Annotated in this window: 39 protein-coding genes (2 of these 39 cut by a window edge); 13 read left to right on the forward strand and 26 right to left on the reverse strand. The window is 45.8% G+C overall.

All coding sequences use genetic code 11. The features are described from left to right. From LDX50_RS00500 to LDX50_RS00555, 12 genes are all read right to left on the reverse strand, one after another. Window positions 1–443, reverse strand: the start of a protein-coding gene (locus tag LDX50_RS00500; protein WP_225696442.1) for a fasciclin domain-containing protein. 544 nt of this gene lie to the left of the window's left edge; 443 of the gene's 987 nt are visible here — the first part of the coding sequence; the start codon lies at window positions 441–443; the stop codon falls past the left edge of the window. A gap of 393 nt (window positions 444–836) precedes the next feature. Beyond that, complete coding sequence (gene trmB, locus LDX50_RS00505) at window positions 837–1,499, reverse strand: tRNA (guanosine(46)-N7)-methyltransferase TrmB (RefSeq protein ID WP_225696443.1); 663 nt, start codon at window positions 1,497–1,499, stop codon at window positions 837–839. Between the two features lie 4 nt (window positions 1,500–1,503). After that, window positions 1,504–2,808: a bifunctional folylpolyglutamate synthase/dihydrofolate synthase gene (locus LDX50_RS00510; RefSeq protein WP_225696444.1), complete on the reverse strand. Its 1,305-nt coding sequence runs from the start codon at window positions 2,806–2,808 to the stop codon at window positions 1,504–1,506. Between the two features lie 5 nt (window positions 2,809–2,813). Then, a complete protein-coding gene (locus LDX50_RS00515; protein WP_225696445.1) occupies window positions 2,814–3,713 on the reverse strand; it encodes a hypothetical protein in 900 nt (299 codons plus the stop codon). A 2-nt stretch (window positions 3,714–3,715) separates the two neighbouring features. After that, on the reverse strand, window positions 3,716–4,105 hold the full coding sequence (locus tag LDX50_RS00520) for an ExbD/TolR family protein (RefSeq protein ID WP_225696446.1): 390 nt from the start codon (window positions 4,103–4,105) through the stop codon (window positions 3,716–3,718). Window positions 4,106–4,141: 36 nt separating this feature from the next. Beyond that, complete coding sequence (locus LDX50_RS00525; protein WP_225696447.1) at window positions 4,142–4,822, reverse strand: MotA/TolQ/ExbB proton channel family protein; 681 nt, start codon at window positions 4,820–4,822, stop codon at window positions 4,142–4,144. 1 nt (window position 4,823) lies between these two features. Continuing rightward, window positions 4,824–5,708, reverse strand: coding sequence for an SPOR domain-containing protein (locus LDX50_RS00530; RefSeq protein WP_225696448.1), 885 nt, complete (start codon window positions 5,706–5,708; stop codon window positions 4,824–4,826). A 128-nt stretch (window positions 5,709–5,836) separates the two neighbouring features. Continuing rightward, window positions 5,837–7,486, reverse strand: coding sequence for a porin family protein (locus LDX50_RS00535; protein WP_225696449.1), 1,650 nt, complete (start codon window positions 7,484–7,486; stop codon window positions 5,837–5,839). 54 nt (window positions 7,487–7,540) lie between these two features. Next, window positions 7,541–10,579, reverse strand: coding sequence for a tetratricopeptide repeat protein (locus LDX50_RS00540; RefSeq protein ID WP_225696450.1), 3,039 nt, complete (start codon window positions 10,577–10,579; stop codon window positions 7,541–7,543). A 128-nt stretch (window positions 10,580–10,707) separates the two neighbouring features. Then, window positions 10,708–11,724, reverse strand: coding sequence for a DNA polymerase III subunit delta (gene holA / locus LDX50_RS00545; RefSeq protein ID WP_225696451.1), 1,017 nt, complete (start codon window positions 11,722–11,724; stop codon window positions 10,708–10,710). 15 nt (window positions 11,725–11,739) lie between these two features. Continuing rightward, window positions 11,740–12,306 carry a rhomboid family intramembrane serine protease gene (locus LDX50_RS00550; RefSeq protein ID WP_225696452.1) on the reverse strand — a complete coding sequence of 189 codons (567 nt, stop codon included), beginning with the start codon at window positions 12,304–12,306 and terminating at the stop codon, window positions 11,740–11,742. Between the two features lie 3 nt (window positions 12,307–12,309). Continuing rightward, window positions 12,310–12,777: a hypothetical protein gene (locus tag LDX50_RS00555; RefSeq protein ID WP_225696453.1), complete on the reverse strand. Its 468-nt coding sequence runs from the start codon at window positions 12,775–12,777 to the stop codon at window positions 12,310–12,312. A gap of 181 nt (window positions 12,778–12,958) precedes the next feature. On the opposite strand from LDX50_RS00555, the gene LDX50_RS00560 reads away from it, so the two are divergent. Next, window positions 12,959–14,323, forward strand: coding sequence for a sigma-54-dependent transcriptional regulator (locus tag LDX50_RS00560; RefSeq protein ID WP_225696454.1), 1,365 nt, complete (start codon window positions 12,959–12,961; stop codon window positions 14,321–14,323). Then, window positions 14,320–16,248 (forward strand): PAS domain-containing hybrid sensor histidine kinase/response regulator, encoded by a 1,929-nt coding sequence (locus tag LDX50_RS00565; RefSeq protein WP_225696455.1) that lies wholly within the window; start codon window positions 14,320–14,322, stop codon window positions 16,246–16,248. The genes LDX50_RS00560 and LDX50_RS00565 overlap by 4 nt, the downstream gene beginning before the upstream one ends. 869 nt (window positions 16,249–17,117) lie before the next feature. Here the strand turns inward: LDX50_RS00565 and LDX50_RS00570 are convergent. From LDX50_RS00570 to LDX50_RS00610, 9 genes are all read right to left on the reverse strand, one after another. After that, the gene (locus LDX50_RS00570; RefSeq protein WP_225696456.1) at window positions 17,118–27,488 is read right to left on the reverse strand and encodes a PKD domain-containing protein; all 10,371 of its coding nucleotides are present in this window, start codon (window positions 27,486–27,488) and stop codon (window positions 17,118–17,120) included. 36 nt (window positions 27,489–27,524) lie between these two features. Beyond that, window positions 27,525–28,766, reverse strand: coding sequence for a hypothetical protein (locus LDX50_RS00575; RefSeq protein ID WP_225696457.1), 1,242 nt, complete (start codon window positions 28,764–28,766; stop codon window positions 27,525–27,527). Further along, entirely contained in the window at window positions 28,763–29,836 is a 1,074-nt protein-coding gene (locus LDX50_RS00580) for an outer membrane beta-barrel protein (RefSeq protein WP_225696458.1), read from the reverse strand. The genes LDX50_RS00575 and LDX50_RS00580 overlap by 4 nt, the downstream gene beginning before the upstream one ends. A 1-nt stretch (window position 29,837) precedes the next feature. After that, window positions 29,838–32,942, reverse strand: coding sequence for a WD40 repeat domain-containing protein (locus tag LDX50_RS00585; protein WP_225696459.1), 3,105 nt, complete (start codon window positions 32,940–32,942; stop codon window positions 29,838–29,840). A gap of 106 nt (window positions 32,943–33,048) precedes the next feature. Next, window positions 33,049–36,195 (reverse strand): hypothetical protein, encoded by a 3,147-nt coding sequence (locus LDX50_RS00590; RefSeq protein ID WP_225696460.1) that lies wholly within the window; start codon window positions 36,193–36,195, stop codon window positions 33,049–33,051. A 138-nt stretch (window positions 36,196–36,333) separates the two neighbouring features. After that, window positions 36,334–36,948: an OmpH/Skp family outer membrane protein gene (locus LDX50_RS00595; RefSeq protein WP_225696461.1), complete on the reverse strand. Its 615-nt coding sequence runs from the start codon at window positions 36,946–36,948 to the stop codon at window positions 36,334–36,336. Window positions 36,949–37,009: 61 nt separating this feature from the next. Further along, window positions 37,010–37,729 carry a rhomboid family intramembrane serine protease gene (locus tag LDX50_RS00600; protein WP_225696462.1) on the reverse strand — a complete coding sequence of 240 codons (720 nt, stop codon included), beginning with the start codon at window positions 37,727–37,729 and terminating at the stop codon, window positions 37,010–37,012. 18 nt (window positions 37,730–37,747) lie between these two features. Further along, window positions 37,748–38,311, reverse strand: a complete 564-nt coding sequence (locus LDX50_RS00605; protein WP_225696463.1) for a hypothetical protein — start codon at window positions 38,309–38,311, stop codon at window positions 37,748–37,750. A gap of 67 nt (window positions 38,312–38,378) precedes the next feature. Next, the gene (locus tag LDX50_RS00610; protein WP_225696464.1) at window positions 38,379–38,717 is read right to left on the reverse strand and encodes a phage holin family protein; all 339 of its coding nucleotides are present in this window, start codon (window positions 38,715–38,717) and stop codon (window positions 38,379–38,381) included. Window positions 38,718–39,165: 448 nt separating this feature from the next. Between LDX50_RS00610 and LDX50_RS00615 the strand changes: the two genes are divergently transcribed. Next, window positions 39,166–40,515, forward strand: a complete 1,350-nt coding sequence (locus tag LDX50_RS00615) for a M28 family metallopeptidase (RefSeq protein WP_225696465.1) — start codon at window positions 39,166–39,168, stop codon at window positions 40,513–40,515. Window position 40,516: 1 nt separating this feature from the next. Here the strand turns inward: LDX50_RS00615 and LDX50_RS00620 are convergent, their stop codons facing one another. Beyond that, on the reverse strand, window positions 40,517–41,029 hold the full coding sequence (locus LDX50_RS00620) for a gamma carbonic anhydrase family protein (RefSeq protein WP_225696466.1): 513 nt from the start codon (window positions 41,027–41,029) through the stop codon (window positions 40,517–40,519). A gap of 106 nt (window positions 41,030–41,135) precedes the next feature. On the opposite strand from LDX50_RS00620, the gene LDX50_RS00625 reads away from it, so the two are divergent. The 7 genes from LDX50_RS00625 to secG all read left to right on the forward strand — a co-directional run bounded on the left by LDX50_RS00625 (window position 41,136) and on the right by secG (window position 48,443). Then, window positions 41,136–41,891: a YceI family protein gene (locus tag LDX50_RS00625; RefSeq protein WP_225696467.1), complete on the forward strand. Its 756-nt coding sequence runs from the start codon at window positions 41,136–41,138 to the stop codon at window positions 41,889–41,891. A 68-nt stretch (window positions 41,892–41,959) separates the two neighbouring features. Further along, window positions 41,960–43,282, forward strand: coding sequence for an anthranilate synthase component I family protein (locus LDX50_RS00630; RefSeq protein WP_225696468.1), 1,323 nt, complete (start codon window positions 41,960–41,962; stop codon window positions 43,280–43,282). A gap of 66 nt (window positions 43,283–43,348) precedes the next feature. Continuing rightward, on the forward strand, window positions 43,349–44,818 hold the full coding sequence (gene miaB, locus LDX50_RS00635) for a tRNA (N6-isopentenyl adenosine(37)-C2)-methylthiotransferase MiaB (RefSeq protein WP_225696469.1): 1,470 nt from the start codon (window positions 43,349–43,351) through the stop codon (window positions 44,816–44,818). Continuing rightward, on the forward strand, window positions 44,818–46,092 hold the full coding sequence (locus tag LDX50_RS00640; protein ID WP_225696470.1) for a sigma-54 interaction domain-containing protein: 1,275 nt from the start codon (window positions 44,818–44,820) through the stop codon (window positions 46,090–46,092). Before miaB ends, LDX50_RS00640 begins: the two co-directional genes overlap by 1 nt. Next, window positions 46,073–46,597, forward strand: coding sequence for an LptE family protein (locus LDX50_RS00645; protein WP_225696471.1), 525 nt, complete (start codon window positions 46,073–46,075; stop codon window positions 46,595–46,597). Before LDX50_RS00640 ends, LDX50_RS00645 begins: the two co-directional genes overlap by 20 nt. 57 nt (window positions 46,598–46,654) lie before the next feature. Further along, window positions 46,655–48,058: a hypothetical protein gene (locus LDX50_RS00650; RefSeq protein WP_225696472.1), complete on the forward strand. Its 1,404-nt coding sequence runs from the start codon at window positions 46,655–46,657 to the stop codon at window positions 48,056–48,058. Between the two features lie 7 nt (window positions 48,059–48,065). Continuing rightward, window positions 48,066–48,443 carry a preprotein translocase subunit SecG gene (secG, locus tag LDX50_RS00655; protein WP_225696473.1) on the forward strand — a complete coding sequence of 126 codons (378 nt, stop codon included), beginning with the start codon at window positions 48,066–48,068 and terminating at the stop codon, window positions 48,441–48,443. 52 nt (window positions 48,444–48,495) lie between these two features. Here the strand turns inward: secG and LDX50_RS00660 are convergent, their stop codons facing one another. Then, window positions 48,496–49,212: a hypothetical protein gene (locus LDX50_RS00660; protein WP_225696474.1), complete on the reverse strand. Its 717-nt coding sequence runs from the start codon at window positions 49,210–49,212 to the stop codon at window positions 48,496–48,498. Between the two features lie 233 nt (window positions 49,213–49,445). On the opposite strand from LDX50_RS00660, the gene groES reads away from it, so the two are divergent. Beyond that, window positions 49,446–49,724 carry a co-chaperone GroES gene (gene groES / locus LDX50_RS00665; protein WP_225696475.1) on the forward strand — a complete coding sequence of 93 codons (279 nt, stop codon included), beginning with the start codon at window positions 49,446–49,448 and terminating at the stop codon, window positions 49,722–49,724. A gap of 44 nt (window positions 49,725–49,768) precedes the next feature. Beyond that, window positions 49,769–51,397, forward strand: a complete 1,629-nt coding sequence (gene groL, locus LDX50_RS00670) for a chaperonin GroEL (protein ID WP_225696476.1) — start codon at window positions 49,769–49,771, stop codon at window positions 51,395–51,397. 73 nt (window positions 51,398–51,470) lie between these two features. Here the strand turns inward: groL and LDX50_RS00675 are convergent, their stop codons facing one another. Both LDX50_RS00675 and LDX50_RS00680 read right to left on the reverse strand, forming a co-directional pair. Beyond that, window positions 51,471–52,973 (reverse strand): peptide MFS transporter, encoded by a 1,503-nt coding sequence (locus tag LDX50_RS00675; RefSeq protein WP_225696477.1) that lies wholly within the window; start codon window positions 52,971–52,973, stop codon window positions 51,471–51,473. Between the two features lie 11 nt (window positions 52,974–52,984). Then, on the reverse strand, window positions 52,985–54,931 hold the full coding sequence (locus LDX50_RS00680) for an OPT family oligopeptide transporter (protein WP_225696478.1): 1,947 nt from the start codon (window positions 54,929–54,931) through the stop codon (window positions 52,985–52,987). Window positions 54,932–55,112: 181 nt separating this feature from the next. Here LDX50_RS00680 and pckA point away from each other — a divergent pair, with 181 nt between their 5' ends. Next, window positions 55,113–56,741 carry a phosphoenolpyruvate carboxykinase (ATP) gene (pckA, locus tag LDX50_RS00685; RefSeq protein WP_225696479.1) on the forward strand — a complete coding sequence of 543 codons (1,629 nt, stop codon included), beginning with the start codon at window positions 55,113–55,115 and terminating at the stop codon, window positions 56,739–56,741. Window positions 56,742–57,340: 599 nt separating this feature from the next. Here the strand turns inward: pckA and LDX50_RS00690 are convergent. Further along, window positions 57,341–57,671 carry the 3' end of a NupC/NupG family nucleoside CNT transporter gene (locus LDX50_RS00690; RefSeq protein ID WP_225696480.1) on the reverse strand. It continues 983 nt past the right edge of the window, so only the last 331 of its 1,314 coding nucleotides appear in the window; the start codon falls outside the window, past its right edge; the stop codon is at window positions 57,341–57,343.

Genomic DNA, 57,671 nt, shown 5'->3' on the forward strand with positions numbered 1-57,671 from the left:
GCACCGGAAACCAGTGTTGGACCACCTGCCACTTCGATTAACTCACCTTGCAGAGTGGTGATTTCGCTGCCTACTGTTAAATCAGAAGCCATTTTAATGCTGGTCGCTACGTGATATGTGAGTACAGCAACCGCCAATTCGTCACGAATCGGTGAAAAATCAGGCAATCCAAGTTGTGTAAGTAATGTTTGCAAAGCTGCATTCGAAGGAGCAAACACCGTAATGTTATTAGTTGTTGCCAGGGCACCATCCAATCCGGCCGCTTCAAGCTCAGCCGCTAATAAACTAAGCCGGCTGTCTGAATTTATCACTTCCCACACATTTTGATTAACGGCTGGTTCATCTCCATCGTCATCACCGCATCCTGCCATCAGGACCATCCCCGCGAGCATCGTCAAAGCCAACAGACGCGTCATCCAGTTCGAAATTTCTAGGTTTCTCATAAAAGTTAATTAATTGTTGATTTAATTTTCACTAAGTTACTCTGCATGCATCACAAATCCTTGTTTTCCTGCAGAAGAATTAATGTATAGTTAACATAACGTTATCAAAAAAGTTCTGGTATTAAAAGCCGTTGGTATAAAAGGGCAAAAAAAAACCTACAGGATCACGGAGTAAGTCTTAAACCCCGAATTGACAGGATTTGGGCTACCCATCCACGTCAGCCTTCCACTGTTAACCTGCCTTGCGGCGAGGTCCGAACAAGTCGGATGAGGCCTGGCTTTGGCAGTGAGTTTCACCCGGTATTATTGTACTTGTTAGGTTTAAGGACTTTGTCGGATCCCGTAGGTATATCAAAGGTACCGAATTAAAGGAGAACCCAAAAATATAGACCACTATTCGGCAAAGCGGAACCGAAGAAACTTTATATCATGGCCCTGGGCGCTGAATTTCTCCTCGTAGCGGGTGCGGATCTCATGGCAAAGGGGGCGCAATTCAGAGTGATACAGATCCCGGGTGAATTCAAAATCCCGGATATCATTTCTTTCGTGCAGCACTTCAAGGGTAAATTCAAATAATCCCGTATTGTCGGTCTTGAAGTTTACCCATCCGTCGGCGGCAAGTAGACTTTTATATAAATCCAGGTATTTACCATTGGTGATCCTCCTCTTTTCATCACGGTCCTTGGGTCTGGGATCCGGAAATGTGATCCAGAAATTATCGATTTCACCATATTCAAAGAATTCAGGAAGATACTGGATTTGCGTCCGAAGGAATGCCACATTTGAAAGCCCCTCCTCGATGGCCCAGCCACTACCCTTCCAGATTCGATCACCCTTTACGTCAATTCCAATAAAATTCTGATCATCGAACAGGCGTGCGAGGCCCACCGTATATTCGCCTCTGCCGCAAGCAAGTTCTACAGTAATGGGGTTATCATTTTTGAAATACTCCGTGTTCCAGCTGCCCTTAATTTTTTCAAACAGCGGCTTGCCCGGTTCAATTATATTCTGCCTGTGCCTGTTAGCTTCGAATCTGGCCAGTTTACTCCTGCTCATTCATTCAGAGGTTTTTCAGTTCTGCGACCACAAAGTTACTCCCTCCGACGATAATGAGGTCATCCTTTCCGGCAATTTTCAAAGCAGCCTGAAGGGCATCATTCACATCAGCAATACTTTCTCCTTTCAAGCCCAATTCCAGGGCTTTCTCCCTCAATTCTGTGGCAGGCATGGCCCGGGGTATATTTGCCTCACAAAAGAAATACGAGGCCGAGGTAGGTAACAGCGATAATGCGGGTTTTACATCTTTATCGCGAACCATTCCCCAAACAAAATACAACTGCTGATAATCGCGCTCCCCGATCAGATTCAACAGGTACGCGATGCCGGATACGTTATGACCTACATCGCAAAATACATCAGGTTTAGAACCCAGCTGCTGCCACCTGCCCTTAAGCCCGGTGAGAGATTTCATTTGTTCAAGGCCTGTGATCACGGCCTTTTCAGGGATGTTAAACCCACGCTCGTTCAGAATATCACACACAGCGAGAACGCCCGGAATATTTTTTAACTGGTAACCAGGAAGCAGTTCATCCTTAAAAAAAAGAACCTTTCCGTCATTCATCTTCAGTCGATACCCCTCTTCCGACAGTTGAACGGAATATTGTTCACCGGCAAAGATTATTTGCGATTCGTGCTGCAGGGCCTTTTTCCTGAATACTTCAGCAACTTCATCCTGGTATTCTGTGATCACCACCGGTATATGATCCTTGATAATTCCGGCCTTTTCACTGGCAATTTCCGGCAAGCTATTTCCCAGCCATTGCTGGTGGTCATAACTGATATTGGTGATCAGGCTCACTTCAGGCAGGATCACATTGGTAGAATCCAGACGCCCGCCCATACCTACCTCGATGACAGCAATATCCACTTCCTGTTCGGCAAAGTAGGTAAAAGCCATTGCGACAGTAATCTCAAAAAAACTTGGACACACTTCTTCAATCAACGCCTTGTGCTTCCGAACAAACTCAATAACAAATGCGGGCGTCACTTCTCTTCCATCAAGCCGGATTCGCTCTGTAAACGATTTTAAGTGCGGAGATGTATATAAACCTGTTTTGTAGCCGGCGGACTGCAGTATGGCTGCCAGGTAATGTGACGAACTTCCCTTTCCGTTGGTGCCAGCGATATGGACCGACTTAAACTTGTGTTCCGGGTTTCCGAGCGCATCACACAAACGGATGGTGTTGCTCAGGTCCTTTTTGTAGGCAGAATCACCCACCCGCTGAAACATCGGTAAACTGTTGTAAAGATAATCAAGCACATCCTGATACTCCCTGGCGGAATATCCCTGTTGGTCCTGTATCATAGAAATTACCTGGAAACAATATTGAAGGTGACGGTTCCTTTTGTATTACCTGGCTTTACAGCCCCGGAACCTGTCCGGCTAAACGTGGTTTTTTGTAATTGCTCCTCATAAAATTTGGCAACGGAAGGGCTTACGCTGCGTTGCAATGTGCGAACTGCAATCACGTATCCATCTTCGTCAATGGTAAACTCAAAGGTAATTGTACCATTCTCACTGGAAGCATCCTTCTTTCTTGGAACCTCATCCCATATCCAGCCGACAATATTAAGCGCAGGGCCGTCACTACCCCCGCCCGGTTTACCTTTGTATATCGCATCGGCATTTAGCTCTCCCTCCGGCTCACCCTTGTCACCCACTACCTTCGCATCATCGCCCTCACTTTTCTTCGACGGCGTATCTGCCGTACCCTCTTCTTTCGCGCCGGTGGTCTGTTCGGTCTTTACAGGTTCCGTCTTTACCGGTTCGGGTTTTTTCTCTTCCCTTTTCTCCACCGGTTTTGGTTTTACCTCTTCCTTCGGGGTCTCCTTAACTTCCTTTACGACCTCCGAACTTTCCTGCTTATTCGGTACAGGTTGCTGCACAACTTCCTCGACAACCTCCTCAACCGGTTCAGTGGCTTCCTCCGCCTCCTCGATAACTTCTTCGGGCACCTCTTCCACATTCGCCTCATCAGGCAATGCCTCCTCTTCGGTGGCTTCCTCCGTGACAGGCGTCTCTGGCTGTACTTCACCGGATCCCTGCTCCTCCATTCCGAAATTCAACTCTATGCCGTATTCAGGTAGCGGCGGATCGGGCTCACGCCATGCCAGTATGAACATAAAAAGGACCAGCAGAAGTATATGGGTTGCAATGGATATCGCAATACCAGTCCTTCTGTTCCTCCGTTCCTTTTGTTCCTGATCCATTCTTATTCGGGCAACGTGGCAATTGAAACTTTTGCTTCGAGCGATGTAGCGATACCTGCTACATAAACAAATTGTTCAGTGGGTACACTTTTGTCAATATGAAGCACAACAGAACCCTGTCCTTCCGTCAACCGGCTCCTGAGTTCTGCCTCGAGCATATTTTTCGACACCTTTTTATCCCCCACAAAATACTCCATATTCTCTGTGATTGTTACAGAAACCTTTTGCATTTCCACGGTAGAAGCCCTGCTGGTGGGCAGGTTAACCGGTAATCCTGAAGGTGTAATGAAAGATGATGTAAGCATGAAAAAGATCAATAACAGGAATATAATATCCGTCATTGAAGACATACTGAACATGGGTTCTACATTATGCTTAGACTTGAGTGCCATAATTACGTTATCAACATGAAATGGACGAAAAAAATTCTACCTCGGTTCCTGAAGCAGGTCGATAAATTCAACACTGCTGTATTCCATCTTATGGACTACTTTTTGAACGCGAGTAACCAGGTAATTGTAGCCGAGATAAGCAAGGATACCTACAAATAATCCGGCCGCGGTCGTCACCATTGCCGTATAAATTCCTTCCGACAACAATTTTGGACTCACTGAACCTTCTTCCTGCGCAATCGCAATAAAGGCCTGGATCATACCGATAACTGTACCAAGAAAGCCCAGCATCGGGGCAGAACCTGAAATCGTTGCCAATAAAGAAAGGTTTTTCTCCAGCTTGAAGATTTCAATCTTTCCAACATTCTCAATGGAAACCTCAATGTTTTTCAGCGGACTTCCAATTCGTGAAATTCCCTTCTCAATCATTCGCGCCACGGGTGAATCATTTTGCTGGCACATCATCCGTGCCGCTGAGATATCACCCTTTTCCACCAGCTCTCTGATGCGGGAGATGAATTGCTCCGGTGTTTTAGCCGCTTTATTGATTGTAAGGACCCGTTCTACAAAAATATACACAGCCATTACCGACAAAACCAGAATCGGTATCATCATAAAACCTCCCTGGAAGAGGAGGTCTATGATCCTTACCGAATCGGTTGCTTCAATAGATGTGACGACAGAATCCTGTGCAGTACTTATTTGCGTTAATATCATCTTAATATTTCATTACCCATACACCCTCACCATACGCTTCCTTCAGCTCATCCATCCTGGACTCGGCTTCCGCCAGTGTTTCCATATTTCTTACAGCAACCCGGTGGTATAAAACCTTCCCATAGGGCTGAATGATTTTAACACTGTTCCCCTCAGCCGCCAATTTCTTGGCATAATCCATGGCCAGGTCACCGTCAATCGCGCTGGCGACAATGACATAGTAACGACCAGTACGTGCAGAAATTGTTTCGATCGTTCCGTCACCTGCATTTTGAGATTCCTCAGCCAGTCGCTGTTCTTCAGCCAACCGTGCTGCCTCTTCCTGTGCAAGGCGATCTCTTTCAGCTGCGGCACGTGCGGCTTCTTCACGCTGCTGTGCTGCGATACGATCTTTTTCTGCCTGCTCCTGCTGTGCAATTTCAGCCTTTCTCGGCTGTTCATAAAGAAAATACCAGATACCGAATCCCGCGAGGATTATCACCAATATGATGCCAATGATGGCTCCCACATTGGAATTACTACTTTTCTTGGGCGTATAGGAGCCTGGCACATAGGCTTTTTCCTCTTCTTCACCCTCATTTGAAACGGCCACTTCCGCTGCCGCCTCCTCAACACTTTCATTCTCTTCCACCGTGCCAAAGATATTCTCCTCTGAACTATCAGGTGTGATATCTGCCGCAGGCTCGTCTTCAGGGCGCTGAGCATACATGAAGGGCTGATCTTCTACGGCTTCCTCTTCTGCCGGTTTAGTTTCTTCAGCTTCTTCAGAGCGATCAATTGGTTCATAATTGATATCCGGAAGTCCAAAACTATCATCGGCTTCATTAATGTCGCCGGTGTTGTCGTTTAGATCTTCAAATTCACTGTCATTATCTTTCTTTGCCATAATCTGATGGTTAAGTTTTCTGCAATCGCCCGTTTCTTCGACACTTCACAAAAATAATCTAATTTTTAAGTGTGCCAAATCTGACCGGTTGTCATGCAATGTATTCATTAAAAATGGTCTAAAAACGTTTAAAAAGTATAACTAGCACCCACCATAAACTGGAAGCCCCGCACAGGATACCTGTACAGTTGCTCATAATTTTTGGAGAATATATTGTTCAGTTCCACAAAGGCTGAAACACGCTCAGAAATCAGGTATTCAGCCATAAAATTAAGATCAAATATCGCCTTGAGGTTCACCGTTTCATTGTTGGTGAAATCAAATGCCTTGATGCCGCCCATTGTATAGACTTCTGCATTTAAATTGATCTTATCGAATAAATTATAGTATACGGTTCCCGTCAATTTGTAATTCGGCCGGTGCCAAGCTTCACGAATATCAGAGGTTCCATAACCCCAGTAATCACCTCGAACATTAATGCGCCATTGCTGCTCCTGTACGAAGGCAAACGACCCGAAAATGTTCACAACAGCAGTATTTCCGTTATCATAGATCACGTTGAAAGTTTCCTGCGCGGTTGTATCATTCAGGTAGAAATAGAGATTTTTTACGTTGCTGGCGCTAAATCCTGCTTCAAATCCAAGTTTCGGACTCAGCCTCCCCTTAAGTCCGCCGTATAATTCAAAGGTCTTGTTACTGTGAAAAATTGATGCATTGGGTGCGATCCATGGATTTTCGTTTGCGAACCGATGCAAGGTATTCTTCTCAATATCTCCCCCTATTCCTGCATAGAGGTCAATTTTTTCATTGAAGGTATAGGACGCCATTGCATCCGGGTAAATATGGAATTTATTGAATCCATTGATGGTATCATTCTCAGCAACTCCCCTGAAACCCGCACGGATCCTGAAACCTTCATATTCGAATCCTACCGTCGGATTTATTCGGAATAAATTGCGGGATATTTTATCAATTTCACTGTCTTTTCGGCCGATCAGGTATAAGTCTCCGTTAATCCTGACATCAAAGGCATCGGTGATCTTAAACTGGGTTTTCGCATTGATCGAAAATTCAGATTCACTGGCATCAAATTTATCGGTCAGATTACTGAAGCCCACATCCAGGAGATAATCAACAACACTCTCCTTATCGGTATTCTCGGCTGTCCCGCGAAGATGAAAGTTCTTCCACGCCTGTTTTACGGCAATGCCCGTTCCTTCGGTCACATCGGGTGCGCCATAAAATTTCCTGTTCTGCTGATCATACCCGATCTCACCGCCAAACGTAACCGCAGGAGTAAAGTATTTCCCGAACAGATCCAGTTGAAAATCACCGGATGATGAATTCTTACCTGCAACCGGCCCCTTGGCATAATTCTCAAAATTCACATGAGCCCCGTAACTGTAATCTTTATTCCGCTTACTGTTGAGGTATCCTTCTAAGTATGTGGCACCAAAATTTCCCAAACCAGCCCTTACATAATTTCCATATGTTTTTTCGAGACGCGGATCACGGATACGCAATGGACGCATTTTTATCTCCAGCAGCGGAAGCTGAAAATGGATACTGTTGAAGAAATATTCCAGGTCATCTGAACGCCTTTCAAACGAGGACGGTGGTACCTTCTCGAAATTCCGGCTCGCCTTCGGCAGAACTATCTCGCGGTCCTTTACAATTTCAATCTCCACATCCTTCAATTCAGAATCCGGATTTTGTGCCATCAAACCGTATCCTGCAATGACCGAGAACAGTAGTAAAAAAATGACTTTAATCTTCATAGATTTTATCTATCTTAAAAATTTTACCGACTACTAATCAATTAATTAAACTCTTTAATTTAATGTATCACTTTCAATAATTACTGAGGTTTCATTTGCTTCCTCGTCGGCCTGAATCACACTCAGTTTCTTTCTTGCACGTTCCTTGATTTTCTCATCCGGGAAATTGTCAATGATCGATTTCAGGGTTCCCTTCGCCTGAAAGGTATCATCCATGGCGATATAATTATCAGCCAGTAACAGGTAGGACTCTCCCACCCATTGCTCATACATTTCGAAGTTTTTATTTAGTGAGATCAGTGTTTCTATGGATTGCTGATACTTGCCATCCCGGTAAAAAATATCACCTAATAAGTACTGGGCTTCGGCTCCATACTGGTCACGTGCCGTGTTCAATGTTGCCAGGAATTCATCCCTGGCAGTCGCATAATCACCGCGTGCATAGGCAGCTTTGCCTATATAAAGACTGGCCTTATTTTGTGATGCAACATTAACATTCGCCCGTTCCAGGATCAGTCGTGCGTATCGGGTAGCTGAATCATACCGTCCCAGCTCATAGTAATTCTCCATCAGTCCGGACCAGGCATTGTATTGTTCCTTTTTGTTCTGGGCAACCGAAGCCAGCTGATAATACCTGGTCAGGGCTGCCTGCCGGTTTCCGGTGATCGTTTGAATATCTGCAAGCCGGGCGATAACCCGGTTATACTGCTCAAAATTTTTCATGGTCGCCAGCCCTTCATACAGCTGTTTAGCCGGTTCGTATTCATTCAGCCTGTAATAGGACTCTGCCATGAAATAACGGGCTTCCGGAACCTTAGGATTGTTTGGGTAAGAAGACACATAGGCTCTGAAAGCATCGATGGTCTTATTATACTCCAGGTTGTAGTAAAAGTTCTTCGCCGTTTCAAACTCAAGGCTTTCCACATTCTGTGATTCAGGGTTAGCTGCCTTAAATTGGTTCAGATAGGTTGAAAATTCGGCTGATCGCCCCTGAACATTCAATACTTCCTGAAGCGGTAACAACGCTTCCGAAGCGATGGAGTGAGTTGGATAATCTTTCAGGATTACCTGGTAATCGGCAATGGAATTATCATATTTCTGAAGATTATAATTGGAGGTAGCGCGTCGCAGATAGGCATAGGGTACATACTGCGAGCTTGGTTTCTGACGGATCAGTTTACTGAATCCGGCTACAGCTTCTTCATATTTCCCGTTTTCGAAATTCAGCTGAGCCTGCTGAAACAGAGCATCATCGAAATACCTAGATGTCGGATAATTATCAATAATGTAATCATATTCCCGGTTTGCGCTGGTCACATCACCATTTATTCCGTTCACGACACCAGCCTGAAGGTGGGCATAATCATTATCCACCTTATTATTCTTAATCGCTAAGCTGTAATAGCGCAGGGCATCATTATAGCGTTTTTCAACGTAATAGCAATCTGCCAGCCTGAGTACGGCATCCTCATAATAATCGGAGTTCCTTGATTTATCTGAATTATCGACATACTCCTTAAAATGTATCAGCGCCTTGTCATATTGCTTGGTGTTATAAAAGGAATAACCCAAACCATAGCGCGCCTTTAAGCCGTTCTCCTTGATTCGATCTTCCGATCGTGAAAGAGCAGCCTGGTAATATGGAGTGGCCTTATCAAATTCACGCTGAACGGAAAACGTCTCCCCCATCCACAGGTTGGCAAGTTGTGTATATTCAGGATCAACCGGATACTTCAGTGACTTGCTGAACAGGGTGATGGCCTCGGGGTAATTGTCACTATTAAAATATTCAGCTCCCTTCAGATACGTTGCTTTCTGATAGATTCCCTGAAGATTTTTATTGACAGTACCCGCTTTTTCAACGTGGCTGATAGCCAGGTTATAGTTATTCGTATTCAGGTATGCTTCAGACAATAAATCATTGATCTCTTCCAAATGCGTACTGGAAGGGTAATCCTCCACAAAGGCATTCATGGCATTGATCGCCAGCTCAGTCTGTTCCAGGTCATAGGTGACCTTTGCGTACTGATAGGAACTTTCTTCCACCAGTTCAGGAGTAATACCACTTTTACGGGCATTATCGAACGCATTCTGTGCATAGAGTTTATTCCCCTCCTTGAGGTATAAAATTCCAAGATAATAGGAGGCATAAATCCCAACACTGTCTTTATCGCTCGCAGCACGTTTAAATTCATTAATCGCCTTTTCAGTATCACCCGACCTGTAAGCCACATAGCCTATTCGATAACGAACATCCCGGGCCGGATTTTTTACATTTTCCTCATACAGGTCGTAGTATTGTGAGGCTTTTTCAAAATTCTTCTGATACAGATATGCATCGGCAGTTAACAGGTAGAAATCCCGTTCATTCACGCGGTCAGAACCGGAAAGCACCTGTTCAGAATACCGGATCAGTTCATCATATCTTTTCTGATTGTAATAGATACTGGCGATCATTCCCGGAACCACGCTGGCATAAGCTTCATTCTCTCCCGCCCTTTTGAGATCCTCGATGGCCTGGTCATAGGACTGGTTTTCATAATTAATATAACCGGCATAGTAGCTGGCAGGCGCCTTATAGGCTGATTCCCGCCGCTTAAGCGCGTCAAACTGCGGCAGGGCATCATCAAATTTACGAAGGGCAAAGTAGGAATAAGCCAGCTGAAACTGGGCAGTATTGCGTTCTTCATTCGACAGTGCTGAATAATTTACTTTCGCCAGGTATTCAATTGCCTTGTTATATGACTTTTGTTTGAAGTAGAAATCCCCGAGTTCGAAATAGGCAAGACTCGATTTTGGGTGACTTTCATGATCCCGGATAAATTTTTCTATTAATTTCTCCCCATCCTGATGAAAAAGGCTCAGTGCGGAAAACGCGATATAGTATTCGGCATCTGCTTTCTTCATGTTATCTGAAGATTGCCGCACATACTTTTCAAATGTTTCCCGTGCTGCAGCATAATCAGATTTCTCAAGAAGGTCCAGGCCTTTCCGGTACAGGGCATCATCTTCGGTATGATAGAGTGATGTCTGCGCGTGAAGAGAGGTTACTGTACAAAACAGCGTAATGATCAAATAATGAACAGATCGCATAGAGAAGGTTCCATTAAAAAATAACACTGGTATATAACGTTCAAATCGCCAATTCTTATAAAGCTGGCATACAAAAAATCATTACTATCAAAAATACAATAAAAATTGCACTTTTCCGTACGGAGAAATCAGTATAAAAGTTTGGCAACAAGTTCCTTTAATTCCTCGCCATCGCTGGTCTGGCTGCCCACCCCTTTGCAATGAAGGTCAGCCATTCTGATAAAGTGCAAATTTCGCACTACCTGATTCACGGAATAGCGTTGAGCAGCTTCCTGGTAATCACGTAAAAAGTAGCCACGCACACCGTATGATCCCAGGTCCACTTTTTCCTTTCTTCTGATTTGAGCATGCACCACAAGAAGTTTGGAAAAAAGTGAATATAAAACCGCGATCGTGGGAATTACGGGATTCTGCCGGGTGTTGGCAGCAAAATATGCAACAATTTTGAATGCCTTCACGATATCCTTTTTCAGTATGGCATCCTGCAATGCAAAGGCGTTATATTCCTTTGAAATCCCCACATATTTATCAACCATATCAACATCAATCTCTACAGGATCGATGTAATTGATCAAAATCTTCTCTATCTCATTAGTCAGGCGCTCCAGGTTATTGCCTATTGACTCAGAAAGCATCATTCTTGCAGCAGGAGACACTCTGAAACCCCGCTGAGTCACATACTGCTCTATCCAGGCAGGCACCTGATTGTCATATATCTTCTTGCTGTCAAGAAATGCCGACTTCTTCTTCATCACTTTGGCCAGTGCCTTGCGACCGTCGAGGGTCTTATTTTTATGACAAAAAACCAGAACGGTGCTGGGCACCGGATGTTCGAGGTAATGAATAAGCTGGTCCTGTCCGTTTTCCCGGTTCAGGTCTGATATGTTTTGCGCTTCTTTCACCAGAACGACCTGTCGTTCCGCCATCATAGGATAGCGCCGGGCATTATTAAGCACATCACTCACCGTGACATCGTTGCCATAAAGAATCGTAAGATTAAACCCCTGCTGTTCTTTCGGAATTACATTCACTTCAATGAACCTGCTGATCAGATCAATGTAGTAAGGTTCATCACCCTGTAAAAAATACACAGGTGAGTAGGATCCTTTTTTAAGATCATTAAGAATTTGAGTGGCATCATTCATAGCTCGCAGTTCAATCTACTCAATTCGGGCTTTTCTGAAATCCCTGGCCGTCCATGCGCCTACCATTGCTCCGAATAAATGTGACTCCCAGGAGATTCTGGGATCATTGGGCAACAGGCCATAAAACATCGTCCCGTAGAACAAAAGTACAACAATTGATATGATTAATGACAGCCGGTCTCTTCTGAATATACCAAAAAATATAAGGAAAAATGCGAGTCCGTAAACAATGCCGCTGGCTCCGATGTGGGAGGAGTTTCCACGCCCCAGCAGCCACACCAGAACGTTTGTAACGAAATAACTTCGAAGGAAAACCCACTGAGCAATCCTGGGATAATAGAAAAAAAGCATGGCCCCAAGAAAGAGAACAGGAATCGTATTGGACAGCAGGTGCACATAGCCTGCATGTACCAGCGGGCTCGTCACAATACCCAGAATTCCCTTGAGTGAACGAGGATATATTCCAGGCAGATCAAAACCAATGTGGTAAACATCCAAAAGAAAGTAAGACAGCCACATCAGAAATACCAAACGAAACGGAACAATACTGCTCCCTATTATGGACCGGTCTGAATCCTCCATTCGTTAATATTCTGAGGGATCATCTATCATATCAAGACCAATGAGTTGAGATTCTTCATAGCCTATGGCCCAGTACCCCAGAATTCCGCCCGATGACTTTGCAATTTTTTTCGCCAATGCCTTTGCACTTTCGTAGAAATCGATGGCAAACCTTCTGTCCAGCCTGGGCAGTATATCATTGAGTTTTTCCAATTCACCAACCAGGTATTTAGCCCGTGATTCATTGGTCTGGGGTAAATCCTCCATTACACTTTGCAGTTTTTCAGCAAAATCCTCAGAAGCAATATTGTAATAGTCGGTAAGCTCCTGTCGGGAAAATGTTTTGCTCAACCTGGCCAGTTCAATTGCCGTTGAAATTTCGGAATCGTCAATTTTATTATCTGCACCGGCGATGAGCAGGGTTACATAAATCGGCATATTAAACAACGTCTCTTTTTCATCCGCTGTTAAGTGCGATGGAAATATGTTCATAGAATTCATCTTTGTTTTCGGAGGTAAGTTATTGAATTAATTTCAGAAAAATGGCCTTGCCGGCCAGCAGATTTTTTGTTTGATGTTACCAACTTTCTTACACGAAAAAGAAGGCGGGGGTTTCTTGAAAGTATCAAAGGGTCAATCATCGTATTTTTCCACATATTAAATTTTTTAAACTATGTCGGATACCAGTCCAGTTAAAATTTTTGTGGTTGAAGATGACCCGGCTTACACACGATTTTTACAATATGTTCTTGATCTTAATCCGGATTTCGATGTAACCTGCTTCAGCTCTGCCAGGGAGTGTCTTCAGGAACTTTACCAGAAGCCCGATCTGATCACACTTGATTACAGCCTGCCTGATATGGCTGGTGAACAGGTTTTACGAGCCATTAAGGAATATGACACATCCATTCAGGTAGTAGTCATATCGGCACAGGAAAAAATCGGCACAGCGGTTGAACTGCTCAAGCTTGGCGCTTTTGACTATATCACTAAAGATGAGGATACGAAAAACCGTCTGCTGAATACGATTAACAACGCCCGAAACAACATCTCACTTACCCGTCAGATTGATTCTCTTAAGGATGAGATCACGGAAAAGTATGAATTCAACAAATCCATTATCGGGGAAAGTCCGGCAATCCAAAAAGTATTCAAGCGTCTGGAAAAAGCTGTTAGCACCAACATTACTGTCTCGATCACCGGGGAGACCGGAACGGGAAAGGAATTGGTCGCTAAAGCGATCCATTACAGCTCAAAGCTTAAGAAAAAACCGCTGGTGGCCGTCAATATCGCAGCGATACCTTCCGAACTTATGGAGAGTGAATTGTTCGGTCATGAAAAAGGTGCATTTACAGGAGCCTCCACGCGCCGCATCGGTAAATTCGAGGAAGCACAGGGAGGTACACTATTCCTGGATGAGATCGGCGAAATGGACCTTAACCTGCAGGCTAAACTTCTGAGGGTTCTCCAGGAACGTGAGCTCACCCGGATTGGGGGCAATGAGATCATACCCCTGGATTTCCGCCTGATCGTTGCCACGCACAGAAATCTGGCTGAAGAAGTGGAAAAGGGCAACTTCCGTGAAGATCTGTATTATCGATTACTCGGTCTGCCCGTGGTATTGCCCCCTCTTCGGGACAGAGGAAATGATATCGTCCGACTGGCTAAATTCTTTATTGAAGAATTCTCTAAAGCCAACCACATCCACGCTCCGCGACTTACGGTTGAAGCCATTGATAAATTACTTAAATACAATTTCCCCGGTAACGTACGCGAGCTGCGAAGCATTATAGAATTAGCCGTGGTTATGGCCGATGATGACGAAATTTCAGATTCTGATATATCATTCAACCAGGTTGGTAAGGACAACATGCTCGTAAGCGAAGAAATGTCCCTTAAGTCCTACACATTCAAAATCATCCAGTATTATCTGGATAAATACGATAACAATGTTCTGAAGGTAGCCGATATCCTTGATATAGGGAAATCAACAATTTACCGGTACCTGAAAGAAATGGAAGAAGAAAACATGGCATGAAAGAAACCTCTTCACTACTAGATTATATCAAACACGGCGCATTCTTTAAAACAGTAGTTGAGGATGGCTCGGATATCGTATTCATTGTCGATTATGACGGTAATATTTTATACAATAACCATTCTGTTTATGAATTGCTCGGATATCCCGATGGTCATTTGAATGGGAAATGTTTCTTTGATTTCATTGATGATGAAACCGTCGAGGAATTCAAAACAGCATTCAAAAAAAGCATTAAAAAACCATACAATGAGAGCGTGGAATTCAGATTCCTGTGCGCCGACAATACCTACAAATTTTTTGAATTCAATTCCATAAACCTCAGCCATAAAGAAGGTCTGAAAGGCCTCATTCTTGACTGTCGTGATATTTCCCAACGGAAAAGAGATGCGGCAGAATTATTACGCGCACAAAAGACCAAGGAACAGTTCCTGGCTAATATGAGTCATGAAATCCGGACTCCTATTAACGGTATCGCCGGAATGGTTAATCTGCTTTCGGAAGCCACTTCTGAAGAAGACCGTCAGCGCTACCTGAATGCCATCCGTAATTCAACAGAGAACTTAAAAGTGATCATCAGTGATATCCTGGACCTTTCTGTCATTGAATCAGGAAAATTAAAACTTGAAAAGATCGGCTTTAATATTCGTTACCAGTTAAGCGCAGTGGTAGAGAATTTCCTGATGGAGGCAAGGTCCAAGGGAATCGAGCTGAGTTATTCAATTGATGAATCTGCCAATGGAGTTTATATTGGTGATCCGGTCCGACTAAACCAGATCATGATTAACCTGGTGGGAAACAGTCTCAAATTTACCAACAAAGGATTTATCAAGATTCACGCCACGTGTGAAAGCATTAAAGACCAAATACACAATATCAAATTTACTGTTTCCGACAGCGGAGTGGGAATTCCCGAAGAGAAACTTCCCCTTATTTTCGACAGTTTCACACAAGCTGACGAGACCGTTACCCGCCGTTATGGAGGCACAGGACTGGGATTATCGATCGTAAAACAACTTATTGAAATCCAGGATGGCGAGATAAGTGTTAAAAGCAAGGTTGATTCCGGAACAACATTTTACCTGAATATCCCCTACACAGAAGGTGAACTCAGGGATCTTGTACATCCCGGAAAAGTGGTGAACCATTCTCCTGCTGAATCGCTCGACGGACTTAGAGTATTACTGGTTGAAGACAATGATATTAACCGCCTTTATGCGCTTAATATGCTTAAAAAATGGGATTGTGTGGTTGAAAGCGCCGAGAATGGATATATAGCTGTAGAAAAGCTTAAATCTGCATCATATGATATCGTTCTCATGGATGTCCAGATGCCAATCATGGATGGGTATGAAGCTACACGCCACATCAGGAAGGATGGACTTACCAACATTCCGATCATTGCCTTAACTGCAAACGCGATTAAGGGAGATAATGAAAAATGCCTCCAGGCAGGGATGAATGATTACCTTCCTAAGCCCTTCCAGCCTGAAGACCTTTACAAAACACTTGTCAAATTCGCTCCTTCAAGGAAGAGCCGAAAAAAGAAAGTAAGTTCAAAATCAACCGATAAAATACAATCACAGGAATCACTCACTAATCTGGATCACCTTCGCGAAGTGAGCTCAAATGATGCTTCTTTTATTCAGGATATGATTGAAACGTTCCTTAAAAACACACCTGAACAGGTGAGCCTACTTAGGGATGCTAGGGCTAAAGAAGACTGGGCTGTAGCCGCCAAAGTGGTTCATAAAATGAAGCCTTCCGTAACCTTTATGGGCATTTCAGTATTGAAAGACTCTATCCGGAAAATTCTTGATTACGAAAAATATCCGGACGAATTGCCGGCTCTGACTGAAGAGGTAATTAAAAAAATGACCGCTGCCTGTGAGGAGTTGAACTCCCACTCATCCATACCGGGCTAACCCTACCAATACACCGTCCTGATGGTACGGTGCAACCTTTTCCCTGCCAATTATTCCCTGGTCATACGCCTTACCTGACGGCACGGGATCGTTACATATTCCTGTTGCTACCCATACGCCGTCCCGATGGGACGGGACAACCTAATCCCCACAACCTATTCCCTGCCAATTATTCCCTGGTCATACGCCGTACCTGACGGCACGGGATCGCTACATATTCCTGTTGCTACCCATACGCCGTCCCGATGGGACGGGATAACCTAATACCTACAACCTTTTCCCTGCCAATTATTCCCTGGTCATACGCCGTACCTGACGGCACGGGATCGCTACATATTCCTGTTGCTACCCATACGTCGTCCCGATGGGACGGGATAACCTAATACCTACAACCTTTTCCCTGCCAATTATTCCCTGTTCATACGCCGTACCTGACGGCACGGGATCGTTACATATTCCTGTTGCTACCCATACGCCGTCCCGATGGGACGGGACAACCTAATACCTACAACCTATTCCCTGCCAATTATTCCCTGGTCATGTGCCGTACCTGACGGCACGGGATCGTTACATATTCCTGTTGCTACCCATACGCCGTCCCGATGGAAAGGGACAACCTAATCCCCACAACCTATTCCCTGCCAATTATTCCCTGGTCATACGCCGTACCTGACGGCACGGGATCGTTACATATTCCTGTTGCTACCCATACGCCGTCCCGATGGGACGGGACAACCTAATACCTACCTGCCGGTGTGCAGGTTCCCTTCAGCCTATTCCCTATTCCCAATAGCCTGTTTAAAGCTAAAACACGGCATGAACGTTTGTCCATGCCGTGTCTACTACTCACTCATACGAAGTTGTTAATTCTATCTGTTAATGATCGCGATCTTTCGTTGCATCATTGGCTGACCGTTTGCAGTTATAATCAGGTAGTACATACCATTAGTAATACTATCTGTTGAAATGGTAAACGTATCATTCGTGCGGTCGATATTTCCTGAACGAATGGTTACACCACGCAGATCAACCAACTGGAATCCGTAGGTTCCTGTAAGATCCTGTGGTAAACGGATTCTGAAATATCCATTTGCCGGGTTCGGATATACCTCTACTGAGCCCATTGCCGTCTCAATATCGTCTTCCAGACTGGTCACAAGACCACTGCCGGTATCCTTGATCGGAGCTGCAATAATACCAGACTGGTAAATCTCACGGGTTACGTTATTCTGAACAAATGCGATGATATCCATTTTGTCATTGTTCGGGATCGGAATATCTATTTGCCATTCACCCGTGAACACCTGTGTCTGACCCGCAGTCCACGCGGTAGGCAGCGTCTGTCCGCCCCCACCAAAGATTAGCTTACGCATAATCTGATTCAACACGGCACTAGGCTCATTCTTGGTTTCAACCACAGCCACATGTAACGAAAGTGATGCGCTTACATCTTTCAGCGCGGTTAATGTCACCGCTACACGGATCACGTCATCCGGACTTACCAGCGTATCGATCTCAATCCGGAATTCAGGATCTTTCAGGGACTGACGGTCCAGACGAATCAAATCGGCTGGTTTACCCGGATCCGGAGGAGTGGTAAATTTCAGTCCGTCCAGGAATACCGATGGTGCCTGGTTTACGCCATAGTACAGACTTCTCGCATTTACGTCTGATGTATTGGTCAGATAAAGAGAATCCGTTCCAGAATCGTTCATATGATATTCCAGCAGTGTGAAATCGCTGTATCCCTGGCTTCCAACCTGATCCAGTCGGATTTGCTCTATATTGCTATTGGCAGTTACACTCGCAACCCTGTTAAGATCAGCGAAATTTTCCATCAACGTACGACGTTGCTTATTTCCAATAAAAATCTTGTCGACAGCAAAATATGAATCCGATGTATTGTCGAGTGATCTGGCTCCAAAGGCGATTCGGAATCGAACAAACGACCGGTCAGCCATCGGAATCTCATCAAGACTGAAACGCACACTGTGGATCTCACCTGCTGAACCCGACCATCCCTGTGAACCGGAATTGAAGTTGCCCGGATCATCACCCGGACGGCTTACAATACCACTCTGGGTGAACCAGTCAATACCTTCTCCTACCCTTCCCAGGTTTATCCAGCTGGAACCACCGTCGGTACTGTATTGCATCACTGCACCGTCAATAGACTCTTCAGTATCGAAGAATATATCCATCGCTATCATCGGACGCTCAAGTCCGAGTAGATTGAAACAAGGTCCTTCGATGGTAGAATTCTCATTCGGGTATGACAAGCCTCCATTCGCACCGGTATACCAAACCCCTGAACCAAGGCCCTGACCAGTCGAAGACCACCTCCAGCTGTTTGTAGTCGGACTTTCATTGGGTGGAATACCCCAATCCGCTCCACCAGCGGCGAAATCCTCATAATAAAGTGTGTCTGTGGTGGTTGTAATCTCGATCAGGTTGCTTGCCCTTACCGTTTGCACAGAGGTGTTTTGACAATCTGAATCGGTTACTACCGTTAATGTTACATCATAATAGCCACTCGTCTGGTACAGGTGCATCGGCATATCCATTGTACCAAAGGTTCTTCCACCATGAGTACCCGGAGGTATGGTAGCACCTGCATTAAGTGTTATCACATCTCCATCCCCAAAATCCCAGGTAATGGTATTCGGAACCACCAGGCTGCTCGTCGGAGTTAAATCTTCAAATGCGATCGGATCATTTCCGCATGAACCAACCCAATCAAATGCTACTTCAGGAACCGCACCCACGCGAATGTTCTGTACAATGGTCGACGAACAACCGAGATCTGACGTTACTGTAAAGGTAACATCATAGAATCCGGCCGCAGCATATTGATGCGTAGGATTCTGAAGATTGCTTGCACTTGTACCGTCACCGAAATCCCACTCCCATGCAACGATGGTAGTCGCATACGGCGTATCGTCGATTGTTGAAATGTCATTGAACTGAATCACATCAGATTCGCAGAATGTCAGCTGTTCAAAGGCCGGAACCGGGGTTCCTACCACACGAATATCTTTGATGCGGACAGAGGTAGCTCCTGCACTGTTCACATATGTATATTGTACCGAATACAATCCCGGTGTAACAATATTTGTATCAAAATACCACTCAGAATCAGCCCCAAGTGTAACAAGACCAGGGATCACGCTGGTAAACTCAGTACCTGGCAGTCCGGACTGCGCCGAAGGTGTTCCGATCAATCGTACCAAACCAACATTCTGGCATATCTGTTCTTCATCGATACTGATGGGATCAGAATCCTCAAGTTCAAAATCAATCGCTGTGATCTCATTTACGAAGACTGATTTGGTAATGCTGTTCGTACACCCGTTTACATCTGTATATGTATATGTGATGAAATTGGAGGCAGAAACAACTGCTGCTCCCGGATCGAATGTTACTACATCCTGCCCATTCTCAATTCTTGGATTGCTGAGTCCGGAGCCAGGGGTAATTACAAAGGATCCGCCAGCCCTGTTTCCAACAATATCTATCGGAGGTCTTCCTTCATCTGTAACCGCAGGGAGATTGAAGAAATTAACAATCGGAAGCGGGTTGATGGTTACGGCAACATTATCCGAAATTTCAATACACGGTCCTGAACCATCCGGATCAAAAACAGTCAGTGTCAATATAACGGTTGAACCAATTTCAGATGGATCAAAATTGTAACGCGTTACAGGGTTTGAAGGATCAACGAATGTACCCAAACCACCAGACCATTGCGCTACAGTGGCTGAACCGCCGATAGTTCCTGTTACATCAACATACCCCTGATCCTCACAAACGGCCACATCCATTCCTGCATTTACTTCAGGCGCTTCCGTGATGTTAATATTTAATGTCTGAGAAGCCGCAACACAAGGCCCAGCTCCGTCCGGATCATTGGTTGTCAGCTCAAATGTTACCATTCCAAATTCATCCGTGGCCGGGAAATAGGTTGCACTCACCACGTTCCCGGTAATACTGCTCGCAGACAGAGTTCCTGTACCGCCGCTCACAATTGACCAGTTAGCCTGGGTTGCTCCTCCGCCAATTGTTCCGGTGATCACCACACTCGCTGGTTCACAATAGAAAGCTCCATCATTATCCACACTTACGATTACAGGAGCCTGGAAGAAACGTATGGTTACCCGATCAGAATCAATACAACCCGCATTGTCTTCTGTCCATTCAAAAATGTAAGTACCATAATCACTTACGGTGATATTCGTCTGGAAATCAGTAGCATCAACATAAGTGGGCGTTCCAGGGCCACTTACGAGCGTCCATAACCCGTTGCCTGTAGAAGGAACTGCTGCCATCGTAACATCCAGACCGCAAATATCCTGGTCCGGACCTGCTAGTGCTGTGGGTTCCTCAATGAAATTCAATGTGATCGTGGCTGCACTGGTACATATGCCGTTCGTCTCTGTCCAGGTTAAATCGTACATTCCATACGTATCCACACTTACCGTGGCATTCGGACTGCTCGCATTGTTGAAAGTCGCCGTGCCCGGACCGGTATAGGTCCATACGCCCGCTCCCACGCTTGGGATTGCTTCAAGCAGGTGACTCGGTCCGCATACATCTCCGCCTGTTCCTGCATTGGCTACTGGCTGCTCCCGGAAAGTAACTACCACCTGGTCTACCGAAGTACAAGGTCCATTCACTTCCGTCCACGTTAAGGTATAGGTGCCGTATGCAGAAGCTGTTACCAGGGCGGTCGGACTGTTCACATCATCAAAGCTGATGCCGGCAGGTCCGCTCCAGGTTCCTACAGGTGACCCGATGATTGGTGTCGACGGAACAGCGGCTAAGTTTCCTGATAGCAGGCAGAATTCCGTATCAGCACCTGCGTTTGCAACGAATGAATCATAGAAGTTCACCGTGATCGTAGATGCATCGGTACAGATACCGTTCGTCTCGGTCCAGGTGAAATCATAAGACCCGTATGTATCTACGGTTACCGTGGCATTCGGACTGCTCGCAAGGTTGAAAGTCGCTGTGCCCGGACCGGTATAGGTCCATACGCCCGCACCAACACTTGGATTGGCTGCCAGCAGGTAGCTGTTGGCGCATATATCTCCGCCTGTTCCTGCATTGGCTACTGGCTGCTCCCGGAAAGTAACTACCACCTGATCTACCGAAGTACAAGGGCCATTCACTTCCGTCCACGTTAAGGTATAGGTCCCGTATGCAGAGGCTGTTACCAGGGCGGTCGGACTGTTCACATCATCAAAGCTGATGCCGGCAGGTCCGCTCCAGGTTCCTACAGGTGATCCAATGATAGTCGTCGATGAAGTGGCCGATAAGTTTCCGAAAAGGTCACAAAACTCTGTATCAGATCCTGCATTCGCAGTAAAGGTATCATAGAAGTTCACTGTGATCGTCGATGCATCGGTACAGATACCATTCGTCTCGGTCCAGGTGAAATCATAAGACCCGTATGTATCTACGGTTACCGTGGCATTCGGACTGCTCGCATTATTGAAAGTCGCCGTGCCCGGACCGGTATACGTCCATACGCCCGTTCCAACACTCGGATTCGCTGCCAGCAGATAGCTGTTGGCGCATATATCTCCGCCTGTTCCTGCATTGGCTACTGGCTGCTCCCGGAAAGTAACTACCACCTGATCTACCGAAGTACAAGGTCCATTCACTTCCGTCCACGTTAAGGTATAGGTCCCGTATGCAGAGGCTGTTACCAGGGCAGTCGGACTGTTTACATCATCAAAGCCGATGCCGGCAGGTCCGCTCCAGGTTCCTACAGGTGACCCGATGATTGGTGTCGACGGAACGGCTGCTAAGTTTCCTGATAGCAGGCAGAATTCCGTATCAGCACCTGCGTTTGCAACAAATGAATCATAGAAGTTCACCGTGATCGTCGATGCATCGGTACAGGTACCGTTCGTCTCGGTCCAGGTGAAATCATAAGACCCGTATGTATCTACGGTTACCGTGGCATTCGGACTGCTCGCATTGTTGAAAGTCGCCGTGCCCGGACCGGAATAGGTCCATACGCCCGTTCCAACACTTGGATTGGCTGCCAGCAGATAGCTGTTGGCGCATATATCTCCGCCTGTTCCCGCATCGGCAGTTGGCTGCGCACGGAAAGTAACTACCACCTGATCTACCGAAGTACAAGGGCCATTCACTTCCGTCCACGTTAAGGTATAGGTCCCGTATGCAGAAGCTGTTACCAGGGCGGTCGGACTGTTCACATCATCAAAGCTGATGCCGGCAGGTCCGCTCCAGGTTCCTACAGGTGTTCCGATGATTGGTGTCGACGGAACAGCGGCTAAGTTTCCTGATAGCAGGCAGAATTCCGTATCAGCACCTGCGTTTGCAACGAATGAATCATAGAAGTTCACCGTGACCGTCGATGCATCGGTACAGATACCGTTCGTCTCGGTCCAGGTGAAATCATAAGACCCGTACGTATCTACGGTTACCGTGGCATTCGGACTGCTCGCATTGTTGAAAGTCGCCGTGCCCGGACCGGTATAGGTCCATACTCCTGCGCCAACACTTGGATTGGCTGCCAGCAGATAGCTGGTGCCGCATACATCTCCGCCTGTTCCCGCATCCGCGGTTGGCTCTTCTCGGAAAGTGATCACTACCTGGTCTACCGACGTGCAAGGTCCATTCACTTCCGTCCACGTTAAGGTATAGGTGCCGTATGCAGAGGCTGTTACCAGGGATGTCGGACTATTCGGGGCATCAAAGGTTATGCCGGCAGGTCCGCTCCACGTTCCTGTACCGGTGGTAAGACTTGCCGATAGTGTGTAATCATATCCGCAAACTTCATCATCACCGCCCGCATTGGCTACCGTCGGCTCATAGAAATTCACCGTAATTGTTGAGGCGTCGCTACAAATGCCGTTAGTCTCAGTCCACGTCAGATCATAACTTCCGTAGGTATCTACCGTTACCGTTGCATTCGGACTGCTTGCATTATTAAAGGTCGCTGTACCCGGTCCAGTATACGTCCATACACCCGCTCCCACACTCGGATTCGCTGCCAGTAAATAGCTGTTATTGCAGACATCTCCGCCGGTTCCTGCATCTGCAGTGGGCTGCGCACGGAAGATCACCACCACCTGGTCAACCGACGTGCACGGACCATTCACTTCCGTCCACGTTAAGGTATAGGTCCCGTATGAAGAGGCTGTTACCAGGGCGGTCGGACTGTTGACATCATCAAAAGTGATGCCTGCCGGGCCGCTCCACGTTCCTACAGGTGTTCCAATGATTGGTGTCGATGGAACAGCTACTAAGTTTCCTGTAAGCAAGCAAAACTCTGTATCAGATCCTGCATTCGCAGTAAAGGTATCATAGAAGTTCACTGTGACCGTTGAGGCGTCGGTACAAATACCGTTCGTCTCGGTCCAGGTGAAATCATATTGTCCGTAGGTATCCACGGTCACTGTCGCATTAGGACTGCTCGCATTGTTGAAAGTCGCCGTGCCCGGTCCTGTATACGTCCATACGCCCGTTCCAACACTTGGATTGGCTGCCAGCAGATAGCTGGTGCCGCATACATCTCCCCCAGGACCTGCATCCGCAGTTGGTTGCGCACGGAAGGTGATTAATACCTGATCGGAAGAAGTACAAGGTCCGTTAACTTCTGTCCATTCGAAAACATAGGTACCATAATTATCAACCGAAACAGATGAACTGGGGTCAGTGGAGTCAGTAATAATTGGAGTTCCAGGACCGCTAATAAATGTCCAGTTTCTTGAAGTATAAGGCGTTGATGGATTCGCGGAAAGTCCGGCAAATAAATCGCATACTTCCTGATCAGATCCGGCATCAGCAGTAGTAGGTTCAAAGAATTCAATTTGTATTGTTTCGGCATCGGAGCAACTACCGTTGGTTTCCGTCCAGGTGATATCGTAAACACCATATGAATCTACGGTTAAGGTAGCTGTCGGACTGTTAATGTTATTGAATGAAATATTTCCAGGACCTGTTCCACTCCATGTACCGATACTACCCAGGATACTCGGTAGAGCGTTGAGATTGTAAACGGTTCCGCAGGCATCATCATCGGAGCCAGCGTCTGCCACAGGTTGCTCCCGGAAAGTGACCACTACGTCGTCTGTATTCGAACACCCGTTCAGAGTTTCTTCCCAGATAAAGGTATAGGTTCCGTAACTATCTACGAATACATCTGTGTTTGGATCAGTAACATCAATTATAATGGCCAGATCCGGACCTGTGTATGTCCAAATACCCGTACTGGCTCCATTACTCAATACTGCCGATAAGGTATAAGGAGTCGAAATCCCACAAGCCTCATCATCTGCTCCAGCATCTGCTACCGGTGGTGCATTAACTATAATATCCACCTGGGTCGGTGCACTTTCGCAAGAATTTTGTGTATCGGTCACATAAACCGAATAGGTCCCGGCTGTAGTATTATCCACATAGGTTACGGATGGCACGAACGGACTGCCAGTTCCAATCTGGTTGGTCAGGCCCGCATCACTATACCAGCGGATCGTGCCCGCACCCGTTGCCGTAAGTGCCGGTGTAGGTTCGCCCTCGCAAATCGGTGTGGGATTGCTGGCTGTTGGTGCCGAAGGAATCGCGTTGACAGTCACTGTCATGTTATCCGATACCGATACGCAGCCGTTATCATCGGTTACCGTAAGGGTATAAATGGTCGTTGCTGTCGCGTTTAGCACAGTAGGATTCGAATCGGTCGGATCATCCAGGCCAGCGGCCGGTGACCAGCTGTAGCTGTACACGCCGCTTCCGCCTGAAGCCGAAGGTGTACCGCCGAGTTGAGGAGCATCACCTGAACAAACAATCAGATCAGGACCTGCATTTGCCGTCGGAAGGCTGTTGACCGTTACCAGTACCGCATCTGTTACTGCGCAGCCATTGCCGTCGGTAACCGTAACGGTGTAATTCGTTGTGACCGATGGACTCGCCGTTGGATTGGCAAGACTCGCATCATCCAGACCGGTGGTCGGAGTCCAGCTGTAGGTATAGCTGCCATCACCTCCGGTGGCTGTGGGCGTTCCGCCAATTGTAGTTCCGGTAGGTCCGATACAAATTTCCACATCAGATCCAGCATCCACCACCAGGGCAGGTTCTACAAGGACATCCACCTGGGTGCCGGTGCTTTCGCAGCCCGCGCTGGTGCTGGTTGCCCATACTGAATACGTGCCGGCTGTCGTGTTGTCAACATACGCAGCACTCGGTACAAACGGTGAGCCTACACCAATCTGGTTGGTCAGACCCGCATCACTATACCAGCGGATCGTGCCCGCACCCGTTGCCGTAAGTGCCGGTGTAGGTTCGCCCTCGCAAATCGGTGTCGGGTTGCTGGCTGTTGGTGCCGAAGGAATCGCGTTGACAGTCACTGTCATGTTATCCGATACCGATACGCAGCCGTTATCGTCGGTTACCGTGAGGGTATAGATGGTCGTCGCTGCTGCACTTAAGACAGTAGGATTCGAATCCGTCGGATCATCCAGGCCAGCCGCCGGTGACCAGCTGTAGCTGTACACGCTGCTTCCGCCGGTGGCTGAAGGGGTGCCGCCGATTGTAACAGGATCACCAACACAGACAGTCCGATCAGGACCTGCATTTGCCGTCGGAAGGCTGTTGACCGTTACCAGTACCGCATCTGTTACCGCGCAGCCATTGCCGTCGGTAACCGTAACGGTGTAATTCGTTGTAACCGATGGACTCGCCGTTGGATTGGCAAGGCTCGCATCGTCCAGGGTTCCTGCCGGTGACCAGCTGTAGGTATAGCTGCCATCACCTCCGGTGGCTGTGGGCGTTCCGCCGATGGCAACACCCAATCCATTACAAACTTCCACATCCGTACCTGCATCCACTACCAGGGCCGGTTCTACAAGGACATCCACCTGGGTGCCGGTGCTTTCGCAGCCCGCGCTCGTGCGGGTCACCCATACTGAATACGTACCTGCTGTCGTGTTGTCAACATACGCAGCACTCGGTACAAATGGTGAGCCTACACCAATCTGGTTGGTCAGGCCCGCATCACTATACCAGCGGATCGTGCCCGCGCCCGTTGCCGTAAGTGCCGGTGTAGGTTCTCCCTCGCAAATCGGTGTGGGATTGCTGGCTGTTGGTGCCGAAGGAATCGCGTTGACAGTCACTGTCATGTTATCCGATACCGATACGCAGCCGTTATCATCGGTTACCGTAAGGGTATAAATGGTCGTTGCTGTCGCGTTTAGCACAGTAGGATTCGAATCGGTCGGATCATCCAGGCCAGCAGCCGGTGACCAGCTGTAGCTGTACACGCCGCTTCCGCTGCTGGCTGAAGGGGTCCCGCCGATTGTAACAGGATCACCAACACAGACAGTCCGATCAGGACCTGCATTCGCAATAGGAAGACTGTTCACCGTCACCAGTACCGCATCCGATACCGCACAGCCATTGCCGTCAGTAACCGTAACGGTGTAATTCGTTGTGACCGATGGAGTCGCAGTTGGATTGGCAAGACTCGCATCATCCAGACCGGTGGTCGGAGTCCAGCTGTAGGTATAGCTGCCGTCGCCTCCGGTGGCTGTGGGCGTTCCGCCGATGGCAACACCCAATCCATTACAAACTTCCACATCCGTACCTGCATCCACCACCAGGGCTGGTTCTACAAGGACATCCACCTGGGTGCCGGTGCTTTCGCAGCCCGCACTTGTGCTGGTTGCCCATACTGAATACGTGCCGGCCGTGGTGTTGTCAACGTAGGTGGCACTTGGGATAAATGGCGATCCTACTCCTATTAAATTCGATAAACCAGCGTCACTATACCATCGAATTCCGGTTCCGGCCGCGGTGAGCGCCGGCGTAGGTTCTCCCTCGCAAATCGGTGTGGGATTGCTGGCTGTTGGTGCCGATACGGTTGTTACAGTTACCGAAACGGTATTTAGCAGAGACAACGTACACACGCCTCGTTCTGCTTCAACTTCTATGGTTGTACTTGATGAAAGTGCGTTGCTGGTCAGGATCAGTGCCGCACCATTTCCATTATAATCTGTACTGATAACATTACCAAGTCCGTCTTTAAGCCTGTAAACTACCGTTGCTTCAGAGGTGCCGACAGTTACATTTACAGTTTCTCCATCACATATGGATGCTGAAGCCGGCGATACAGGCAGTGTATCATCCGGGCACTGTGCATCGGCATTGAAAGCCGTCAGCAGGAGGAATGACAGTAGAAATAAAAACCTGAACTTGGATAAATGTTTATGCATAGGATCCATTAAAAAATCATTAAAGCGCTTATGAAACTACGGCTGCAGGTCGCCTGATGAATTTGTTTTTATTAAACACATTTTCTCCTGGCTATCCAGAACGATTGTTCCCAGTATGAGTATGGTACCATCCACTTTTTGCCTGACTTTTGAAACCCTGTCCTGGTCTAATCCTCCGAAAGTCCTTTCCCATTCCACTTCATTCCCCACACTCACCTTGGCGAGATAAAAATCACTGTTATTTGCATTCGACCAGTTTCCAACAACTAGATAACCCCCATTATTGGCTTCAAAAACAGACTTTGATAAAACACTTGATTGCCCGATTTCTGCAGGAAAGCCTACCAGGTTATTTTCAATATTGAGACGGGTAAGCAAAATTCTATTATTGGAATTGGCTATTAGCAAGGAGCCGCCTTCTGATGTAGCGATCATATCAGACCCAAACTCATCATTCATACTTCCATAGGTTTTATAACCACCGCTTACTACGCCGATATTGTTGGTTGGAAACACCATAAGATTCAATCCGCCCTGCGTTCCGGGGTCTGAAGCATAGTAGCTCGAGGCATAAAACAGGAATTCACCATTTCTTTCGATGACTTTATGGCCATAATCCGCTTTATTTCGCCCATAGATACGTCTCCATTCATTGATCCCGTATTCAGTTAAATCCGGGTAAAGTCTCAAAGAAATAATATCGGTTAAGTCTTCACCTGAAGTTCCTTCGGGCTTTAACGGGTCAATATTGGTGGTATATCCGGTGACAATAATATCTCCGTTTGAAACCAAAGTAAGACTTGCCGGCACATCCTGATATGTTGACTCGGTTAAATCATGCACATAGACCTGATCGGGTGTCATTCCAATGGAAATGGAGTTGGAGGAGACGCTGCACACGTAAATATCCACGTCACCATTACCTCGTCTCAATTCTGCAGCGATGTACAACTGCCCGGCATCATTGATTACCGCATCGACTGCCACCAGGTCTTCAGTTCCTTCGGATATTGTGCCATAAGCGATTCGATTCCCAAGGAGGTCTGTTCGAACGATAAATATTTCCGAATTCTGTCCGGTTGCCCGTGAATTACCTACAAGCAAATATCCATCAGGAAGGACTTCCACGTCTACACCCTGCTGATTTCCTTCTTCACCATAATACTTGACAAAATAGTCTTCATAGCGTGGATCAATAGAATCTTCCGTATCGCACGAAAAAAACAGCGTTCCACACAGGACGGCCAGGACCTGAAATATCTTTATTGAACTTTTCATTTTCTGAATTTCTTTCGTTTACGTGGCTTATAAAAAGGTTTCACATATCCCACCGTAATAGCCAGATTATTAAGCCGTTTGTAATCATCCACATAGCCATATCGATATACGAGCTCATTATTCAGGTAATGACCTTTTTCATCAACGATGTTATTGAGCCCTCCGCGATATCTTAAGTCAACAACGATGAAATCATATTTCATCCGGATCATTACGCCGCCGCCGACAATTACATTTGTATTAAGATTAACCCGCTGGTCCATAATATCCACGGCCGGTCCGTTCACAGGAATTTCAGAGGTTGAAATCTGGGGTTCTCCGTTGATGAGGACCGTTTCGGTAACCCGGTCTATTAATTCGAGATCAGCCTTGGCGGAAAACGTATAATTCACCGAGGGACCACCATAGGCATAAGGGGTAATTTTTCCCATTTCCCAGCGCAATCTCACAAGCAGCGGAACCTCAATATTCCACTGATTTTCGGTCATCGTCTGGTCATCGTCATTGAACATAACCTGTTCGTACTTATATTTCTTCTGAACTAGGCCGATACCTGTTCCGATGCTTAGAAAATCAGAAACGACCACATCAATACCCAGTGATCCTTCAAATCCGTATCCAACTGAATACCGGGCCTGCTGGGGCTGATCTGAAGTATTGAAGGGCTGTATGATATCGGTCGCTGTATAATTAATTCCGATTCGGCTGTTGAAAACGAAAATCGGGCGCGTCGTAAATTTCTCACTCAGGTAAATTACATCGATCGGGTCACGTTCTTCATTCGGAATAAACGCCGGATCCTCATTCAACAACTTAAGATAGCTGTCCTCTGCCGCGATCGGATCATCAATGAAGAGATAGGTCTGGGTGAGCAGGAAGTAGGCATCAATTTTCTGTTGCGAGTTAAAACCGTTATCGAGACATGGTTTTAGCATTTTTGGAATCGCATAGAAATTACCCTGCTCAAACATTCTTTGTGCCTCCGTGAGCGTCTCCGTACACGTGAGGTTTTGAGCCTGCAAACATGTCGCTCCAAATAGCGCTAATATGATGAAACTTATTTTTTTCATATCAAGGCTTCATTTGAATATTATCACATGTGGTTTCATATGTGAGGCCATTTCCTACATATTTATTCCATTCCTCCTGCGTCATATTGGATTGGAGGAAAGCACATATTTCATCCGCCATTAATTCCGGACGGGTTGGCCAAAGGCGGATATCACCGTCGCCACAGGCTGCAATCAGGTAGTCACCATCCGGACTGAATGTAACATCCCATACATAGGAGTCATTATCTGAAATCTTAATGGGAATTTCACTCCACTTATCGGTTTCCCAGATGACCAGGCTCCCATCCAGGCCTGCAGTTGCCAGCAGCTTACCGTCAGCAGAGAATTCCATATCGCTGATTCGACCACGGTGTGTGGTTATTTCCTCCTTCATGGATGCCCAGCTAAGATCCATGATATGCAACATGCCTTTTTCATCCCCTATTCCCAGGCGAATGTCGTCCGGGGAAATAGCCAGTGAATGGATTGGTGTTCCGGGCTTGGAAAAGATGGTTTGGTCTTCTCTTTTTCCAACCAGGTCGATACGAATCACTTTACCACTTACAGTACCTCCATAGAGCCAGCGACCGTCATTTGAAATATCGATTGTTTTGAATTCCTCCGATGAAGTAATAATTAATTCACTTTCACCAGTCTCGAAGTTATTAAGCCGGATGGAGCGGTCGGCGCCAACCGAATAGAAAGACTTGCCGGAGGTGTGCAGGTGAAGATCATTCACAAAAGCGGTATGCCCTTTCACTATCCGGGGTTTTGTGCCCGGTTGAATGAGGTTATAAATCTGAAGAGATGCAGAATCACTTGCATTAACCAGCCATTTCTCATCAGCACTCAACAAAAGCTTCCTGTTTGGATAGCGATTTGACCCTACAACCATCATCAGGTCTTTCTGCTTAAGCGATGATGCAATAATTTTACCTTCCGTACCCGTTGCATAAAAGGTCTCACCATCGTTCGACATAACGAGCGTTCTGGCAGAGTTGCGCAGCGCGCCTTCGAGGGCATTGAAGTTTTCTCCCTTGAACGCCTCCAGTGCATTGAACAGACCTTCATAGATGTAAGGGTCATATACCTTACCACCATGAGTACTGTTGAATTTGTAGGCATGCTGTGCAAGCAGACCCTTCAGGTTGTTTTCATCGAGCGCCACAGATTTAATCGCCATTGACTGAGCTACTGAGAGGTATAAAAGATTTTGTGCATTATTTTGAGCAGCTTGTGCTTCATTTCTGGCAATGTTGGCAATCGTCTTCTCCCGTTCAGCAATACTTCGCTGGAACTCTGCTTTTTGAAAGTTTTCCTGTGCGATTGCGGTCTGTTGCTTTGCGATAGCCGTCTGTTCCTCGGCAAGTCTTAAATTGATGAGTGCCTGTTCTGTTGCCTTATCGGCCAGATCTTTTTGCTCGAGTGCAATCTGGGTCTGACGCATTGCTTCATCAGCATTTTTTTCAGCCTCAATGGCATTTTCAGTTGCTTGGTTAGCATTCTGTTCTGCAATCTGAGCGTTCTGTTCTGCCAGGATTCTTTGCTCATTCGCTTTGATTCCCTGCATAATCGCATATATGAAAAACAGGATGGATATCACCGCTGCAATTCCCAGAATAAGCGCCACCATTCTTGTTCTGCGCAGCAGGCGTTTTTGCATCATCTCCTGATGTTCCTGCTCGGCCTCAAACGTTTCACGGCTTGTTTCCAGGAATACCATAGACCGCTCAAAGGCCTCGTCATACCGACGTGCCCATTCATAGGTTGGTTGCTGTTTCTTGTGCCAGTTCAGTGCCAGCTGCAAATCCGGTGGTCGCCAAAGACCGGTTCTTCCCACCTGGTACATCGCCGCCGCTTCAGAGAGGCGCAGATACATCTGTGCCGACTCGTGCTCTTCATCCACCCAGCTTCGCAAACGGTCCCAGATCCGCATGAGAGACTCATGGGATATTTCGATGACACTGTCTTCATTGATGGGTATACTTTCTGCAGGCATGAGGAATGACCTTCCCTGTTTTCTGAAAGTCTCTACAACCGCAAACACCTCATCTGAGGAGCCATCTGCCTGCGCAATTACATTACTGAGTTGGACGGGCCGCCGCATACCCTGATTATCCCGGCCTTTTGAAGTGAGTGCCTTAAATAGAATTTCCGCGATTCGCTTTTGGGAGGTATTCAATTCCTCAAATGCCTCATTGGCATGTTGGGAAAGGGCTTCATGAATTGTTCCAATCGCGTTGTAATGACGTATGTCAATGGGCTCTCCTTCTTCCCTGGTTTGTTGCCAGTATTCCCAGGTCCGCATCATAGCATGCTGAAGAACAGGAAGCTGATCCTGGTTAAGTTCAAGGTCATCCAGGAGCTGATCAACAAGCCTGTCGGTAATTTCTCCTCCTCCAACAGCTACCGGGCCTTCAATCGCTTTACGCTTTTCTTCCCGGGTCATTTGAGGGATGAGATAATTACTTTGATTAATCGCCCGGGTGAGTTCCTCAAATCGCGCACTGCTTCCGATCTGATCTGATCGCATTGACAGTGCCACGTAAATATTTTTCTCACGGCACGCATTCATCAGCTGATCGACGAATACCTTTGCCTCGTCAAAACCGTCCTGAGTCTTTACCCTGAAAATTTCCTCAAACTGATCGACGACTACAAGTGTCTTGCCCTTTGGATTTTTATGGAGCTTCTTAATGGTATGGCGCAGGGCCAGTGGCGAAGACGAAAGTTGATCGACAAGACTTGACTTGGAAACACTTAATATAGACGAAGAACTTTCTTCATCGTGACGCAGAACCGCCTCGGCAATATTTGCAATGGGCGATAGTCCCGGGCGCGTGAGAACAATCTGCCATTCTCCCTCATCACCCGATTTTGTAACTCTCGGTATAACACCAGAACTAATCAGGGATGACTTACCACTTCCTGAATAACCCAGTACAGCCACGAACTGAAAAGAAAGAAGTTTATTAATGACTTCCCCAACTTCTCTTTCCCGGCCAAAATACAAATGACTTTCGCCCAACAGGAATGGCCGCAATCCCGGGAATGGGTTTGTGCCCTGCCATTCACCTGAATTTTGGAATGGAATATTTTCAGAATAAGCCCCTGTATTGAACATTTATATTCGTTTAAAAAATTTGATACGGGCAGTTTAAAAAATGCTTTCAGTGCCCAATATATCGATTATAGTTCTAAATAAAATACAATTTATTAGACCAATTATATTATATATTCATTTGACTTGTCATTAATTTGGCCGAACCCACATTATCTGAGAGCCACTCATAGAATATCTCCTTATTTATTACATAGAGAATCGTTCCATTTTCAGCAACCCTGAACTCTTTTTTGGAATACTCAATTGGTAAAGATTCGCCAAGGAAACTCCCGACAGTCAGTGACTTAACCATCTCTTCATCCTTCCATAAATCAACCTCGCCTTGCCTCACAATAAAGAAATTCCGATCAAAATCTTGCATTGAAGAAAGAATGTCGTGTGCCGCAAGTTCCCGGGTGGTAATTATATCGGAAATATCCGCTACCATTACTCCGGGAATATCCCTGAACATATCGGTTGATTTAAGAAATCTCACCTGCTGGAACCGGAAACGAAACATATCATCGCCGGAATCCAATACCAGTTTCCGCAACCGGTCGGCCTTTTCTTTTTCAAGTCTTTTGATGTTTTTTTCGAACCCGTCAGGATCCATTTGGTGAAGCGACCAGGCGGCAACTTCATGAATTAGCACATCCGGATTAAAGAGATTCGCGATTACATCCCTTTGAAAAATCTGAAGCTTACGACTCCCCATTTGGTAAAGTACGCTGGCCTTTGTCCACCGGTTGGATTGTGTGGAATCCCTGTTAAGCAAAAAGCGCAATACGCCTTTGTCATCAAGTTGTTTTCTGGGATAGAATACTTCAAGCTGGCGTGCTTTTTCCTGGAAGGTAAGATCATCGAGTACAGGTATAATCCGCTTCTTCAGATCGTCACTCAGGAAGACGTCCAGCAATTCGATTGCGTAGGTTAGTCCTTCTGAAGTGCCGCTTTCAATATTCTCCTTCACAAGGCTGATGTTGGATGCATCATACAACATCGAAAGAAGCATGTAAATATGACTGATGTCATGTTCCACTTCTTCCTCAATGGCCTGCCTGATCTCCTGGCCAAAGTGGGTTTCAGGCACTTCATTGTATGCCGCCATATTCCAGGCAATGGCCTCGATATCAGATTCAATGGCATATTTGATGCGAGGTATCTGTGTTACAGTTGCCTTGAAACCACAATTACCGAGGGCCACCATTACCTCTGAGACCACCAGCTTATGTGGAAAGTCGATTTTATTCCAGAGCAGCTCGATGGCCGGTTCGCCTCCTATTCGCCCGATGATCTGTACGATCTTCAGTGTTAGCGCATAATCATTTACATGCTTATAGAATGCAGCATCCAATGCGGGAAGGGCATCAGAGCCAATCGCTGTGAGGGCATTTGCCGCCATGATGCTATGGGCGGGCTGATTCAGGTTATCAATAAGTGCATTAAGAATCTCCCAGTTATACTTTTTCTGGGCCGTCTTCATAGCCGTATGGCGCACCTTGTAAACCGGATCATAGAGCAATTCCACCAGATAGTGTGATTTGTCTTCATCCGCATAATTACTGATTATCTCAGCGGCATACTGCCGGTCCTCTGGTTCCGGTGACTTTGATAACTTATAAACCCTGTTACGGGAGATCTCACCATATTTAAAGAGATCCAGCAGATCATTTTTTGAAAGAACTTTTTTATCCCCTGACGCCGGTCCATCCTGGATAACATATTTATCGGATACGCTGATCCCCTTCAATTCATTCATTTGATTCTGGGCAAAACTTCGCACGCCAGGTATTTCATGTGACATCAGCACATTCAGTGAATGCGGCAATACCTGGGGATGTATTTTTGCAAGGAGTTTGAAAGCGAAAATTGACATGCTTTCCATACTGTCCTTTAAAAAATTGTTCAGTTTGATGACCAGCTGTTCGGTCATAGTCATCGATTTTTCCGGTGAAGCTTCCTGCTGTTGAGTAGCGAGCTTTTTCGCGATCATTTCACGATACCCCTGGTACAGGCGCTTTACAACCAGGAAATAACCGGCAATGAGAAACAGCACCGCGTAGGAAAAGTGTATGAGTTCAACAAATGCGAAAGTAGATAATCCCAGAATGAGCAGACCGGCAATAAGCCTGGAGCCTTCATTTACAACCCCTTCCACCTTGGTCTGAATGTTAAACCGTATATCTATATTGAACGGCATAAAGTAGAGTTTGAACGTTGGATTCTCCAACGAGTCCCTTATCGACCAGTTGAATAAGCGGCTGAGGGCGATGAAGAGGAAGAAAAAGGCAGTCTCTGCCGTCAGGTCAAACTTAAACAGCCACCAGGCAACAATCGCTGCCAGGGTAAATAGTCCGACAATCACCGGTAATATCATCAGTGATACTTTAAGCCCGTATTCACTGATGATCTTATCATTTACAAATGACTGCATCAGGAATCCAAGAATGAGGACCACACCCCGGAAAATAGAGATAAAATTTCGTATGGTGCTCTCTTCAGGAAATTGTTCTGCTACCACATTTTGGAAGCTGTACTGAATGAAGGTAAACGTCACCATTGAAAAGATGAGAAACATAGACAGGAGGCGGACATAATCATTCCTGGCCAGTTTGGTATAGCGGGTAGCTTTCCGCTGCTCCCTGAAATTTTCAGTTGGGGCATCTTTTCGCTGATTCCAGTTGAGTGCAATCAGGAATAACAGTGCGATCCCTATACTGATAGCTGATATCAGCAGGTACGAAGTGGTCTCCGGGATTACGGACTGAAGTAACGGAATGGCAAATAATGTACCTATCGCTGCAATCAACTGGCCCACATCAATTCGTCCAATGATTCGCTTTGATTGCCGAAGATCAAATAAGCGTCCGAATGTGCCCCAGAATCCCAATAAAATGACTGCAGTTATGGGGCCTGTCATGGCGTACATTAGGAAAATCAGGTAGTCCTGGACCTGAACGTCGGACTGATGGTAGAAAAAATAAATTCCAAAAGTGAACAGGAGGATCAGCAGGAGATTGCCTGTAGCCAGTCGGGAAAATTTAACACGTCCCTGAAGACTGGCGAAAAGTGCTGTAGTGATCACACCCAGAATACCGGAAACGACTATGGCCTCTTTCAGGTATTCAATCATGCGATTCAGAAACAGGGTTTCAGCACTCACCTCGTAGGCGGCGAGAAATATTCCAAGAAAGAATCCCTTACCAAGGAGGAGCATCACAGGACGCTCCTCATCTTTACGTACATTTAGCGCAGAAAAAAATGCTTTGGGCATTGCGTTATCAGATTAAAAAAATAGCACCAAAGATGCAGTTCAAAGGGGTAAAATATTAATTCCGGGTGGGAGCCACAAGTTCACGGAAACAAAAAAAGCCTACACGTATGTAGGCTTTTAGACTTATTTTGACAATTCTTATTTAACAGCCGTGGAATCTGCCGGAGCGGCTAGCTCCTTTTGATAGGAAGCGTTCAGGCCTTCTATCACGATTTGAGTAATATCCATGGCATCCGAGGCAAACAACACGTCGCTTCCCTGATCATATTTAACGATCAGCTGCAGATTGTTCTCTTTACCATAGTCACGTAAAAATCCGGTAACACGGTCATACAGATCTTTATTCATCGTCGCTTCATCTACCATCAGGTCCTGTGAGAGTTTTTGTTGGTATAACTGCAGATTTTGCTGTTTTTTCACCAGATTCTCTTCCAGGGCGCGTGCCTGATTAATAGTCAAATTTCCTGCATTCTGCTGGTAATCATTGATTTCTTTCTGAAGTCCCTGCAGTCTGCTTTGGTATTCTCTTTCCAATCCGGAAGTTTTTGTCTGAAAATCTTCCTTCAACTTTTCGGCATATACATAATTCGCCAGCACCGAATCTGAATTGATGTAGGCCACCTGAAAATCAGGCATCTCTGCAACTTCCGCAGATTTCTCTTCGGTGTCAGGATTTTGATTAAAATGAAGAAAATAAAGAACCGCCACAGCGATAATCAACAACACATTAATAATGATAGATTGGTTTTTCACGTTAAATGATTTTTAGTAAACGGTCGCAAAGTAAGCAAAGATTTAAGAATTTTGCCAAGCTTTATTCATCCGCGTCCTCATCTTCTTCAGGACCGAACGAAATAAAGTAGACATCCTTCTCCTTTTTTTCCGGTGTATAGTGATAAAGATAAACCGTATCATCCACCTGATCATTGGTTGATTCTTCCGGCCCGGGGGATGAAGCAACCTGTGACAATCCCACATCCACCTGCCTGAAATAGAAGGCGCAAAACAGACCAGCTACGGCCCCCATCAGGTGAGACTCCCAGGAAACTCTGGAGTCTCCCGGCAGCATTCCCATGAAAAAGGTGCTCCCATACAGAAATAACATGATGAACGAAATCGCAAGCGTGGTTCGATCCCGACGAAGAAAACCGCTGCCCAGCAAAAAGGACAGCAGCCCATACACAATTCCGCTCGCTCCAATGTGATAAAAACCTTCGCGCGCCGCCAGCCAGACCCAAAATCCTGTCATAATATAAATGAGTCCGAATACCGGTAGCGCTATTCGTTCATAAAAATAAAAGAATGTCACTCCCAGTATTAACAAAGGAAAGCTGTTGGAAATTAAGTGAAAGAGATCGCCATGAACCAAGGGGCCGGTAAGTATTCCGATGGTCCCTTCCAGAGTAAGGGGTTTTATACCCATGTAACCAAGATCGATCTGATAGGTATTTTCTATGATCTTAACTGACCAAAGAACAAAAAGAAACGATAATGTAATGTAGACACTCTTCCTGAAACGCTTACCCTCCCGCATATCAAACCATTTAAAAAATTAATCCATTACCTCTTCATCCTCGGTCATAAAAGTGTAGAGGGTATCGTCCAGCTTCAATGTATCTTCATTGAAATCAATAATAAAGCGCTTCATAACTTCATCGGTGATCTTATCAATATTCAGTGCAGCATCAAGCCCGATCCCGAAATCAACGTTCGGATCCAGGTCCACAAATTCATGCACTTTCACCTCCCCTTCTTCCTCCAGTTCCATCATGACTTCTGCCATATAAAGCCCGATTTCCTCTTCCAGGTCATCCAGAGCCTGAAGATCTCCATTCTCATCTTCACGGTACCGGATACTTTTGAATTCAGGAAAATGACGCGCGGCTTTATGCTCGGCAATTTCATACAATTCGCTGTTATGGTGCAAACGGAGTGTATATAGTGCCGCATCATATACCACCGGTCTGCCCTCATACATTCCTATGAAATAGAAATGCTGATACTCATCCGAATTGTCTTCTCCGTCGATTACTATAAAATTCTTGCCGGTCCTGGCAATACGCTGCCTGTACTGTTCAATAACCTCCGGATCAAAGCCTTTATTACTGGTAAACATTGTGTGATCTTTACGCTTTCTACTAATAAGATAAATTATAAATGCCTAATTAACAACAAGTAATGCGTTACTTTTTTGTTGCTGAATCATAAACCGACATGATAATCGATACGATGATACTGAAGAGCAGTGCCCACCAGAAATTCGCTACAACAAACCCGTCTACAAAATAACCGGCGATCAGGATGATAACGGCGTTGATCACCAGGAGAAACAGTCCAAGAGTAAGAATGGTTAACGGAATTGTTAGTGCTACCAAAACAGGCTTTAAAAACGTATTGAGTATGGCAAGCACAACTGCTACGAAGATCGCGGCAACCAGGGACTCAACTGTGATTCCGGGGAGTAAATATCCTGTTGCAAAAACGGCCAGGGCAGTGAAGAGAAATTTTATAATGATGCGCATCGAATAAGAAGTTTTATTGATACTACAAATAATTCTTAGAATTGAAAAGAATTAAATTCTGAAATACAGTTTGTTATTACAATATGAAACAAAAGAGGCGCCCTTTCGGGCACCTCTCCGTCCGGATGGACAATTCCGGTCATCCGGTCTTCAGTATTTTTGGCAGCACAAATTCAACGAAGGTATATGCCTGATATTTTAAAAAGGTGACCCGCCTAAGCCAGGGATAAGGCGCCATGATCTGTAAGAAAAGTTTCCGTACCTGAATAAATTACGTGGTTACCGAATCACGGCATATGCACATTCCAATGCTAACGTCTTTGAAATGAATCAATTTGCCGAATCCAGAAAATATTTACCGTTCAAAAAACTTATTTCAAAGCATGTAATGGAATTTGAACATACGTGAAGATTAGAGGTTTTATTTGCAGAAAAGAAGACTTGTAATATGCGCTATATCCTTATTTTATTCTGCCTCCTTTCTGCCAGTATGTCCTTCAGCCAGGAAAAAGTAACTGTCGAAAAAACTCAAATACTTGAAAGAATGCTTTCTGAAATCAACTCAGACAGCATCAGGAGTTATGTCGAAACGCTGGTTTCCTTTGGCACCCGTCATTCGCTGAGTGAAACCGAAAGTAATATTCGTGGAATTGGCGCCGCACGGCGGTGGGTCCTATCGAAATTTCAGGAATTCAGTGCCGCTTCCGGAAGCCGTCTTAACTCCGAACTGGATTCTTTTACTGTACCTGCCGGACGAAGAATACCGTACGAGGTGGAAATGAAGAATGTTATGGCCACACTACCCGGCTCTGATCCCGGCGATGACAGAGTGCTTATTATCAGCGGCCATCTCGATTCCCGGGTAAGTGATGTCATGGACAGCACCAGTAACGCGCCAGGTGCGAATGACGATGCTTCAGGCGTGGCTCTCGTGCTTGAGCTGGCCCGGATCATGTCGAAACAAACCTTTCCGGCAACAATCATCTTTGTGGCGGTCGCCGGCGAGGAACAGGGATTACTTGGTGCCACTCACCTGGCAGATCAATTAAAAAAAGACAGCATAAATGTAATTGCCATGTTTAATAATGACATGGTAGGCAATTCTGTTTCAAGCGAAACCGATATTCGTGATGCACGAAGAATGAGGTTGTTTTCTGAAACTATCCCCGCTTATGAAACGGATCAAATGAGCAGAATGCGTTCCTACACCGGTGCGGAGAATGACAGTAAGTCCAGGCAGCTCGCGCGTTTCATTAAGATCGTTGGTGAAACCTATCAACCTGATTTTGAAGTAACATTGAATTATCGCGTCGACCGGTACCTGAGAGGTGGTGATCATATTCCCTTCACCAGAAATGGATTTACAGCTGTTAGGTTCTGCGAAATGAATGAGAATTACCTGCACCAGCACCAGGATGTTCGTGTTGAAAATGAAATCCAGTATGGAGACCTGCCCGAATATGTAAATTACAACTATGTAGCAAGCATAGCCCGTGTGAACCTTTCAGCACTTGCAACACTTGCCAGCGCCCCTTATGAGCCTGAAAATGTGGGGATCAGGCTGGAACTGGGCAATATATCCACCCTGCAATGGGATGCCCCGGACAAAGGTTCAAAGCCGGCGGGCTATAGAATACTGATACGTGAAACATATGAATCGAACTGGACTACCTCCTTGTACACCGAAGAAACATCAATAGAGATTCCGTACTCCAAGGATAACTATTTCTTCGCTGTTCAGGCAGTAAATGCTGAGGGTTATACCAGTCTGCCGGTGATTCCGGTTCCGCGCAGGTAATTTATTCGGTGTACCAGCCCGCATACATGGGATAATTCCGTGCTGTACGTTCAATTACCTCGAGCATTTCCGGACCTGTATCCTTCAATTCCCTGGCAGGCATTCCTCCATAGATCTTTCCGGCAGGCACCTTTGTGCCTGGTAAAACCACGGCACCCGCGGCAATAACCGATCCTTCCCCAATGTGGGCATGATCCATTACAATTGCGCCCATACCAATTAATACGCGGTCTTCTATAACACATCCATGAACAATAGCATTGTGCGCAATTGAAACCTTGCTTCCAATGGTTGTGGATGCCGTCTTGTAGGTGGCATGAATTATCGCACCATCCTGAATATTCGTATCATCACCAATAGTAATGCTGTGAACATCTCCCCGAATTACTGCATTGAACCATACCGTGCACCGGTCACCCATAATGACCTCTCCTACTACAACTGCATTGTCTGCCAGGTAACAATCTGCCCCCAGTAAAGGGGTACAATTTCGGACACTTTTTATAATGGGCATAAATTTATTTGTTTAAACATGTAAATTCTGAAACAATATTTATCTACCTTCGTTATACAATTGTAAAAAACAAAAACCAGGACTTAAAAACTTAATTATCGTAAACATGAAATCTTTAAAATTTTTAGCATTTGTATTTATCGTTGGCATGACAGCGGCTTGTTCAGGCAAGCCGGAAGGCACAGATGCAGAGGTTACCGACGCTCAGGAAGTTGCAGAAGTTTCGTCTGAAGCTACTTCTTTTGCCATCAACACAGACAACAGCACCATTAGCTGGATAGGGTCAAAGCCTGCTGGCAAGCACAATGGCTGGCTTCCAATCACCGAAGGTTCGATCGCCGTACGTGACGGACAGATTGAAGGTGGTAAAATCGTAATGAGTGTAACAGACATTCAGAACGAGGACCTTGCAGGAGATCCTGATTCACAGGCAAAACTTGTCGGTCACCTGAAATCAGCTGATTTCTTTGACGCAGAGAATCATCCTACAGCCACTTTTGAAATCACTTCAGTGGAGCCGTTTGACGGCAGTCAGGAAATCGTTGAAAAGGAAGAGTTCGAAACTGAATTTACTCCTGCAACAAACAAGGAGAACATGGTGGAGGAACCTACACATACGATCACCGGTAACCTTACTATGCGTGGAAAAACATTGGCAGTGAGCTTCCCTGCAAACGTTTCAATGGAAAACGGACAAATCTCAGCAAAAGCCAAATTCAACATCGACCGGACCAATTGGGGACTGATGTACGGTGACGAAGCCAGTGCACTGGATAAGGCAAAGGACAAATTTATCTACAATACTGTAAACATTGGATTTGAGGTCACAGCAGCAGCCAGCAATGAAATGGCTTCTATGTAATCAATAATTCATTATTCAGGTTGAAGGGGGAACCGTTTTCGGTTCCCCTTTTTATTTATCTTTAGCCCATGAGTACGAAAGCTGCTGAAAAAACCATTCTCCTGAAGGATACCGGAGCTGATTTCTGGGGACGGGCGCAAGCGTGGGGCAGCAGGTTTGACTACTGCATGATTTTCAATGGTAATGAAATACCCTACCCCATGGGCGCATTCCCGAAAATGATCATGGCAGGCAACAAACGAGGCGTTGAATTTAGCCAGGGAACTGCCTTCACCTCCCTGAAATCTGATCGTGATTTGAACAAGACCTGGCTTTGTGGATATTTTGGATATGATTTGAAAAATGAAATCGAAAGACTCCAAAGTATGCATGACGATTTCACCAAATTTCCCGATATGTGTTTTTTTGAACCGGAACACATACTGATCTTTGAAGATTCAACGGTCCGGCTTATTAGCGATACATCCGCAGAAACGCTGTTGCAAAATATTTCATCAACGGCACTCAACAATCCTCCGAACAAGTCAGGCACCGCCCGCCTCATCAGATCAGTAAAGCGGGAAACCTATTTAAAAAACGTAGAACATATCCGGGAACATATCCTGAACGGGGATATGTATGAAATGAACTATTGTATTGATTTTGGTCTGAGCGATGTTAACCTGAATCCATTTGAATTGTATCAGTCGCTTCTGCGGCAATCTCCAACACCCTTTTCATGCTTTGGCCGCTTTAAAGATCATTACCTTATCTGCGCGTCGCCAGAAAGGTTCCTGAGAAAAAATGGGGATGTGTTATTGTCGCAACCCATCAAGGGAACAGCCCGCCGCAAGGAAGACCCAGAGGCCGACTCGCAGGTACGCCAGGAGTTATATAATTCTGAAAAGGAACGTGCTGAAAATATGATGATTGTGGACCTCGTTCGGAATGACCTTTCGAAAAGTGCCATTACAGGTTCAGTTAAAGTTCCTGAACTTTTTGGTATTTATTCATTCCGACATTTGCACCAGATGATCTCCAGTGTTACCGCAGACCTTCGCCCGGATACTCACATCGCTGATGTCATCATGAATGCATTCCCGATGGGCAGCATGACCGGAGCACCCAAGGTGAAAGTAATGGAACTCATCGAACAATATGAATCCGCCAAACGGGGAATTTATTCGGGAGCTGCCGGATTTTTTACACCAGAAGGTGATTTCGACCTGAATGTTGTAATTCGGAGTCTGGCCTATAACAGCCAAATGAATCGTCTTAGCTTTTCAGTAGGCAGCGCAATCACCTACGACTCCAATCCCGAACAGGAATATGAGGAATGTCTTCTGAAAGCCCGTGCCATCCTGGATGTGCTCTCTGAGTGCGGCATCCAAATGCCCGATCTGACCAAATAAAAATACTGACATAATGTCACTTTTTTCGGCGTAAAATGTACCTTTGCACCTCGAAAAGGTATTGAAATGCAAAAATTGATTAACGATCTGGATATTCTCGACTCCAAGGATACGGAAGCCTGTGAGACGGTGCATATTTCTGCAACCGAACGAACAGGCAAGGAACGTAAATTATATATTGAGAGCTATGGATGTCAGATGAATTTCTCCGACAGCGAGATTGTTTCATCGATTCTGAAGGATCACGGATTTGATACGACTTCAAATTTTGACGAGGCGGATGTTGTCTTCCTGAATACCTGTTCCATCCGCGAAAAAGCAGAACAGACTGTTCGCAACCGGTTGGTGCAATTTAATCATGTAAAGGAGAAACGGCCCGAGATGATCATCGGGGTACTCGGCTGTATGGCAGAACGGCTCAAGAGCAAATTGCTTGAAGAAGAAAAGATCGTTGACCTGGTGGTCGGACCCGACGCCTACCGTGACCTGCCAAAACTTGTAGAGAACGCCGAAATTGGGCAAAAGGGTGTAAACACGTTCCTTTCCAGGGAAGAAACCTATGCCGACATCAATCCGGTGCGTCTGAATTCAAATGGTGTTACAGCTTTTATCTCAATTATGCGTGGCTGCGACAATATGTGTTCATTTTGTGTGGTGCCTTTTACCCGCGGCCGTGAACGAAGCAGAGACCCTTTTTCCATCGTGAAGGAAGCAGAAGCACTTTTCGAAAGCGGATACCGTGAAGTTACGCTGCTGGGGCAAAATGTTGACTCATACAAATGGTCTTCAGAAGAGAACAATAAAGCAAGACTGGAAAAGTCGGAAGTTGAAGAGGTGATCAACTTTGCACAACTACTCGAAATGGTAGCAAAGGTAAATCCGGCATTGCGCGTACGTTTCAGCACATCACATCCAAAAGACATTACAGATCAGGTACTGGAGACTATTGCCCGATATGACAATATTTGCAATTATATTCACCTGCCGGCCCAGAGTGGAAGCAGCCGTGTGCTTGAACTTATGAATCGCACTTACGACCGTGATTGGTATATGAACCGGGTAGATGCCATCCGCCGGATCATTGGTGAGGACTGCGGTATTTCATCAGACATGATTGCCGGATTCTGTTCTGAGACTGAAGAAGAGCACCAGGAGACCCTATCACTCATGGACTATGTGAAGTATGATTTCTCGTATATGTTCTATTACAGTGAACGTCCGGGTACCCTGGCCGCAAAGAAATACGAGGATGATATTCCGCTCGAGGTTAAGAAGAGAAGGCTCAGTGAGATTATCAGTCGCCAGCAACAGCATTCACTGGAACGTAACCGCCGCGATGTCGGTAAAATTCAGCAGGTTTTAATTGAGGGTTTCAGCAAACGCTCAAATGAGCAGTTACAAGGACGAAATTCGGCCAACAAAGTGGTGGTTTTTCCCCGGGGTAATCACAAGAAAGGTGAATATGTGGAGGTCCTTATTAAGGAATGTACGGCAGCCACGTTGCTTGGAGAGGTCGTAAACCAAACCGGAATATAATGATTGACGATACGGAACTTCAGCAGATAAAGCTTCGCTTTGGCATCATTGGGAATTCTCCATTGCTGAATAATGCAATTCGGGTTGCCGCTCAGGTGGCGCCAACCGATATGTCGGTGCTCATCACAGGTGAAAGTGGCAGTGGGAAGGAATCTTTTTCAAAGATCATCCACCATTTGAGCCCAAGAAAACACAACCAGTTTATTGCGATCAACTGTGGCTCCATCCCTGAAGGTACTATTGATTCCGAATTATTTGGCCACGAGAAAGGATCCTTTACAGGAGCACATGAATCCCGGAAAGGATACTTTGAGGTGACCAATGGCGGCACTATCTTTTTGGACGAAATCGGTGAAATGCCATTGGGCACACAGGCAAGGCTGCTTCGCGTGTTGGAAAATGGTGAATTCATTAAGGTAGGATCATCCAAGGTACAAAAGACGGATGTACGTGTTGTGGCGGCTACCAACATCAATCTGCTGGAAAATGTCGAGAAAGGAAAATTCAGGGAAGACCTGTATTACCGGCTGAGTACCGTGCCTATTTATGTTCCGCCGTTGCGCGATCGTGGCGAGGATATTGATTTGCTTTTCAGAAAGTTCGCAACAGATTTTGCCGAGAAATATCGTGTTAAACCCATCACCCTTACCGAGGATGCCAGGGACATTTTGCTCAAATACCGTTTTCCAGGCAACATACGTCAGTTAAAGAATCTGGTGGAACAGATCAGTGTTCTTTCCACTGAAAATAAGCTCATTGATGCCGATACCCTGAAACGATTTTTACCGGCACCAATTTCACCCCTACCTGCGCTTTACAAGGGTCACGAACAGTCAGATCAGTCGTTCTCTGAGCGCGACCTGCTCTATAAGGTTCTTTTCGATATGAAAAAGGACATGACCGAATTAAAGAAATTTGTACTGGAAGCCATAGAGAATGACGATTCGAAGCATCAGATCATTAAGGAACACAGCGATCTTTTTGATGACATCGATGAGGAAGCAACACCGCAACCCGTCCCCGCTCCTGTTCCGGTCCTTTTGAATCTTGAAAGTTCATCCGACAATGACTTCGAAGAAAATACCGATGAGATTCAGGATATTTCCCATGAAATGGAGGATGAATCTTTGAGCCTTGAAAAGAAGGAAAAGGAGCTGATCATCCGGGCTTTGAAGAAAAATAATAATAAGCGTAAATATGCGGCACAGGATTTGGGGATCTCTGAACGTACTTTGTACCGTAAGATCAAACAATATGAGCTTGAGGATATGTAGTCTATCCCTGTTACTGGCCGCCATGTTCTATATAGCGGGATGCGGCGTATATAGCTTTACAGGTGTTTCCATAGATGCTGAAACACTGTCGATCCGCGATTTTATCAATGAAGCTGATAACGGACCCCCGGATCTGGCACAAACTTTCAGTAATAAAATTAAAGATTATTATCAGCGAAACACTAATCTGACCCTGATCCCTGAAGGTGGCGAACTTCTGCTGGAAGGAGTGATCACAGGATATCGCCTTACACCGGTTTCCCCTCAGGCAGGCAATCAGAATGAATTTGGTGACCTCTCGGCACTAACACGTTTAACCATTACGGTACAGGTTTCCTACATAAATGAGAACAACGATCAGTTCAATTTTGAAAATAAAAACTTTTCATTTTTCTCTGATTTTGACAGCGATGAAAATCTTACCGCCATTGAAAATCAGCTGATTGAAGAAATATACGACCAAATTATTTTGGATATATTCAATGCCTCGGTTGCCAATTGGTAATTTTTACCATATTTTTAACCCTTAACGAGCAACTATTTTTCATCAATCCATCTTGCTTTGAGCAAACAAAAATTCAACAAGATCGTGGGTAACATCCACGATGTGTCTGCCGCAGACCGAAAGAAGCTGGAAGAATTGGCAGCTGAATATCCTTATTCTCAGGTAATTCATGTCCTATTGGCCAAGGCACATCAGGATGCCGGTACGGATAAATCCAGGGAAGTACTGAATTATGCTGCCATGTACACCACAGACCGGTCGGTGCTACGTGAGCTTATGGCAAAGAAACAATCTGCTCAACCGGCCCCTTTGAAAGAAGAAGGCAACAAGGAAAATCTGATGAGTGACCTCGAGGCACTCAAGAAACAGAAGGCGGCGTTTGCAGACCAGACAAAAGATGCAGAAACGAAGCCTGCAAGTGCGCGAAAAAAAGCAGCCACTACCGCGAAAACATCTAAAACCAAGAGCACATCATCAGCCAGGGCAACGACTAAAAAAACCTCCGGCACCACTTCAGCTAAAAAAACAACGGCCAAATCAGCCACTTCAACACGCAAGTCAGCTTCAACACCAAAAAAATCTACCGGAGCAAGCACGGCAACTGCAGCTAAAAAAACAGCGAGTGTAAAGAAGAGCACAACGGCCGCCAAAAAAACCAGCACTTCAGCAGCAACCGCTGCCACGAAAAAAGCTGCTACAACAACGAGAAAATCCGGTACTGCAGCCAAGTCCACCACTGCTGCCGCAAAAAAAACAGTATCGACCACCGCAAAACGTAGTACTGCATCTGCAAAAAAAGCAACTACTCCCGTATCAAAGGCAGCTGCTAAAAAGCCAGCAGCCTCCAAAACAAAATCAACGGCTAAAACGGCTAAAACGGCTGGGGCTCAGAAAACCCCCGCTGCTGCAAAAAAATCACCTGCTCCGAAGACTGCTGCAAAATCATCCGCAGCTAAATCGACGGCCGCCAAATCCCCTGCTGCAAAAAGCACAGCTGCAAAGTCAACCTCCACAAGGAAAACCGCTTCCACGCGGGCAAAACGTGCCACAGGAAATACCACGCGAAAATCAGGTGCAGCTAAAACCACTACCCGAAAAACGGCCTCTTCCGATAAGAAAGAAAGTGACGCCGACAAGGGCAGTAAAAAAAAAACGGTAATAACGGATAACCTCTTCCTCAAAGAGCATCCAAAGCTTAAAAAGCAACGGAAGATTATAGATGAATTTATCCGGAAAGAACCAAGCCTGGCTCAACGCCCGGCAGAACTGACCTATAACCAGGAAGACCTGTCGATCGACAGCACAAAACTCCGTGAAGACCTGGTGAGTGAAAACCTGGCACAGATATTACTGAATCAGGGCAAGAAGCAGAAAGCAATCGAGATTTATAAAAAATTAATTTGGAAGTTTCCTCAAAAAAAGGCTTACTTTGCAGCTCGAATTGAAGAATTGAATAAATAGGCAGCGGATGTTATTTACAGTTATTTTAAGTTTAGTGATCCTATCATGTGTTTTACTCGTGTTGGTGATCCTCGCGCAAAACTCTAAGGGAGGAGGATTGTCGAGTCAGTTTGGCGGATCAGGTGCCAGCAATATGATCGGTGTTAAGAAAACCGGCGACTTGCTGGAAAATCTAACCTGGGGTTTGATTGTAACTGTCTTTGTGTTGGTTGTAAGTTCAAGCTTTTTGATTGGAAATACTGCAGAAACCACCGACGTGCTGCGTGAGCGTGCGAATGAACAGAATATCGCTCCACCCGCTTTAAATCTGGAAGGTCTCGACGGAACAGATGCTGATGGAACCACAGATCTATCGAATGAATTATCAGGTGACTCGCTGAATTAACAGCTCACCCAACCATATTGAAAACCCGGCTTTATCGTAAGGCCGGGTTTTTTTATGAATTATGTGTGACGTACCGAACGAGCATTCTGCGCGCAACCGGAACAAGGGTCGGTTCACCAGGAACGCTCAATTTTGAATACAGGAGAAATGTAGCAGGATTCGGCAGCGTTTTCCTGGTAGCAATCAGACCTTTCTTGATCGACTCAAATGTTTCCCCTACCCCTCTTGTTACTTTATTGACCAAAGTTGAGTGAATACCACGCATCTTCTCGTTGATATGCTCAAAAATGGTAATCTGGTATTGGTGAATATAGACCGTATCGTCCCTATCCATTGACACGAAAAAATATCCTTCATTCGCATACAGCGGCATCACTCCGATGGGCGACAATTCACAATTATCCTCAACGAATTCATAAATCTCCTTGCCCTCATCGAGTGCCTCTTTCAGTTTGGGATAAGCAAAAGCAATGATCTCCTCGATTGCCGCCATTACTTCATCATCTTCAACCATTTTCTTGTACTGAAGTCTCAGGTTTCTTGCATCGATTCCATCAAGCTTATCCGGGAAATTCTCCTGAATAAAATCTTTATTCCCACGTATCTTTTGGAGATTATTGAAGTGCCTCACAAGGTCTCCGAGAGACGGATACAACTCCATTTTCTGAAACGCACCTTTCACTTCCTGAAGATAGGCCAGCATCAGGTACTTCTTGTATTCAAAATCAACCCAGCCGGCTGTGAGCCAATTGTCGTCCAGTTTTTTCATAGCAGGTTAAAAAATTATTCTAGGAATATACATAACTGACAGCATACTGACAAGGCTGACATTTTGCCATGTATGAAAAAATGAAAAATTGTCACAAAGACGGGAATCTCTATGACGAAACATGTATGAGCCTGTAATTATGTCCTGAAGGGTATGCTTTTGCGAGGTTGGCACAAAAGGTGTTTAAGGACACATGAACTTTTTGAATACTAAACTTTTAAACGTATACGCAAATGTCTAAAGTTAAGATCAAGCCTTTAGCAGACAGAGTTCTGGTAGAATCTGCTGCCGCTGAAGAAAAAACAGCTTCGGGAATCATTATTCCTGATACCGCAAAAGAAAAGCCTCAAAGAGGACGTATTGTGGCTGTCGGAACCGGCAAAAAGGATGAACCACTCACTGTAAAAGAGGGTGATGAAGTACTGTATGGTAAGTATGCCGGTACAGAAATAACTTATGAAGGGAAGGAATATCTGATCATGCGTGAATCGGATATTTTTGCTATTCTCTAACAATCCAATCAAATCATATTAGAACACAAAATTGCTAATCAATTATGGCTAAGGAAATTTTATTTGACACAACTGCACGGGAACGCCTGAAAAAAGGGGTGGATATTCTCGCTGATGCAGTGAAAGTAACATTAGGTCCGAAAGGCCGCAACGTGATACTTGACAAGAAATTCGGAGCACCAACAGTAACTAAAGATGGTGTTTCTGTTGCAAAGGACATTGAGCTGGAAGATCCGGTTGAAAACATGGGTGCTCAGCTCGTGAAAGAAGTTGCTTCAAAAACTGCTGATGACGCAGGAGACGGAACAACTACTGCAACTGTACTGGCACAGTCCATCTTTGCACACGGTATCAAGAACGTGGCTGCCGGAGCAAACCCAATGGATTTGAAAAGAGGTATCGACAAAGCAGTTACTGCAGTTGTTGAAAACCTTCAGAAACAATCTAAAAAGATCAAGGATGCGAGTGAGATCGCTCAGGTTGCAACAATCTCTGCCAACAACGACACTGAGATCGGTAATATGATCGCAAGTGCCATGGATAAAGTTGGTAAGGATGGTGTGATCACTGTTGAAGAGGCAAAAGGAACCGAGACAGAAGTAAAAACTGTTGAAGGTATGCAGTTCGACCGTGGTTATTTGTCACCTTACTTCGTGACCAATCCTGATAAGATGGAAGCGGAACTTGATAACCCTTATATCCTGATCTACGACAAGAAGATCTCTGCAATGAAAGAACTGCTTCCAATTCTCGAAGCAGCAGCTCAGACCGGCAAGCCGCTGGTGATCATTTCTGAAGATGTGGATGGTGAGGCACTGGCAACTCTGGTTGTAAACAAGATCCGTGGCGCATTGAAAATTGCAGCAGTAAAAGCTCCTGGCTTTGGTGATCGCAGAAAAGCAATGCTGGAAGACATCGCTATCCTTACAGGTGGTGTTGTAATCAGTGAAGAGCGCGGATACAAACTTGAAAGTGCAACGCTTGACTATCTCGGAACAGCTGAGAAAATCAATATCGATAAAGACAATACAACCATCGTGAATGGTGCAGGTAAGAAGAGTGATATCACTGCCCGTATCAACCAGATCAAGACGCAAATTGAAAATACAACTTCCGATTACGATCGCGAAAAACTTCAGGAGCGTCTAGCCAAACTTTCAGGCGGTGTGGCTATCCTTTACATCGGAGCCGCTACAGAAGTTGAGATGAAAGAGAAGAAAGACCGTGTGGATGATGCTCTGCATGCAACACGTGCGGCCGTTCAGGAAGGTGTCGTTGCAGGTGGTGGTGTTGCATTGATACGTGCAATCGAAGCGCTTGACAAAGTGAAGGTAGAAAACGAAGACCAGGCAACTGGTGTAAACATCGTTCGACTGGCGCTTGAGTCTCCGTTGAGAACTATCGTTGAGAACGCCGGAATGGAAGGTTCTGTGATTGTACAGAAAGTTAAGGAAGGCAAAAAGGACTTTGGTTTCAATGCAAGAAACAATCAATATGAAAACATGATTGCTTCAGGTGTTATTGACCCTACTAAAGTTACACGTCTTGCACTTGAGAATGCATCCTCTATCGCAGGCTTACTGCTCACTACCGAAGCGGTTGTAGCTGATATTCCTGAAGAGGAAAAAGCAGCACCAATGCACGGTGGAGGCGGAATGCCCGGAATGATGTAATTGAATCATTTAATATCATTAAAAAAGGCTTCGGGTATTCCGAAGCCTTTTTTTGTTCATGACATTGCCTTCATTAGTGCACATTACCCATCCATTTTCGGAGTAATCCCGAGATTACGATAAATGTTAGTCCTGCTCCTACTCCCAGCCAAACGACCGACATAAAAAGATCGGGCAGTTGAGTCACATCTTCCGAATCAAAACCTCCCGCGTACAATCCGGCAATCAGGTTACCAACAGACGTGGCTACAAACCAGATACCCATCATCTGACCGGAATACGCCTTGGGTGCCAGTTTCGTTGTTGCGCTCAATCCTACCGGACTAAGGGTTAGTTCACCCGATGAGTGTAGAAAATAGGTAAGTATCAGGAAGGTCATGCTCGCACCACCTGAGGCCACTGCGGCAGCTTTTGCAGCAAATACCATTACCAGGAAGCCCAGCCCCATTAAAACGAGTCCGAAACCAAATTTGAGCGGTGTACTCGGATTCAAATTTTTAGCGGCCAGCTTGATCCATAAAGCGCCAAAAATGGGTGCCAGTATTATGATGAAGAATGGGTTGAAGTTTTGAAGCCAGCCGGGAGGAATTTCATATCCCAATAAAATCCGGTCAGTATAATCATTGGCAAACAAATTGAGCGTAGATCCGGCCTGTTCAAATCCAGCCCAAAAACATGCGGCCCCGAGAAACAGGACGAAGATCACGAATACCTGCTTTTTCTCCGGTACAGTGATGTCACCTGCCACGATAATATAGAGAAGATAAATAAAGGTAATTCCGGGGATGATATAAGCCATCGACAATGCCACGCCCTCTGCAGAGGTCAGGTCAACCCAACCGGCAAACTGAGCAATCAATAATAAGGCAATCGATCCAATGAGAGTAGCAATGGCAAATACAGGGCTTGTTTTTGCTTTGTTTTTTTCGATACGGTCTTCTTTGGCTTTCGCCTGAATACCTATAGAGCCCAGGTGTTTGTCAGCAGTAAGCCTGTACTGAATTAAACCGAAAAGCATACCGATCGCTGCGAGTCCGAAGCCATAATGCCAGTTCCAGGTGGCAAAAAGACTTACAAGTGTCTGTCCCAGAAACGAACCGAGGTTGATCCCCATGTAGAACACAGAAAATCCCGCATCCCGGCGTGCGCCACCTTCCGGATACAAGTCGCCCACGATTGAGCTGATATTGGGTTTAAGGAACCCTGTACCGGTAGCAACGAAAGCCAGTCCGGCGATAAATATGCCCTTATTTCCCGGAATCGCCAGCAACGCATGGCCGATCATAATGAGAATACCACCGTACCAAATGGCTTTGCGCTGGCCGATCACGTTATCCGCAATCCACCCGCCGGGGAGTGTCAGCAAATACACAGCTGCTGTATAAAGGCCATATATCGCACCCGCTTCCACATTATCCATACCAAGCCCCTGCTGCGCAGCCTCTGTGGTCATGAACAGGATGAGGATAGCTCGCATCCCATAATAGCTGAAGCGTTCCCACATCTCGGTAAAGAACAGGGTCGCCAGACCCCTGGGGTGTCCAAAGAAAGTTGATTGTGATCCAGAATTCTCCATAAATTTCTATATTATTTTTCTTTCACATTATAAGCCCTGATGGCCAGACGCATCAGGAACAGGCAAACCAATATAATTACCAGGATCCCGGGCCAGCTGGGCATTTCGCCATTCGTGATCGCCAAAACATCACTACTGCCATAAATAGCTACAGGGATCGCCAGTACAATTCCAATCAATGCTTCTCCCGTTATCAGTCCGGATGCAAACAAAAGACCCGCCTGATCACTACGCTGACGTGCCGCCTTTAAATCAGGCACGCTGATAGAAGACCGCCGAAGGGAAATGATCCATGACATCAGACCTCCAAGCATTATGGCACTGTCGAGTTCAAACGGAAGGTACAGACCAACTGCTAATGCCAGCACTGGAATTCTGAATTCAGAATTTCTTGCTTCAAGCACTTTATCAATAATAATAACGGCAACACCGATCGCCATTCCGATATATACCATATTCCACGGAAGATTCCCTCCAAAGACCCCTTCTGCCACACTTTGCATCAGCGTAGCCTGGGGCGCGGTAAGTGAGTCGGGATTTTCAGGAGTCTTGGGACCGAATCCGTATCCGGTATTCAGCAGGTCCAATACCAACGGGAGTGCAAGGGCTGCCGCCACAACACCGGTAAGCTGCATCATCTGCTGGCGAAAAGGTGTGGCGCCCAGAATATATCCGGCTTTGAGGTCCTGCATATTGTCACCCGCAATGGCGGCGGCACAAGCGACCACAGAGCCGATCATGATGGCTGCGACGGGACCGCCAGTCGCATCTTCACCCATCAACGCAAGCAAGATCAGTGCAGAAGTAAGAATAGTAGCGATTGTTACACCTGATATGGGATTATTGGAACTTCCCACCAAACCAGCCATATAGCCAGCAACAGAAGCAAAAAGAAATCCGGCAATAATCATGATGCCCGACATCAGGATAGTAATTCCAACATCATGAATCTCCCGCAAATATATAATGAAGATGGGTACAATCATGGCTCCTATACCCAGAATCACCCATTTCATCGGGGTATCCTTATCCGTTCGAAGTTCTGTACCATCGGGAACTTCGCGAAATGATCTAAGTCCGGTACGAAGGGCAAATGTTAACGTCTTCCGCAAGTTGATCAATGCCCAAAGACCACCAACAACCATGGCGCCAACACCGAGAAACCGTATTTGAGAGCTCCATAATGAATAGCCAAGATCAACCGGGGATAACCCGTCCGGATTTCCAAAATAATAAACATAGGCCGGTATTCCGATCCACCAGCTGATAACGCCACCAATGAAAATGACAACTGAAATTTTAACACCCACGATATAGCCAACTGAAATCAGCGCCGGGGATAAGTTAAGGCTGAAGCTGGCCAGCAGATTATTCTTTGTGAGGATGGCTTTCGCAAATATACCGTCCCAAACTTTCAGGCCCGCTTCTGCAAATTTGATCACAGCACCAAATAAACCTCCGAAAACGAGTAACCAGATTGCCTTTCCCCCTGCCTCTCCGGTTTTCAAAACTTCGGAAGTAGCGATTCCCTCCGGAAATTTGAGTTTCATATCAATTATAAGCGCCTTGCGAAGTGGAATCGTGAAAAACACACCCAGGATACCACCTGAAAGGGCAATCAGAGCGGTTTCCAGATAGTTGAATTCCTGCCAGTATCCCATCAGTACCAGCGCAGGGAAAGTGAAAATGACACCCGCAGCCAGAGACTCTCCTGCCGAGGCAGCAGTCTGAACAGCATTGTTCTCAAGAATATTATGCTTTCGGAAAAGCTTCAGAATGGCCATGGAAATAACTGCCGCCGGGATGGAGGCCGAAACAGTCATGCCGGCAAATAAGCCAAGATATGCATTAGCTCCCGCCAGAATAGCGGAAAGCAGAACACCAAGAAGAACAGCTTTTAAGGTTGTTTCGGGCAATTTGATATCCGGACCAATGTGGGGCCTGTTGTCTTCTTTCATTCAAATGCAATGATAACTTTTCAAATCATCAGGAATCCAAAAGGCTAAATCTAACACCACTTTGACTGATTTACAAATTACATTTCCGCAAACGATTGAAATATTACCAGATTGGTGTTTTCACGAAAATATTGGCTAATTTTAACGCATAAAATCAACCTGAAAATCGTAAAATTTACCTATGCAAGAGTTTGGACTTAAATCCAAGGCCAAAGGGCTGGATATTTACGGCATTACCGATGCCGGTAACGTGTATTGGAATCTCACACCTCCTGAATTGATCGAAAAAGCGCTTGAAAGAAACGAAGGGGTACTTACCGATACAGGTGCACTGATGTGCGATACGGGAAAATTCACCGGTCGCTCCCCAAAAGATCGTTTTATTGTTAAAGATGCAATTACCAGTGATGCGGTATGGTGGGGTGATATTAATATTCCGATTGACCAGACACATTTTGATCAGATAAAGGATAAGATGATCCGTAATCTGGCCGGAAAGGATTTATACGTTCGTGACGCCTATGCAGGTGCCGACAAGCATTACAGACTGAAGCTACGGGTGATTAATACATATGCCTGGCAGAATCTCTTTTGCTTCAATATGTTCCTGCGCCCCAGCCGTTATAAGCTTGAAAAATTTGAGCCAAACTTTACCATCATTTGTGATCCGGATTTTAAAGCAGATCCGACAGTTGACGGGACACGGCAGGATAATTTCGCTATTGTGAACTTCACAGAGCGTATGATACTTATCGGCGGAACAGCCTATGCAGGAGAAATGAAAAAAGGCATTTTTTCTGTGCTTAACTTCATGCTTCCTCATGATAAAAATGTGCTTTCAATGCACTGTTCTGCAAATATTGGTCATAAAAAACATGATACGGCTATCTTCTTCGGCCTGTCGGGAACAGGTAAGACAACTCTATCGGCAGACCCGAACCGCGGACTGATCGGGGATGATGAGCATGGATGGACTGATAAAAATGTTTTCAACTTCGAAGGAGGTTGTTACGCCAAAACCATTGATCTTACCCGCGAAAAGGAGCCTGAAATCTGGGATGCTATTAAATTCGGAGCAATCGTGGAAAACACCCGATTCTATCCCGGGTTACGTACGGTTGATTATACCAACACCGAGGTAACCGAAAACACGCGTACCTCCTACCCTATTAATCACATTAAAAATGCGGTGGAGCCATCTGTCGGCGGTCACCCCAAGAATATTTTCTTTCTTACCTGTGATGCCTATGGTGTCTTGCCTCCTATTTCACGGCTCACCAAAGGCCAGGCAATGTATCACTTCATTTCTGGCTACACGGCAAAAGTAGCTGGAACAGAAGCAGGTGTTACGGAGCCACAGGCCGTTTTCAGTGCCTGTTTTGGCGCACCGTTCATGCCATTGCACCCCACAAAATATGCTGAAATGCTGGGTGAAAAAATGATGCGCCATGATGTTCGGGTTTGGCTGGTGAATACCGGGTGGACTGGCGGTCCGTATGGCAAAGGATCCCGAATGAAACTTTCTTATACACGCGCGATGATCACCGCCGCCTTGAATGGAACCCTTGATAATGTGGGTTATCACAAACATTCCATGTTCCATGTTGAAATTCCTCATACATGTCCGGACGTACCTTCAAGCGTTCTAAGCCCGAGGGAAACCTGGCAGGACGATGAGGGATACTATACCATGGCCAATGTTTTAGCTGAAAAATTCAACAAGAATTTTGAGAAGTATGCGGACTTTGCCAACGAGGAAATCATGGCTGCATCACCGTTGCTGAAGGAAAAATACCTGAAGACAACCTAGGCAGATCATCCAATTTTGACTTTATGACCCCTGCATATGCTGGGGTCATTTTGTTTGCGATCGGTTCTCACCTGTGCGATCACCCGCTATCGCAGGGGTCGGATGAACAAATGCGATCTGTCTCACATCTGCGACCACCCGCTACCGCAGGGGTCGGATGAACAAATGCGATCTGTCTCACATATGCGACCACCCGCTACCGCAGGGGTCGGATGAACAAATGCGATCTGTCTCACATATGCGACCAACCGCTATCGCAGAGGTCGTTCTGTATCGCGATCATTTTCTCACCTGTGTGACCATCCGGGCTGTATAGGGGTCGTGTCGTATTGCAGTCATTTCCGGTGCGACCGACATTTTAACTGGTGGTCGTGTGCTTCGGCATAAAGCAAATATTGGTGATTTCAAACTGCTGTGCTTTACTGGGATTTTCTCGTAACGAGGACCCATGCGTTAGCGTGGGTCACATAGGTGAGGTATCCAACGATCAATTAGTACGACCCCTGCGGAAGCGGGCGGTCGCATAAAATCATTACTGTTTAGTATTAATTCACCTTTTTGACCACTTTCAGACCGATATTTGGTTTGCACAGATCATCTTATCCGAACAACGCTCCGGCGATGGTGGCTGTCATCATCGTGGCAAGGGTTGCGGCAAAAAGGGCACGGATTCCCAGGCGGGAAAGGTCACCCTGGCGATTAGGCGCCATAACGCCTATTCCGCCTATCTGAATGGCTATAGAACTGAAATTGGCAAATCCGCACAGGGCATAGGTTGCTATTACAATAGCCTTACCGCTCAATACACCAGCTTCCTTCATTTCCGCCAGGCTCAGGTAGGCAACAAATTCATTGATTACAATTTTCTGACCCAACAAACTGCCCACACTGATGGTTTCCTGCCAGTCCACACCCATCACAAAGGCAAAA

This window comes from Fulvivirga sedimenti (genome assembly GCF_020328055.1).

What these genes read in the sequence shown, in the direction of transcription:
- LDX50_RS00530 (WP_225696448.1), bottom strand. Translation starts at nt 5,708, where the DNA reads ATGGCAAAGAAAGATAATGACAGTGAATTTGAAGATCTAAACGACAAC.
- LDX50_RS00550 (WP_225696452.1), bottom strand. Translation starts at nt 12,306, where the DNA reads ATGGAGGATTCAGACCGGTCCATAATAGGGAGCAGTATTGTTCCGTTT.
- holA (WP_225696451.1), bottom strand. Translation starts at nt 11,724, where the DNA reads ATGAATGATGCCACTCAAATTCTTAATGATCTTAAAAAAGGATCCTAC.
- LDX50_RS00555 (WP_225696453.1), bottom strand. Translation starts at nt 12,777, where the DNA reads ATGAACATATTTCCATCGCACTTAACAGCGGATGAAAAAGAGACGTTG.
- LDX50_RS00560 (WP_225696454.1), top strand. Translation starts at nt 12,959, where the DNA reads ATGTCGGATACCAGTCCAGTTAAAATTTTTGTGGTTGAAGATGACCCG.
- LDX50_RS00580 (WP_225696458.1), bottom strand. Translation starts at nt 29,836, where the DNA reads ATGAAAAAAATAAGTTTCATCATATTAGCGCTATTTGGAGCGACATGT.
- trmB (WP_225696443.1), bottom strand. Translation starts at nt 1,499, where the DNA reads ATGAGCAGGAGTAAACTGGCCAGATTCGAAGCTAACAGGCACAGGCAG.
- LDX50_RS00585 (WP_225696459.1), bottom strand. Translation starts at nt 32,942, where the DNA reads ATGTTCAATACAGGGGCTTATTCTGAAAATATTCCATTCCAAAATTCA.
- LDX50_RS00540 (WP_225696450.1), bottom strand. Translation starts at nt 10,579, where the DNA reads ATGCGATCTGTTCATTATTTGATCATTACGCTGTTTTGTACAGTAACC.
- LDX50_RS00620 (WP_225696466.1), bottom strand. Translation starts at nt 41,029, where the DNA reads ATGCCCATTATAAAAAGTGTCCGAAATTGTACCCCTTTACTGGGGGCA.
- LDX50_RS00660 (WP_225696474.1), bottom strand. Translation starts at nt 49,212, where the DNA reads ATGAAAAAACTGGACGACAATTGGCTCACAGCCGGCTGGGTTGATTTT.
- LDX50_RS00565 (WP_225696455.1), top strand. Translation starts at nt 14,320, where the DNA reads ATGAAAGAAACCTCTTCACTACTAGATTATATCAAACACGGCGCATTC.
- groL (WP_225696476.1), top strand. Translation starts at nt 49,769, where the DNA reads ATGGCTAAGGAAATTTTATTTGACACAACTGCACGGGAACGCCTGAAA.
- LDX50_RS00535 (WP_225696449.1), bottom strand. Translation starts at nt 7,486, where the DNA reads ATGAAGATTAAAGTCATTTTTTTACTACTGTTCTCGGTCATTGCAGGA.
- LDX50_RS00575 (WP_225696457.1), bottom strand. Translation starts at nt 28,766, where the DNA reads ATGAAAAGTTCAATAAAGATATTTCAGGTCCTGGCCGTCCTGTGTGGA.
- LDX50_RS00570 (WP_225696456.1), bottom strand. Translation starts at nt 27,488, where the DNA reads ATGCATAAACATTTATCCAAGTTCAGGTTTTTATTTCTACTGTCATTC.
- secG (WP_225696473.1), top strand. Translation starts at nt 48,066, where the DNA reads ATGTTATTTACAGTTATTTTAAGTTTAGTGATCCTATCATGTGTTTTA.
- groES (WP_225696475.1), top strand. Translation starts at nt 49,446, where the DNA reads ATGTCTAAAGTTAAGATCAAGCCTTTAGCAGACAGAGTTCTGGTAGAA.
- LDX50_RS00675 (WP_225696477.1), bottom strand. Translation starts at nt 52,973, where the DNA reads ATGGAGAATTCTGGATCACAATCAACTTTCTTTGGACACCCCAGGGGT.
- LDX50_RS00600 (WP_225696462.1), bottom strand. Translation starts at nt 37,729, where the DNA reads ATGCGGGAGGGTAAGCGTTTCAGGAAGAGTGTCTACATTACATTATCG.
- LDX50_RS00640 (WP_225696470.1), top strand. Translation starts at nt 44,818, where the DNA reads ATGATTGACGATACGGAACTTCAGCAGATAAAGCTTCGCTTTGGCATC.
- LDX50_RS00520 (WP_225696446.1), bottom strand. Translation starts at nt 4,105, where the DNA reads ATGGCACTCAAGTCTAAGCATAATGTAGAACCCATGTTCAGTATGTCT.
- LDX50_RS00630 (WP_225696468.1), top strand. Translation starts at nt 41,960, where the DNA reads ATGAGTACGAAAGCTGCTGAAAAAACCATTCTCCTGAAGGATACCGGA.
- miaB (WP_225696469.1), top strand. Translation starts at nt 43,349, where the DNA reads ATGCAAAAATTGATTAACGATCTGGATATTCTCGACTCCAAGGATACG.
- LDX50_RS00605 (WP_225696463.1), bottom strand. Translation starts at nt 38,311, where the DNA reads ATGTTTACCAGTAATAAAGGCTTTGATCCGGAGGTTATTGAACAGTAC.
- LDX50_RS00590 (WP_225696460.1), bottom strand. Translation starts at nt 36,195, where the DNA reads ATGCCCAAAGCATTTTTTTCTGCGCTAAATGTACGTAAAGATGAGGAG.
- LDX50_RS00515 (WP_225696445.1), bottom strand. Translation starts at nt 3,713, where the DNA reads ATGGATCAGGAACAAAAGGAACGGAGGAACAGAAGGACTGGTATTGCG.
- pckA (WP_225696479.1), top strand. Translation starts at nt 55,113, where the DNA reads ATGCAAGAGTTTGGACTTAAATCCAAGGCCAAAGGGCTGGATATTTAC.
- LDX50_RS00510 (WP_225696444.1), bottom strand. Translation starts at nt 2,808, where the DNA reads ATGATACAGGACCAACAGGGATATTCCGCCAGGGAGTATCAGGATGTG.
- LDX50_RS00615 (WP_225696465.1), top strand. Translation starts at nt 39,166, where the DNA reads ATGCGCTATATCCTTATTTTATTCTGCCTCCTTTCTGCCAGTATGTCC.
- LDX50_RS00525 (WP_225696447.1), bottom strand. Translation starts at nt 4,822, where the DNA reads ATGATATTAACGCAAATAAGTACTGCACAGGATTCTGTCGTCACATCT.
- LDX50_RS00680 (WP_225696478.1), bottom strand. Translation starts at nt 54,931, where the DNA reads ATGAAAGAAGACAACAGGCCCCACATTGGTCCGGATATCAAATTGCCC.
- LDX50_RS00645 (WP_225696471.1), top strand. Translation starts at nt 46,073, where the DNA reads ATGAGCTTGAGGATATGTAGTCTATCCCTGTTACTGGCCGCCATGTTC.
- LDX50_RS00610 (WP_225696464.1), bottom strand. Translation starts at nt 38,717, where the DNA reads ATGCGCATCATTATAAAATTTCTCTTCACTGCCCTGGCCGTTTTTGCA.
- LDX50_RS00625 (WP_225696467.1), top strand. Translation starts at nt 41,136, where the DNA reads ATGAAATCTTTAAAATTTTTAGCATTTGTATTTATCGTTGGCATGACA.